Raw genomic sequence first — 44,865 nt, 5'->3', positions numbered from 1 at the left:
TTATTAAAATCCTATTATGAAGATCTACCTCATTTAAAATTGTTTGTTGACGCTCCTCTTTAAGCATGAATTTGCTACCTTTTAGTGATAATATCAGCAAATATAGCAATTTTATTCTCTTGCTGTTTTATGTCGTCATTGTAATATAAACACTAAACAAACATTAATTAACAGCAAATAAATGCAAAATTAGTGGCAAAAAACTGCATAAAATCAAAATAACACATATATTTGCATGATTTAAAAACCTAAAATTTCATTACAATCTTATGAAAAACGCCGTTAAAGAAACTAAAATCGACATTGGCCATCAACCCATTGGCCAATTTGAAGAAACACGATTCGAAAAAATTCACAATGTAATCTTTCAAGATTCCAACAAGGCATCTATTGAAGTGGCTCATGAAATTGCAAGTCTAATAAAGAAAAGACAAGGTCAAAAAAGAAATTGTGTTTTAGGTTTAGCAACAGGATCATCACCTATAAGGGTGTATGAAGAGTTGGTACGCATGCACAAAGAAGAAGGTTTAAGTTTTAAGAATGTGGTTACTTTCAATTTAGATGAGTATCTACCTATGGAGCCAAATAACATTCAAAGTTACTTTTACTTCATGCATGAGCATCTATTCAATCATATAGATATTCCAGAAAAAAATATCCATATTCCAGACGGCACAGTGAGTAATGAAGACACAACGGCATATTGTCTAAGTTATGAACGAAAAATAAAAGAAAATGGCGGTCTTGATTTTCAATTATTAGGTATAGGTAGAACGGGACACATAGGTTTCAATGAGCCTGGTTCTCATTTTAACTCGGGTACTAGGGTTATAACTTTAGATCATATAACGCGTGTTGATGCTGCACCTTCATTTTTAGGTATAGATAATGTACCTCGTAAAGCAATCACTATGGGAATTGCGACTGTAAGAAAGGCAAAACGTATCGTTCTTTTAGGATGGGGTCAGAATAAAGCTGAAATAATTAAAAAGACAATTGAGGGTGAAGTGTCTTCGCATGTACCGGCGACCTACTTACAGCACCATGACAATTGTACTTTCGTCTTAGATACGGGAGCAGGTAGCGAACTTACACGTAACAAAACACCTTGGCTAGTAGATGCGTGTAAATGGAATGAAGATTTAAGAGCCAAGGCAATGGTTTGGCTATGCGAAACTACGGGTAAGACTATTTTAAGCTTAACGGATAAAGACTATAATGATAATGGTATGGCAGACCTTCTTGCTTTAGAAGATTCTTACGACCTTAACATTAAAATGTTCAATAAACTTCAGCATACCATTACTGGTTGGCCTGGTGGTAAACCAAATGCAGATGATACACATAGACCTGAACGTGCAACACCAGCTAAAAAACGGGTTATCATTTTCAGCCCACACCCAGATGACGATGTTATTTCTATGGGCGGTACATTTGATAGACTTGTAGAACAAGGGCATGAAGTACATATTGTTTATCAGACTTCTGGAAATATAGCGGTTTCCGATACGGATGCCAGAAAATACGCAGAAATAGCTTTACAGATTCATCCATCAGATGAGGCTAAAAAAATCATAAAATCGATTACCGATAAAAACGAAACTCAAATAGATTCTAAAGAAGTTCGTAATTTAAAAGGCAAAATAAGACGAGGTGAATCTTATGCGGCAACTAGGTATATGGGTTTAAAAGATAGTAATGTTCACTTTTTGGATTTACCATTTTATGAAACGGGTACCATTAAAAAGAAAAATTTATCTCAAGAAGATATAGCTTTAGTAGTAGGTATAATTTCAAAAATAAAACCTCATCAAATATATGCTGCAGGTGATTTAGCAGACCCACATGGCACACATAAAGTATGTTTAGATGCTGTCTTTTCTGCTTGTGAACAATTAAAATCTGAATCCTTCATGAAAGATTGTTGGTTGTGGCTATACAGAGGAGCATGGCATGAGTGGGATATCAATGAAATTGAAATGGCAGTACCTATGAGTCCTGATCAAGTATTAAAGAAAAGACATGCTATATTTTGTCATCAATCTCAAAAAGACGGCGTAATGTTTCAAGGCGATGATTCAAGAGAATTTTGGATGCGTGCCGAAGAAAGAAATCGTAATACTGCCAATAAATACAAAGCTCTGGGCTTATCTTCTTATGCTGCCATGGAAGCTTTTGTTAGGCATAAATTCAATTAACATTAAATCTTTTATAAAAAGGCCTATTTTAGTAGTAAAATGGGCCTTTTTTAATACTATGTCAAAATACACACTCTTCCTTTTTATTTTAGTCCTATTTAATTCATGTGGCATTTTTAAGACCTACGAAAAACATCCAAAAACCGAATTTAGAGGTGTTTGGATAGCAACTGTCGTTAATATCGATTGGCCTAAGAATGGCAATGACAGTAATGAAAAACAAAAAGCCGACTATATCAAGATTCTAGATTTTTATCAGAAAGAGAATTACAATGCTGTAATCGTTCAAATTCGTGCAGCTGGTGATGCTTTTTATGCTTCCGATTATGCACCTTGGTCAAGATTCTTAACAGGTGAAGAAGGTACGTCACCCAATTGGAATATAGATGTATTGGAATGGATGATTTTAGAAGCTCACCATAGAGGAATGGAATTCCATGCTTGGTTAAATCCCTACAGGGCTACATTCGATGAAAATTTTGAAGTTCTTGCTGAATCTCATGACTATTGTACACACCCAGAGTGGATGGTACATTATGGTAAAAAGAATTATTACAATCCTGGGTTGCCTGAAGTTCGAAACCATTTTTCGAATATCATTGCTGAAATTGTATCAAACTATGATGTAGATGCCATTCATTTTGACGATTATTTTTATCCATATAAAATTAAAGATGAAGTTTTCAATGATTCTACAGCCTTTGAAACTTACGCCAAAAAAGACCAGTCAATTGATGATTGGCGACGTAGTAATATTGATTCTTTAGTAAAGCAATCGCATAAAACAATTAAGTCGATAAAACCATGGGTGCAGTTTGGTATTAGTCCGTTCGGAGTTTGGAAAAATAACTCAACAGACCCTAAAGGTTCAAATACCAAAGCTGGGCAAACTACCTATGAAGATTTATATGCAGACCCATTACTTTGGATGGAAAAAGGTTGGATAGATTACCTGGCTCCACAGGTGTATTGGAGCATGGACCTACCTGTGGCATCACACAAAACTATTGTTGATTGGTGGTCAAAAAACAATTTCAAAACAAACCTTTATATTGGAAACGGAGCTTATAAAGTTCGGAACAACAGTGATAAAGCGTGGGACGATATAAAAGAATTACCAATGCAATTAGAGCTAGCTAGAGAAACACCTCAAGTTTCTGGCAATATTATGTTCAGTGCTAAATCTCTTATGAGTGATAAAGTCGATGTTGTAGAATATATTCACAAAAAGTATTATAAACTACCTGCTTTGAATCCCTCTTTCCCATTATCAAAAACCACTGAAATAAAAACTCCACGTTTGAAAATTACCGAACAAACTGAAAATGATTTTATTCTTCATCTTGATGACACCAAGAATATGCGATATGCCTTACTTTATAAAACTGGTCGTAAAGTAAAAGACGAATACCCTATTAAAAAATTAGTGTTTAAGATATTTTTAGATGATAACCCAAATAGACTGCTAATTCAAAGGAACCAAGTATCAGACAACTTTTTAGCACTAAGCTTTATCGATATTTATGGTGTTGAAACTGAACCAATGATAATTAATTTAAAAAAACTAGCAAAAGATGGTTCAAAAAGATAAACGAGCTTGGGCATGGGTGCCCGTTCTATATTTCACGCAAGGCCTACCCTACGTATTAGTGGTCACGGTATCAGTAATTATGTATAAAAAACTAGGCGTAAGCAATGAAGATATCGGCCTGTACACCAGTATTTTATATTTACCATGGGTTTTAAAACCGTTATGGAGCCCGTTTGTGGATTTAAAAAGCACGAAACGAAATTGGTTTTTAGCTATGCAGCTATTAATAGCTGTAGCACTTTTGGGGGTAGGACTGACCTTACCGACTAACATGTTTTTTATATCCTCACTAGCCTGTTTTTGGATGGCCGCATTTGCATCTGCAACCAATGATATTGCTTCAGATGGGTATTATATGCTTGGGTTAACCGAAAAGAAGCAGTCTTTTTTCGTTGGTATGAGAAGTACGTTTTACAGATTGGCCATGGTTACAGGAGAAGGATTGATTGTTGTTCTTGCTGGCTTTCTAGAAAACAAATACGGTGATAACACCAAGGCATGGAGCATTACGATGTCGGCAGCAGCTTTTTTAATGTTGATCATGACCGTCGCAAACTTTTTCGTTACTCCGAAATATGAATCTGAAAATGACGAGCTAAAGGAAAAACCTAAAGGGTTTTTAGAAGTATTCTCTTCATTCTTCAAAAAACCAGGTATTGGAGTTGCATTAACTTTCATTTTAACCTACCGTTTAGGAGAATCGCAATTGGTAAAAATGGCGTCACCTTTTCTATTAGACACTCCAGATGAAGGGGGTTTAGGCTATTCAACAGAACAACTTGGAACCATCTTCGGTACCGCCGGAGTGATTTTTCTTTCTATTGGAGGAATTCTAGGAGGCATACTAATTTCAAGAGATGGTCTAAAAAAATGGATGCTGCCTATGGTGCTTTCCTTGAATTTACCTAACATTTTATATGCAGTACTGGCAGTAACTAACACGACCAACATTTACGCCGTAACAGCAACAGTTATCTTCGAAAAATTTGGCTACGGCTTCGGGTTCGCAGCCTTTTTAATGTATCTCATATACATTGCCGACGGAAAATCGAAAACCTCTCATTATGCAATAGCTACAGGCTTTATGGCACTAGGCATGATGCTGCCTGGCATGGTAAGCGGTTACATACAACAATGGCTAGGGTATGATGGCTTTTTTGTTTGGGTTGTTATTGCAGCCTTACCCGCCCTATTCTTATTAAAATTCATTTCTTATCCAGCAGATTTCGGCAAAAAAACTACAGTTCCCAATGAATAATATTCTATCAACTTCAGAAGCGCTAAAAACACTCACTACTACTGAAAAAGTAGGTCAGTTATTTATGCCCGCAGCATTTATAAATGATACGGAAGAAGAAATACAACAGCTTGAAAAACTAATTTCTACTTACCATATTGGAGGACTTTGTTTTTTTCACTCAAGGGCAAGTGCAGCCACCAATTTTGAAGGTAAAAAGAAAGTAATAAAAAATGAGAATAGTTTTGAGGTGATTAAAAACCTCATCATTAGATATCAAAAGGCAGCGACCTACCCCCTATTAATTTCCATTGATGCAGAATGGGGACTTTCCATGCGCATTGAGAATACTCCGCAATATCCATACGCCATAACTTTGGGTGCCAATGTTAAAAATATAGACCTAACATATGAAGTAGGAAAACAAATTGCCAAAGACTGTAAATCTGCTGGAATACATTGGAATCTTTCTCCTGTTGTTGATATTAACACCAACCCTAATAATCCGGTTATTGGTTATCGTTCTTTTGGTGATGACAAAGAAAACGTAGTTTCATTGGCTACTGCATATGTAAAGGGAACGCAAAGCGAAGGAGTTCTAACTAGCATAAAACATTTTCCTGGTCATGGAGATACAGCTACCGATTCACATTTAGGACTTCCGGTTATCAATAAAACAAAAACCGAATTGTTAGAAAATGAATTATATCCTTTTCAACAGTTAATAAATCAAGGCGTAGATTCTATAATGGTTGGTCATTTATCTGTTCCTGCATTGACCACTAATAAAAATCTGCCTTCAAGTATCAATAAAGATATTATCACTGGAATACTTAGAAATGAAATGGGTTTTGATGGTGTAGTGATTTCAGATGCATTGAACATGCATGCAGTTTCTAAAAATTATCCAACCCTAGGTCAATTGGAGTGGCTAGCTTTTGATGCGGGAAATGACGTATTATGTTTTGCCGAACATATTGAAGAAGGAATACAAATGATATTAAAAAATGCAACTGTAGCTCAAATCAATAAAAGCATAGAACGCATCTGGACACTTAAAGAAAAGGTCTTTCGAAACACTTCATTAGACAAAGAATTGACAGACCCAAGTTTCCTAAACAGAAAAATTGCTGAGCAGTCGCTTACTCTGCTACATGGTACAACAAGTGGTATAGCAAGCTTCAGGAACACAAATTACTGTACACTAACCTTAAAACGTTTTGGTGCTAAGCAAACAAACCAAGATATTTTAGATAATCTCATGGAAATGAGAAAAGAAATCGAAAATGAACCTGAAATTCTTTTACTCCTCACTCCACCACAAATAAAGCCAACGAACAACTTCGGATTCCTTCAAGAAGAGATTGATTTTATGAATGAAATGATTGATTTGAAGAAAGTGGTCTTATATCATTTCGGCAATCCTTATGCCCTTAAGTTTTTGAATACTAATAAAACAACCGCAACGGTAATAGCCTATCAAAGTTTTAAGGAATTTCAAGATGTAGCTACCGAGCATTTCTTAGGCACCATGGAAGCCAAAGGTAAACTTCCTGTTTCTTTAACATTACAAAATTGAAATTTCAATTAGCACATAAAAGTGTAACATCAAAATTCTACCTATATGAAAGTATATAAAATCATTGGTCTAATGTCAGGGACATCCTTAGACGGTTTAGACCTTGCCTATTGTCATATTTGGGAGAAAAATCGAACTTGGGAATTTGACATTAAAACTACTAAAAGCGTATCCTACGACACAGAAATGTTGAACACCTTAAAAGATGCCATTGGTTTATCAGCAGAAAAACTAATTGAATTGCATAATACGTATGGCACATGGTTAGGGGAACAAACACTTCAATTTATTGAAGAAAATAATTTAAATGTTGATTATATAGCTAGTCATGGCCATACAACCCATCACCGACCAGAAATGGGACTTACTTTTCAAATTGGGTCAGGGCAGCATTTAGCAAATACCAGCGGCCATAAGGTAATCTGTGACTTTAGAACGAACGACCTTGCTCTAGGCGGTCAAGGGGCTCCTTTGGTACCAATTGGTGACCGAATATTTTTTAGTGAATATGATTTTTGCCTAAATCTTGGTGGCATTAGTAATATTTCTTTCGATGTAAAAGGAAAACGAATAGCCTACGATATCGGTTTGGCGAACATGATTTTAAATTACATTACCCGAAAAGTTAATTTGCAATATGATGAAGATGGAAAATTAGCCAGAAAAGGCACCATAAATAAAAGAATGTTAGAACGTCTAAACAACCTTCAATACTATCTACTACCCCACCCTAAATCTATCGGCTATGAGTGGTTTTTAGATGAAGTGGTACCCATAGTTGAAGAAACAGATGACTCCATCGAAAATTTACTTCACTCTAGCATTCATCACATATGCGATAAAATAGCCCAGGAAATCGATCTTAATACAATTGGTGATAAACAAAGCTTATTGGTTACAGGTGGTGGCGCTTTAAACACATTCTTTATAGAAACGTTACAGCAGAAATTAGTTAAAACCACCAATATAACGATACCCGAAAAAATTATAATAGAATTTAAGGAAGCATTGGTGTTTGCTTTAATGGGTGTACTAAGGGTTGAACAACAAACAAATGTTCTTTCATCTGTTACAGGAGCAAAAAAAGATTCTTCCAGTGGCGTTGTTTACCTGCCAAATTGAACTTTTTTACCTAATTTACTACATTATAACACAAACTAAAATGTCAGAAAAACAAAAGAAAGCTACAGCATATTGGAAACAGAACGTAAGGTATCTATTTATACTTTTAGCTATATGGTTTGTAGTTTCATTCGGAGCCGGAATATTATTTAAAGATGCGTTAGATGCTGTCAAAATTGGCGGCTTTAAATTAGGCTTTTGGTTTGCACAACAAGGATCGATCTATGTTTTTGTAATCCTCATATTTGTCTATGTTCGATTAATGAACAAACTAGATAAGAAATACGGCTATAACGAATAGACCAATATAAAACCAACCACCAAAAAAACAACAAATGAGTGTTCAAACTTGGACGTATATTTTAGTAGGGCTCACTTTTGCCCTTTATATTGGAATCGCAATTTATTCTCGAGCAGGTTCTACAAAAGATTTCTATGTTGCCGGGGGTGGTGTTTCTCCACTTGCCAATGGTATGGCAACTGCTGCTGATTGGATGTCGGCCGCCTCCTTTATTTCAATGGCAGGTATTATATCCTTTGCAGGATATGATGGCTCTGTTTACCTAATGGGCTGGACTGGCGGCTATGTGCTACTGGCATTATTGTTAGCTCCATATTTACGTAAATTCGGAAAATTCACGGTTCCTGATTTTATAGGTGACCGCTATTATTCAAAAACGGCTCGTATTGTTGCTGTTATCTGTGCCCTCATAGTTTCATTTACTTATGTAGCAGGTCAAATGCGTGGTGTAGGTGTGGTTTTCTCAAGATTCCTTCAAGTGGATATAAACACTGGTGTAATTATTGGGATGGTCATAGTTCTATTTTATGCCGTTTTAGGTGGAATGAAAGGCATAACATACACTCAAGTAGCACAGTATTGTGTTTTGATTTTTGCCTTTATGGTACCAGCTATTTTTATTTCGATACAGATGACAGGAAACCCGATTCCGCAATTGGGTATGGGTTCAACCTTAAATGATGGTTCAGGAACTTTTTTATTGGATAAATTAGACGGCCTTTCTACTGAACTTGGGTTCAACGAATATACCAACGGTTCAAAATCATTAACCGATATTTTCGCAATCACTTTAGCTTTAATGGTGGGTACCGCTGGTCTACCGCATGTAATTGTCCGCTTTTTTACAGTGAAAAAAGTTAAAGACGCACGTAAATCCGCAGGTCTAGCGCTCCTTTTAATTGCTATTTTATACACAACAGCACCTGCTGTTGCTGTGTTTGCAAAAACCAACCTGATTAACACGGTCAGTAACGAAAACTACTCCAATATGCCGGTTTGGTTTAAAAATTGGGAAGAAACCGGATTATTAACTTTCGATGATAAAAATGCGGATGGTAAAATTCAATATGTAGCGGATAAAGATAAAAACGAACTTACCATTGACAATGATATTATGGTTTTGGCGAATCCTGAAATTGCTGATTTACCAGCATGGGTCATAGCTTTAGTAGCGGCTGGTGGACTAGCAGCAGCGCTATCAACTGCAGCAGGTCTTTTACTTGTTATTTCAGCATCGGTTTCTCATGATTTGGTAAAGAAAGTATTTAACCCAAATATATCAGACAAAGCAGAGTTATGGGTGGCTAGAGGTGCAGCAACAGTTGCAGTAGGCATTGCTGGTTACTTTGGTATAAATCCGCCAGGGTTTGTAGCGGCTGTAGTAGCATTAGCCTTTGGTTTGGCTGCAGCCTCCTTTTTTCCGGCAATCGTGCTTGGAATTTTTTATAAAAAAATGAATAAGGAAGGCGCCATTAGTGGAATGGTTGTCGGTATAATTCTGATGCTTTTCTATATGACCAAATTCAAATTTGGTTGGTTTGGTGGGGGTACCGAGGCAGATTGGTGGTTTGGTATTTCACCAGAAGGTTTTGGTAGTATCGCCATGATTGCTAACTTTATTGTAGCAATTATTGTATTACAATTTACACCAGAACCGCCAGTAGATGTACAAGAAATTGTAGAGAACATTAGAATACCAAGTGGTGCTGGTGAAGCAACAGGGCATTAATTAAAAACAAATCAACTTTTATCAATAGTATAAAGGTGTTCACACGTATAGAATATAAAATTAACGGGTACAATGAGTAATTACCACATCAAACATTTAGAGGAATATTTTCAAGTATATCGTAAATCGGTTCGTAATCCTGAAGCCTTTTGGGAAGAAATCGCCGAAGAACATTTTGTTTGGCGTAAGCGATGGGACAATGTTTTGAGCTGGGATTTTAAAAAACCAGAAATAAAATGGTTCGAAGGCGCTAAATTGAACATTACAGAAAACTGTTTAGATCGTCATTTACCCACAAGGGGGACTAAAACTGCCATTATATTTGAGCCTAACAATCCAAAAGAGGAAACAGTTCATATTACCTATAGGCAATTACACGAAAGAGTTTGTCGAATGGCGAATGTATTATTAGACCACGGAGTAAAAAAAGGTGACCGCGTGTGCATCTATTTACCCATGATACCTGAGCTTGCTGTAGCACTTTTAGCTTGTGCTAGAATAGGCGCTATACATTCTGTAGTATTTGCAGGATTTTCATCAAATGCATTATCTACCCGAATCAATGATTCTGATTGTAAAATGGTTATCACTTCAGATGGTTCCTTTAGAGGAACAAAATCAATCGATTTAAAGGGAATTGTTGATAAAGCTCTTGAAGAATGTCCTAAGGTAGAAAATGTTCTTGTTGTGAAACGCACTGGTTCAGAAATTTATATGGAAGATGGTAGGGATAAATGGTTACAGCCTCTATTGGATGATGCCTATGCCGATTGTGTTGCGGAAATTATGGAAGCTGAAGACCCATTATTCATTCTGTACACATCTGGCTCAACAGGTACTCCAAAAGGTATGGTCCATACTACAGCTGGATATATGGTGTATACCGCCTATACGTTTAAAAATGTATTTCAATATACCGAAAATGATGTTTATTGGTGTACCGCCGATATAGGTTGGATTACAGGTCATTCTTATATTGTTTACGGGCCATTAGCAAATGGCGCCACTACATTAATGTTTGAAGGCGTACCATCTTATCCAGATTATGGTCGTTTTTGGAATGTTATTCAAAAACATAAAGTAAATCAATTTTATACCGCACCCACTGCTATTAGGGCATTGGCAAAGGAAAATTTAGAGTATGTCGAAAAGTATGACCTTTCAAGTCTAAAGGTATTAGGCTCGGTAGGTGAACCTATCAATGAGGAGGCATGGCACTGGTATAATAATAATGTAGGTAAAAAGAATAGTCCGATAGTTGATACTTGGTGGCAAACGGAAACAGGTGGAATAATGATAACTCCTATACCTTATGTAACACCAACGGCACCTACCTACGCGACACTACCTTTTATTGGTATTCAACCAGCACTTATGGATGAGAACGCCAAAGAAATAAAAGGAAATCAAGTTGAAGGTCGACTATGCATAAAATTCCCATGGCCTTCAATCGCCAGAACAATTTGGGGAAATCATGACCGATATAGAGACACCTATTTTACCGCCTATGAAAATATGTATTTTACAGGTGATGGTGCTCTTAGGGATGCCGTTGGGTATTACCGTATTACCGGCCGTGTTGATGATGTCATTATAGTCTCAGGCCATAATTTAGGAACAGCACCAATTGAAGATTCCATCAATGAACATCCTGCAGTAGCAGAATCAGCCATTGTAGGTTTCCCACATGACGTAAAAGGCAATGCTCTTTACGGGTTTGTTATTTTGAAAGAAACAGGTGAAAGTAGAGACCGAGAGAATTTAAGAAAAGAAATTAATCAACAAATTACAGAGCACATAGGACCTATTGCCAAGTTGGATAAAATTCAGTTTGTCTCTGGACTTCCAAAAACGCGTAGTGGTAAAATCATGCGTAGGATTCTTCGTAAAATTGCCAGTAATGACACAAGTAATTTAGGGGATACCAGTACACTTTTGAATCCGGAGGTTGTTCAAGAAATTATGGATAATTCTCTGTAAGACTTAATTAATAGAGCATATCCTTCATTAAATCAAATTAAAAATTGCTTTTTGATGAAGGATTTTTTTAATTCATTATAATTTTGAAATATTCCCTTCGGTTATTACCACCGGCTAAAATTCGGACCATAAAGAACAAGTAAAAACTGCTCTATCTCATATAAAATTTGGAACATCAAATTTTAGCTTTTGAAGAAAAATCAAAGCCTAGAAATACCAATAAACTCAAAAACATTTACTTTCTATAGGAATGATTGTTCGCAAACAATGGACGGGTCTTGAATGATAAAAATAGCAGTACAGACAATAAACCACATACACCTAAACCAGCAAAAAGCGCCCAAACAGAATCATTAATAAAACTGCCTACAAAAATTGAAATAGGAATAGATAAAATAGTGGATATAAAACCAGTAATAGCTGCTCCTATACCCGCAATATGACCAATGGGCTCCATTGCAATAGACCTCATATTTCCCCAAATAAAACCTAAGCAAAGAAATAATAAAGAAAGACAAGTTAATAAAATCCCTAAACCAGGATCTTCTGAATTCCAGAATAACAAACTATACCCTAAAGCTAGTGTTGTAAACATCACCAATGCTAAAAATGATAAATTTCGCATACCGAAGCGCAATACCAATGTGCCATTCATAAGAGTGGAAAAACCAACAGAAAATGCTAAACCTGCGAAAACATATGGGAAGGTTTCAGTTAGTCCGTATAAATCTTCAAATACATGTTGAGCAGAACTTAAATACACTAAAAACGATCCTGTAATTAAGCCTGAAATAAGGGTGCATGAAACAGTTTCTTTGTACCTCATTATTTCTTTTGTTCCTGAAATAAAAACAGATAAAGAAAATGGTACCTTAAAATTTGGATTCAAAGTTTCCTCTTGACGTTTCCAAAACCAAATACCTACCACTAAAGCGAAAAACAACTGAATATAAAAGATACCTTGCCAACCCATAATATCTAAAAGTGCTTTACCTATTGCAGGTGCAACAATGGGTACCAGTATAAAGAATGCAGTTACGAACGACATAATTTTCGCCATGTAATCGCCTTTATATGTATCGCGAATTATAGATATACTAATTGTTCTAGGAGCTGAAAGTCCGACACCTTGCAATACGCGACCTACCAACATAATCTCAAGATTAGGGGCTACTAAACAAATAACACTTGCGATTAAAAAAATTATGAATCCAAAGTATACAATTGGTTTTCTACCCAGACTATCGGAAAGTGGGCCAAAGAATAATTGCCCTACCCCTAGGCCTAAAAATATCATAGTAACCAATAACTGATTTCTAGTAGGGTCAAGGCTATTTATAGATACACCAATATCAGCTATAGCCGGTAAAATTGCATCAATAGTCAATGCCACAATAGACATTAAAGATGCCATTAGGGCAACAAACTCAAAATTAGGTTTTACCTGTTCACTTTGCATCGTGCAAAAATAAGGTTTAGTATTTCAAGCAATGTTATTTAAACTTGATTTTTAAGTTTTGCGGATATTTGAAATTCAAATATGTATTTTTGCAGCAAAATTAAATGTATGCTAATTATAGGGATAGCTGGTGGAACTGGTTGTGGAAAAACTACCGTAGTAAATCAAATTATCAATGAACTACCGAATGAGGAAGTTGGTGTGATTTCACAAGATTCTTACTATAATGACTTATCACATTTAAGTTTAGAGGACAGAAGAAAAACCAATTTCGATCATCCTAGCTCTATTGATTTTTCTCTTTTAGAGCAGCATTTAATCGCGCTTAAAAACGGGGAGTCTATAGAGCAACCTGTATATTCCTTTCTTGAGTGTAATAGAACGGCTAAAACAGTACTAACCCACCCTACCAAAGTTATTATTGTTGAAGGCATATTAATTATGACCAATTCAGCCATTCGTAAGATGTTCGATATTAAAATATTTGTTCATGCCGATACCGATGAAAGACTGATTAGAAGATTAAAACGAGATGTCAACGAAAGAGGTTGGGATTTAGATGATACTTTAGAAAAATATCAGTCTATCATTAAACCTATGCATGAGCAATTTATAGAACCAACAAAAGAGTATGCCGATATTATAATTCCGAATAACAAATACAATACCGTTGCAGTTGAAATCGTAAGGAGTATAATCAATGAAAAATTAATGCAAGAGTAATGGCATTTAAAAATTTAAAGCAAAAAAAATGGTTTAAAATCATGACCAATATGTATGTATTGGTGCTTTCTGTTTTTGTAGTTTGGATGCTTTTTTTTGATACGAATTCATTATTGATTCATTTAGAATTAAGAAAGGAAATAAAAAAACTAGAGAAAACACAAGACTTTTTAAAAGAAGAGATCGCCAAGGACAAAATAATAATTGAAAAATTATCTGATGAAGGTGAACTAGAACGATTTGCTCGTGAAGAATACTATTTAAAGAAAAAGAACGAGGAAATTTATCTAATTGAATATGAAGATAGCTTAAAACAAAAAAATAAAAATTAATTTAATATCATTTTAATAAGTTATCACCAATAGAAATACTACACACAAATTTTTTCCTTAACCCTTTCATAATTAAAATTTTAACGCATTTTTAATCAAATGCCTTTGGTTATTCACCTAGTGTTAACAAAATCCTTTCATAAGCCTCATAAATAATCGTATTTTTACGAACTAACTTACTTTGAATATGGGCAAGATTATTGCTATTGCTAATCAAAAAGGAGGGGTAGGTAAAACTACCACTACAGTAAACTTAGCTGCCTCGCTAGGTGTACTAGAAAAAAAAGTATTATTAATTGATGCAGACCCACAGGCTAATGCCACTTCAGGGCTAGGTGTTGATGTAGATAGTGTTGAACTTGGCTCCTATCAGTTATTTGAACACACAAAAAGCGCCAAAGAAACTATTATACAGACAACATCACCAAATGTTGATTTGATTCCCGCACATATCGATCTTGTTGCCATTGAAATAGAATTGGTAGATAAAGATGAGCGTGAATATATGTTGAAGAAGGCCATTATTGATTTAAAGAAAGATTACGATTATATATTGATTGACTGCGCACCGTCATTAGGGTTAATAACATTGAACGCATTAACAGCTGCAGATTCTGTCATTATACCAATACAATGTGAGTATTTCGCTCTTGAAGGTTTGGGTAAACTTTTAAACACTATAAAAAGTGTTCAGCGACTGCACAATCCCGATTTAGATATTGAAGGCATGTTATTAACGATGTACGACTCTAGATTAAGATTATCGAACCAAGTAGTCGATGAAGTGCGTAAGCATTTTGGAGATATGGTTTTCGATACCGTAATTCAGCGTAATGTTCGTTTAAGTGAGGCACCTAGTTATGGAGAAAGTATTATCAAATATGACGCTGCAAGTAAAGGGGCAACCAATTATTTGAATATGGCCGATGAAATAGTCAAAAAAAATAAGCAGAAGGTTTAAGTATGGCAAAAGCGACAAAGAAACAAGCTCTAGGAAGAGGTCTTTCAGCACTTTTGAAAGATCCGGAAAATGATATAAAATCTGCAACAGATAAAAACGCTGATAAGGTCGTTGGTAATATTATTGAACTCGATTTAGAACATATTGAGGTTAATCCGTTTCAACCTCGTTCTAATTTCAATGATGAATCTATAAAAGAATTAGCCACTTCTATTCGCGAGCTTGGTGTAATTCAACCTATTACCGTTCGAAAACTAGGTTTTAACGAATACCAATTAGTTTCTGGGGAAAGAAGATATCGCGCCTCTAAGTTATTAGGTTTAGATACAATACCTGCATACATACGTATTGCTAATGATCAGGAATCTTTAGAAATGGCCTTGGTTGAAAATATTCAACGCCAAGATTTAGACCCTATTGAAATTGCATTATCTTACCAACGATTAATTGATGAAATTAATCTTACCCAAGAAAAATTGAGTGAGCGTGTGGGCAAAAAAAGGTCTACAATTGCTAATTACCTCCGTTTACTGAAATTGGACCCAATCATACAAACAGGTATGAGAGATGGCTTTTTAAGTATGGGCCATGGTAGAGCCTTGGTTAATATCGACAAAAAGCAGGACCAAATTGCTCTTTATGAAAAAATAATCTTTGACAATCTCTCTGTCAGAGATACTGAAAGTGCAGTTAAAGCATATCATTCTGATGATGTAGTTACAGAAGAAATAAAAAAACCGGTTCAAATAGAAGCTTCTGTTTTTATTCGCAAGGGTATTAAAGAATTAACCGATGCCTTATCGGTAAAAGTCGATATAAAATCTACTGATAATGCCAGAGGAAAAATAACTATTCCATTTAAATCTCAAGAGGAGTTCGACCGTATCAAAAAATTGATAACAGGTGCGTAGTAATTTAATTCTAATCTTTGTTCTACTTTTTTTTATCAACTTCTGCTTTTCACAAGAAGAACAGGAGACTTTACCTAAAAAAGAAACAGATAGCTTACAAGCTACGCTGAATCAACACGCTATTATAATTCAAGACTCCGTTTCGTTTAAGAAATCTAAGAAAGAATTTAATCCGCTTGCACCTAGTAAAGCAGCATTTTATTCTGCCATTTTACCTGGAATGGGACAGATATACAACAAAAGATATTGGAAAGCTCCCATTGCATGGGGACTCATTGGAGGTAGTATTTATATGTATACCTATAACAATGATAACTATCAACGTTTTAGAACTGCTTTTAAGAGCAGACAAGCTGGTTTTACCGACGATGAATTTTATGATTTAAATAATGGTATTATTCCATCCTTAGATAATGATGATCTTGAATACCAACAAGAACGTTTTCAAAGTGATCGTGATCTGTGGTTGGTTGTCGCAATTGGCATGTATGCACTGAATATTGTGGATGCAAATGTAGATGCACACTTAAAGCAATTCAATATTGATGATGATCTTAGTATAGATTTCGAACCATATTTTGATTTAAATCAGGTAACTAACAGTCCGAATTACGGTATGGCATTAATTATAAAATTTTAAGAATGAAAATTGCACTTTTCGGATACGGAAAAATGGGTCAGATGATAGAGCAGGTTGCCCTAAATCGAGGTCATGAAATCGTTGCCAAAATTGATGAGCATACACTGAATATTGATTTTAATTCTATGGATGTCGCTATAGATTTCAGTATGCCAGAAGCGGCTTACAGTAATATTACAAAGTGCATCGAAAACAACGTTCCAGTAATATCAGGCACAACCGGTTGGTTAGATAAATATGAAGATGCCGCTGCATTATGCGAAAGTAAAAATGGAGCTTTTATCTACGCCTCTAATTTTAGTCTTGGAGTAAACATTTTTTTCGAGTTAAATAATTATTTAGCCAAAATGATGCAGAACTTGCCAGAGTACAAAGTCTCATTAGAAGAAATTCATCATACGCAAAAGCTAGATGCACCTAGTGGCACGGCAATTTCTTTGGCTGAAGGAGTCATATCCAACTCTGAATATACTCAATGGAAATTAGATGATGATTCTAATGGCTCATTGTCCATCACCTCAAAAAGAATAGGTAAAACTCCAGGTACACATACTGTCACATATGACAATGTTGTAGATAGTATTGAAATAAAACATACCGCACACAATAGAGAAGGATTTGCTTTAGGAGCAGTTACTGCAGCTGAATGGATTCTTGGTAAAACCGGTATTTTCTCAATGCGAGATGTGTTAAACCTTGGTTAAAAAAAGTAACAATAATCAAACATAAAGACTGATGGATTATTGATGTATAAAATAGCATCGAAAAAAATCATACTATTTCTATAAAAAACAAAGCTCATGAACGCCACCCAATGGATTATTTTCATTTTACTTGTACAGGTGATACACTTTTTAGGTACTTGGAAATTATATGTAAAAGCTGGTAGAAAAGCTTGGGAAGCAGCTATACCTGTTTACAATGCTATTGTATTAATGCAAATTATAAATAGACCTAAATGGTGGGTAATTCTTTTATTCATCCCGATTATCAACTTATTGATGTTTCCTGTAATTTGGGTTGAAACGATAAGAAGTTTTGGTCGTAATAGCACCTTAGAAACGTGGCTTGTTGTCTTTACCCTTGGCTTTTATATATATTATGTCAATTATTCGTTAGATGTCACTTACATACAAGATAGAAGTCTGCAACCAAAAACTGCCATGGGCGAATGGGTAAGTTCTATATTATTTGCAATTGTAGCAGCTACTTTGGTACATACATATTTCATTCAACCGTATGTAATTCCTACGGGATCTTTAGAACGTACATTAAGAGTAGGTGATTTTCTTTTCGTAAGTAAATTTCACTATGGCGCAAGAACACCAATGACTACGATTGCAGCACCAATGGTTCATGATACACTTCCTGTTTTAGGAGTCCCTTCTTATTTAAAAAAGCCACAACTACCCTATTTCAGGCTTCCTGGTTTTACCAAAGTCCACAGAAATGACATTGTAGTTTTTAGCTGGCCTGCCGATACGGTTCGTGTATTCTTTAAAAAAGAAAAAGGAGTGGATAAGCCTATTGACAAAAAATCGAATTATGTTAAGCGTTGTGTGGGTGTACCAGGCGATTCGTTAGAAGTTCGAAATGGTTATGTATTTATTAATGGGAAGCAATTAGAATTACCAGGCAGTGCCAAACCACAGTTTGACTACAAAGTATATAGTTCTAAAGGTGTATCCTCAAGAACTCTTGATGCCTTAGGCATTACAGACTTTACCAGAAAATATTTATCTAGTCCCTTAAATCAAGAGCAGGTTAACGGAATACGAAGTTATCTTCTAGGTTATAATCAAGCTGAAAATGGTCAAATAGAACTGTACACAAAAGGTTCTGGCATACCTGCCAATGTCATATCGAAATATAGATTATCTCTAAAAGAAATTACCGACCGTGAACGCACAGTACCTTTAACCGCTGATATGGTTAAAACACTTAAAGCTGACCCTAGAATAGATTCAGTAATCCAAAATGTAGCTGAAAAAGGACGAAGAGGAGTGAATTTATTTCCTCAAAGTCCTGATTACCCATGGAATTACAGTCAAATGGGTCCTATTTATATTCCACAAAAAGGAGCTACCGTAGATTTGAACCTTAAAGTTTTACCACTTTACAAAAAGATTATTAGCGAATACGAAAAAAATGAAATTTCTGTTTCAGGAAATCAAATCCTCATTAACGGAAAACCTGCTACTTCATATACTTTTCAGCAAGATTATTATTGGATGATGGGTGATAACAGAGATCATTCTGAAGATAGTAGAGCTTGGGGGTATGTACCTGAAAATCATATTGTAGGTACCCCCATTTTCATTTGGATGAGTTTCGATAATTTCACTGAAGGTATTAGCAATTGGAGACCTAGATGGGACCGTATCTTTACCACAGTAAATGGGGAAGGTGAGCCACAATCTTACTTCAAGTATTTCTTGATTTTATTGGTTGCTTATTTCGTTGGAAACTGGTTTTGGAAACGAAACAAGGCGAAGAAATAAATTTAGCCACTTAAACTATAAATCTTAACAGATGAAATTAATTCATCCATCTTATTTTCCGAACATTCTTACGTTCAGTTATATTATGCACCATGATATCTGTTGGGAAGTAGAGGACAATTACCAAAAACAGACATTTAGAAACCGGACATACATTTGTAATGACCGAGGTAAACATATTCTAAGTATCCCTATTATACATGTAGGTAAAGCCAACGGAAGACAAAAATATAAAGATGTAACTATAGACAATTCGTACCCATGGCAAAGACAACATTGGCGTACTTTAGAAACGGCCTATAGAACATCACCCTTCTTTGAGTTTTATGAAGATGATATTAAACCATTGTACACAGAACCCTTTGAAAGCCTACTAGGCTTTAACTTAAAGACAATTGATACTGTTTTCGAGTGTCTTCAGTTAGAAATGCCACAGACCAAAACAGAAAAGTTTGAAGAAAAACCTGTTGATAACAAAGACTATAGATCTTTGATTAGCGCCAAACTAAAACCTAAATTAGACTTTGAACCTTATGTTCAAGTATTTGGTGACCGCAATGGTTTTATACCTAATTTAAGCATCTTAGACTTACTTTTTAATGTTGGCCCAAATACGGTAGATTACTTAAAGCACGAATTCATTATACCAACTAATGGTTAGGTTTATAGCCCATTATGGCATTCATTTTATCGTTCCGATTTTTATAGCCTTTTACTTTTATAAAGAAAATCGATTTTGGGTATCCATAATATTATTGTTAGGTATCGTTATAGACTTGGATCATGTATTGGCCAACCCTATGTTCGAACCAAATCGCTGTAGCATTAATTTTCACCCGCTTCATAGCTATTGGGCAATAGCAGTATTTATACTTCTCTTTATATTAAAAAAAACAAGAGTAATCGGCTTAGCTTTATTACTACATATACTAGCAGATACCGTAGATTGTCTATTTATTAGGTCGGAATTTTAATAGTCGCCATGATTGGTTCATGGTCAGAAAGATTAATATCATAATTTTTATGAGATAGTACTTCAAAAGATGGGTCTACTAAAATATAATCGATTCGAAATGGAAATTTCCAGAAGTTGATTGTCTTACCATAACCCCTACCCTTTTCTAAAAAACTATCCTTTAAATCACCCTTTATTGTAAAATATGAGTTTGAAAATTGAGTATTATTAAAGTCCCCACAAACAATAGATTTATAAGGACTATTATTCATATGGTTTCTTACAATACAAGACTGTTCTTGCTGCTTGGCAAAAGAATCTCTTAATCTCCCATACAATTTATCTGAACGCTCTTTTTTAATACTGTTAGGTCTAATATTTAAAGATTCTAAATGAAGGTTATAAATACGAACTGTATCCTTCTTGTATCTTATATCTACAAAAATTGCGCTGTTGGATGATTCAGGAAATTCTAAAAGTCCCTTTTCTAAAAGTTTAAACTTAGAATAAACCGCTTGAATGACCCTTCCATTATCAGGTCCGAATTCGAAATCAACATACTTAAACGGGTATTCTTCAAAATAATGAGATCTAATTTTCTTGTAATCGAACTCTTGAAAACAAACAATATCAGGACGTTCATTTTGAATAAACTTAACTATGGTATCACCCGCTGTACTTTTCCATTCATCCTCTTTACCTCTAAAACCCAAACTATTAAAACTCATAATTGTAATTGAGTCGTCATTACTTATAGATTTATTCATTGAGTTAAAACCAATAAACGTACCTAACGTCAAATAACCATAAACCAAAATTGATAGGGAGACAAGGAAATAAAATTTCTTACGTAATAACCAATATACAAGGAATAAAATATTTACAAAAACCAATAAAGGAACTGCTAAACTAACAAATGCCAAACTAGCCGATGAAGTATATGGAATAATACATGCCAACAATAAACAAAAAGAGAAAATCATGTTCAATAGCAACATGATTTTTGAGAAAAACGATTGTTTTTTCATCTTGTTCAGCTCTCTTTACCGGCTTTAAATAAAAAGTCTTTTTCTACTTTAGACAGGCTTTCATACCCAGACTTACTTATCTTATCAAGTATGGAGTCAATCTTTCTTTGATGGGTCTTTTTATCATAATCTGCCGCAGAAGAGGTACTGCTACTCGTCTTTTTGTTTTTATAAACAGTTTTCATCGGAGCTTTCTTTTCCGAACCTTTAAATATATTTGCAATGCTATCCATAAATTTAGAGAAGCCCGAGCCTATATCATTTCCTTTAAGCAATTGACTTGCATATAAATAACCCAAGAAAGCACCTCCTAGGTGTGCCAAATGCCCTCCAGAATTACTTATCGGCAATTGAACTAAATCTAATAAAACAACGACCGCTCCGACCATCCAAAGTTTTACATTGAAAAAAATAATTCTTACCTCTTGATTCGGCAGATAGGTACATACAAAAATCAGAACTGCACTTGCTCCGGCAGAAGCTCCAATAAGGAATGCATTAGTATTAAAAAAAGCCGGAAAGATGTTGTAGCCTAAAACAAAAAACAATCCACCTAATATGACACCGAGTATATAAACGTTCAAAAATCGTTTCGTATCAAATAGATTAAGAAAGATTTTTCCAACAAAATATATCATCAGCATATTCCAAAATAGATGCCCAATTCCACCATGAAAAAAAGAATAAGTCACAATCGACCATGGCTGAAATGCAATATCAACGATATCATTTGGCAGCTCGAACCACTGTACAATACTGTTTTTAGGTATACCCAATAAAAAAGGCACCAAAGCATTAACGATAAAAACTAAAACGTTTATAGCAATTAACTTCTCCGCAATATTTAACCTGCTAAACTGATATTTTAAATTGGGTTGAGCCATATCTTAGTTCCACCTATTTTTGTTAAATTGATTTTTTTTCCAATACCACATCATTAAGAATCCGAAAAGCGCTCCTCCAACATGGGCAAAGTGGGCAATTCCTTGTCCGAATAAACTATACCCTGTTACACCAGAGAATAAATCTAATGCAATAAGAACAGGAATAAAGAACTTTGCTTTTATAGGTATTGGCAGAAATATAAGAAAAAGTTCGCTGTTAGGATATGACATACCAAATGCTACCAGTATACCATAAATTGCACCAGAAGCACCCACCACTGGTGTATTGAATGCTCCTAGAAAATTATCGATAGTTGATCTGCCAGCAATGGAATACCATTCCGTATTGTATTGTCCGTTATTAATAATCTCTAAAACGCTACTTTCTGTCAACCCCGAGTCTATTAAAGCGCTCATTCCTTCATTATAATAATAATAATTGACACCAATATGTATTAAAGCCGCACCTAAACCTGCAGATATATAAAAAAACAAAAATTTATTTCTACCCCACATTTGTTCTAATGGTGTACCAAAAGCCCACAGCGCATACATATTAAACAAAATATGCATAAACCCACCATGCATAAACATATGGGTAATAATTTGCCACAGCTGAAAATGCTCATTCTTAGGAAAATATAACGAAAACAACTCATAAATTTGTGCGCCAAACATTTGCGCAGCAACAAAAAACAGAATGTTAATTATAAGTAAGTGCTTGATTGTTTCTGTAATTCTTCCCATTTAAATAAATTTTCGTTCAATATCATTCTCAGTGATTGTCATATATACTTTTTTATTAAACGGGCTCAAGGTTGTTTCCTTACAGGCAAATAAATCATTTACCAATTTCACTTGAGAAAACTCATCTAACGTTTCACCTGTTTTTACCGATAAAGTTTTTGCCAGTGTTTTTGCCAACATATCGCTTTGCGAAAAACTATCGCCTGGCACCTCTTGTTGAAAATCAGAAATTAATTGCTCCATAATCATTTGTACTTCACTCTCTGCTACTAAAACAGGTACTCCCTTAATTTCTACACCATCAACAGCAACTTCACCGAACACAAAGCCAACGGTACATAAATTCTCTTTTATTTCATTAAGAATACCAATCTCACTTGGTGAAAATGACAAAGTAAGTGGAAATAATAATTGCTGGCTAACCGCTTCCTTAATAGTAATATTTTTCAAGAATTTCTCGTAAAGAACTCGTTGATGTGCCCTGCTCTGATTAATAACGACCATGCCAGATTTTATAGTCGTTATAATATATTTTTTACGCAATTGAAAAGTAGTAGTCGTATGGTCTACAACTTCTTTACCTTCATCAAAAATACTACTATTTACAACTTCAGACTCAAATTCTAAATTACTATTTCCATCTAAAGACACTTCCATGTCAGAGTATAAGTTTTCCCATCCTTCAACCTTAGGCTTAGAATAGTTACCAGTAGAATTACCTTTCGATGTTTTAACCGCTTCAAATGGATTAAACGAAGAATCTACTACAACTTGGGGTATACCAACTTCCTTATTCTTATATGAATAAGGAGTATCTAAATTCTGGTCTTGTTCAAAATCTATAGCAGGCGTAACATTAAATTGACCTAAACTATGCTTCACCGTAGACTTGAGCATTGCATATAAAGTATGCTCATCATCAAATTTAACTTCTGTTTTGGTTGGATGTATATTGATATCTATTGTACCTGGATCAACCTCTAAGTTTAGAAAGTAACCAGGGTGGGTACCAGGGCGAATTAATCCTTCAAAAGCCCCTAAAATAGCATGATGTAAATACGGACTTTTTATAAACCTATTGTTAGCAAAGAAAAATTGTTCACCCCTACTCTTCTTGGCAAACTCAGGCTTTTGTATGTAACCTGAAATTTTGACAACTTGAGTTTCTTCATCAACAGGAACCAATTTTTCATCAGTTTTTCTTCCAAAAATTTGAACAATACGCTTTCTAAAATTATTGGCCGGCAATTGAAAAACATCACTGCCATTATTATAAAAATTAAATGCTACTTGCGGATGCGCTAATGAAATTCTATGAAACTCGTCGGTAATGTGCCTAAATTCAACTTGGTCAGATTTTAAGAAATTTCTTCGGGCCGGAATATTAAAAAATAAATTTTTGACCAGCATTGAAGTCCCTTTAGGCGCAACAACTACTTCTTGGGCAACAACTTTACTACCCTCCATTTTTATTCTAGTACCAATCTCATCTTCTACAGTTCTAGTAAGCATTTCAACATGCGCAATTGCAGCGATCGATGCCAAAGCCTCGCCTCTAAAACCTTTAGTATGTAAATTGAATAAGTCTTCTGCCTTTTGAATTTTAGATGTTGCATGCCGTTCAAAACTCAACCTAGCATCGGTACCACTCATACCTTTACCATTGTCCACGATTTGAATCAATGTTTTACCACCATCCTTTACAATTAGCTGTATTTCGGTTGCACCGGCATCTATAGCATTTTCCAATAATTCTTTTACCACAGAAGATGGGCGCTGAACAACTTCACCTGCAGCAATTTGATTTGCGACATGATCAGGTAATAATCTAATAATATCGGCCATTATGAAGAATAGAATATTGAGAGGTCAAAATCAATTATATAAAGGAAAATAAGCAGTAAAATAGCTAAAATAACTATCATCCTAATCTTCAGGTTACGATCTCCTTTTCTTTTAGCATCTTCTAAAGCACGATTGATTTTTCTTTTTAAACCTCGAGACGTATCTAAAGTGCTACGAAATTGGTCAAATTTGGGTTCCATTTTAAAAGGATTGCCTTTACCCTTGCCATCATAATATCTAGGACTATAATCGAATTTCCTATTTTTTCGTAACCGTGTTATTTTACTCAACATCCCCATATCACCAAAGTTACTTAAAATAGAAAAACAGGGCATATAAGGAATGCCAAAATTTGTTAACAGCTGTAGTATACCTATACTGAAGTTAGGTTCTACAAAGAATTAAAAAGAAAATTGGTATTTACTATTTACCAAGAACGGCCATTTTAATTGCAGCAATTGCAGCCTCAGTGCCTTTGTTACCATGTTTACCTCCACTACGGTCAATCGATTGTTGAATATTATTATCTGTAAGTACACAGAATATAACAGGAACATTCATGGTAACATTTAAATCTTTTATGCCTTGTGCCGTGGCCTCACATACAAAATCAAAGTGCTTAGTCTCGCCTTTAATTACGCTACCGATAGCAATAACTGCATCGACTTTCTGTGTCTCGATCATTTTCTTTGAACCATAAGTTAGTTCAAAACTACCCGGCACATTCCATCTTAAAATATCAGTTTTCACTGCACCACAATCTATTAAAGTTTCTAATGCTCCAGAAAATAACCCTTCAGTAATTTCAGCATTCCACTCAGAAACAACAATCCCAAACCGAAGTCCGTTCGCGTTTGGGATTGTTGCTTTATCATAAACTGATAAATTTTTATTTATTGTTGCCATTATTCACCACTTTTAGCCATTCCTATAAAAGCGTTTATAGAATTTGCATTTTCTGATTTTGGAAACTCATTTTTAATTCTTTCAAAAAAGCCTAAAGCTTTACTTTTATCTCCCATTTCCAAAGCAGTTACACCTGCTTTGTATAAAAATTTTGGAGTAGTAAATTCATTTTTGCTATGAGCAATTGCAGCTTCATAATAACCTAAGGCATCAGAAGGCTGGCCTAATTGCATAAATGCATCACCTAAACCACCTTTGGCCAAAGCGCCTAAAATAGCATCTTCTGAACTAAAATCTTCTAAATACGTTATTGCTTCTTGATATTTGTTCATATTCAAATAAGACATACCGGCACCGTAATTAGCTAAATTTGCCGCCTGGGTACCACTATATTCTTCAATGATATCTAAAAAGCCATATTTACCATCAGCACCTTCTAATGCCAATGTAAACAAAGAATCTTTAGCAGTTGTACTCGCCAAAGCTTGGTCAAAATATTGTTGTGGATAGTACATTTCATTAGCCGCACTTGTCTCTTTAGGTTTTACAACAAATTGGTTGTAAGCCAAATAACCTAAACCACATATCGCTATTACCACAATAGTACTTAATATATAGTTCTGATTTTTAGAAACCCACTCTTCTGATCTCGAAGCTCCTTCATCTAAAGAACTAAAAACCTCAGCGGTTGTACTTTCTTGTTCTTCAAATTCTTGCTTTTCAGCTTTGGTTTCAGGTTTATATCCTCTTTTCTTATATGTAGCCATCTCTAAATTTATTGGTCGCGCAAAAATAAAGGTTTTATTGAAATCCTATAGTGTATTTATTCGTTATTTTTGGATATTTTTAGGTAGTTTCCATCCTTCCAAATCCAAAATTTAAAAAATTTAATGCTGCTGAGACAATTAACATTGATCAATTACAAAAATTTTGAGTCTAAAGAACTTGTATTCGATTCTAAGATAAATTGTTTTGTCGGTGATAATGGCATTGGCAAAACCAATATTCTCGATGCTATTTACCATCTTTCTTTTGGAAAAAGCTACTTTAATCCTATTTCTTCTCAAAATATTCGTCATGGATCCGACTTCTTTGTAATCGACGGAACCTTCGAAAAAGATGACCGAGAAGAAAAAATTGTGTGCAGTTTAAAAAGAAACAATAAAAAAATAATTAAAAGAAACGGCAAAGCCTATGAGCGTTTTGCAGACCATATAGGTTTACTACCGTTAGTAATTATTTCCCCTGCAGATCGTGATCTAATAATTGAGGGTAGTGATACTCGCCGCAAATTTATTGATGGTGTCATTTCTCAATCTGACAAAAAGTATTTACAGCAACTTATCAATTACAATAAGGTAATATCACAAAGAAATGCACTTTTAAAATATTTTGCCGCTAATCGCACCTTTAACAAAGATACTTTAGCAGTTTACAATGAACAATTACATACTTACGGCACTGAAATATTCAATAAAAGAACTTCTTTTTTAGAAGCATTTATTCCGATTTTTCAGGAGCAATATAAAGCTATTACCGGTGATACTGAAAAAGTATCACTTAGCTACGATAGTAAATTACTACATGACGACCTACTGACTTTACTAAACAAAAACCTAGATAAGGATCGCGCATTACAATACACCAGTGTTGGCATTCATAAAGACGATCTTAATTTCGAGATAAGTGAATTTCCTATTAAAAAATTCGGTAGTCAAGGTCAACAAAAATCATTTCTGATAGCCCTTAAATTCGCGCAGTTCCATTTTATGAAATCGCAAAGTGGCACAACTCCAATTTTAATTTTAGATGATATTTTCGATAAATTAGATGAACATCGTGTATCACATATTATCACTTTGGTCAATGACGAGAACTTTGGTCAGATTTTCTTAAGTGATACCCATGCAGAACGGACAGAAAGTGTGGTAAAAAAAATTCATCAGTCATATAAAATATTCAAACTTAAATAATGAAACAACTTCTTCTATTTTGTACTTTATCATTTATCTCATGTGGCTCAAAAGTTGACCAAGAGCAATTACATCTTTTAAATGGTTACTGGGAAATAAAAGAGGTTATCTTTAAGGATGGTACCAAAAAAGAGTATTCGGTAAATACCACAGTCGATTACATCAGTTTAGATTCTTTAAGGGGTTTTAGAAAAAAAATGAGTCCTAAATTCAATGGCACATTCGAAACTTCGAACGATGCCGAGCCGATACTTATTATAGTCGCCAATGATTCTGTCTTTATGCATTACACCACCGAACTTAATACTTGGGAAGAAGTTTTAATCTCTCTTACAGAAAAAAGTTTCTCGGTAAAAAACGACCAAGACATCACCTATACATATGAACGATTTGAACCTATAAATATAAACCCATAATGGCAAGGCGAGACAATGAAAATACATCTATGAAAGACGCTCTTTCTGCATTTATTCAAAAGAATAAATTAGAAAAGGGAATGGATAAAGTAGATGCACGAGAGGCATGGGTAAGACTTATGGGTAATGGGGTAAATAATTACACGACCGAAATTGAATTACGTTTCGACACCCTTTATGTTTCTCTATCCTCATCGGTATTAAGAGAAGAATTAAGCTTAGGGAAATCGAAAATAATACGCATGATCAATGAAGAAATAGGTAAAGAACTGGTAAAAAAAATAGTACTACGCTAAATGATGGTTGAAGGAAAATAAATAAGCCAGTCCTTTCGAACTGGCTTATTAAAAATTATTTTTTCTAATCTAGTAAATTTCTCTTCCAGCAAAATGGAAAGAACCTTCATGGGCAGCATTCTCATCACTATCTGAACCATGTACTGCATTTTCACCAATACTAGTAGCGAACATTTTACGAATAGTACCTTCTGCTGCATCTGCAGGATTAGTAGCACCTATCAATGCTCTAAAATCTTCAACAGCATTTTCTTTTTCTAAAATAGCGGAAACTATTGGTCCTCTTGTCATAAACTCAACCAACTCACCAAAGAAAGGACGCTCTCTATGTACACCATAGAATTCTTGCGCATCTCTTAAGCTAAGTTGTGTATATTTCATAGCCACTATTTTAAACCCGGCAGCTGTAATTTTTTCTAATATTGCCCCAATATGCCCATTCTCAACGGCATCTGGCTTAATCATAGTAAAGGTTCTATTCGTACTCATATCTTAATTTTTGCGCAAAAATACGTTTTTCCACAAAACTCACAACTATTCATAGCGTTGTTCTAATTTCTGCAAGACAACACCGTTGTCGCCAATTATCTTAAAATCAACCTTCTTAGAACTAAAATCGAACTCTAAAGTTCCGAAACTTTCTATAAAAACAACATTCCCAACTCTATACGGATTAGGCTCTCCTGTATATCCTTTATACGCATGCGTGAGTCCACTACTCGTAAAATCGATTAATGGATAATTGTTGTCATCTATTTGTGTTTGAGAAAATTCAGAGATATGACGATCTCCAGATAATATAATAACTCCCTTAGCCTTAGAACTAGAAATTAATTTTTCTAAACGATCTACCTCATGAGGGAAATTACCCCATGCCTCAAAACCATGCTCATTAGATAGAACTTGAACACTGCTTACAATAACATTAAAATCTGCATTAGATTGGTTCAATTGCTTTTCTAACCAAGCCCACTGAATTTCTCCAAGTACAGTGCCCACGCCATATTCATTGGGCTTTACTCTTTTATCTGTTTCAGTATCCAATGTTATAGCAGTTCTAAAATATCTGGTATCTAAAACTATTATATTAATACTGCCCTTCTCTAAATCATATTTCTTTGAACTATAGACTCCCTCTTGTTTTCTTAATGGACTATCCATTGGAACATTCATGAAATTCAAAAACTCTTGTTGACTTTCCGCTTTAGCCTGAAATTCTACACCACCGTCATTAAGTCCATAATCATGATCATCCCAAGTACCGATGATTTCTATGTTTTCAATAAGCTTTTTATACCCTTTATTCTTCTTTTGCTCAGTATACATTGTTCTCAACGCTTCCATATCGTCGGTATCTGCATAAATGTTATCCCCGCCCCAAACCCAAACATCAGGATTTGTATTTAAAATATCATCCCATAACAAATTTGGTAAATCCGTTCTATTGCAAGAACCAAAAGCGAGAACAAAATCAGTCTTGTCTACCTTGTCAACTGTCACCTTTTTATTTGTAGAACAAGAAAGTAATAGAATCGTAAAAATAGAAATTAAAGAAATTTTCATGATAGTAAGTTATGAATAAGTAAAATTAAGTTATTCGCTTTAAAGCCTATATTATTAAATTGTATCTTTGGCGCCATGAATTTAGAGCACCTAAATGAGCTTAAAAAGCTGCTTTCTTCTTCAAAGAAAATAGCGATTATACCACATAAAAATCCTGACGGAGATGCTATCGGCTCTACGTTGGCGCTTTGGCATTATCTCATTAATAGTGGACATACTGCAAGTATTGTTTCTCCTAATGATTATCCGAAATTTTTAAAGTGGATGCCAGGAGCAGATAAGATATTAAATTTCGAAAAGGAAAACATACAAGCAAAGTCATGTATTAAAAATGCAGATATTGTTTTTACGCTAGATTTTAATCATTTAGGTCGTGTAGGTCACATGAGCGAAACATTAGAATCTTCGAGTGCCACTTTTGTAATGGTCGATCATCATCAAGAGCCATCTGATTATGCGAAAATTATGTATTCAGATGTAAGTATGAGTTCAACCTGTGAAATGATTTATGTTCTAATTAAAAAATTAGGTGATGAGAATAGTATAACCTCTGAAATGGCCAACTGTATTTATACAGGAATAATGACAGATACGGGTTCTTTCAAATTCGCTGCTACTACAAGCAATACACATAGAGTTATTGCCGACCTTATGGACAAAGGTGCAGAGGGCACAGAAATTCATCACCGTATATATGACACCAATTCGCCAAGCAGGCTACATTTGTTGGGATGTGCTTTAAAGAATATGGTCATATTAGAAGAATATTCTACTGCATATATCACTTTAAGTCAAGACGAGCTAGACACCTATAGTTATCAAAAGGGAGATACCGAAGGCTTTGTTAACTACGGGTTAACATTAGACGGTATTCGCTTTGCAGTAATATTCATTGAAAATAAAGAAGAGGGTATTTTTAAAATATCATTCAGATCAGTGGGTGATTTTTCAGTAAATGACTTCGCAAGGAAACACTTTCATGGCGGCGGCCATACCAATGCGGCTGGTGGAAAAAGTGATTATTCGATAGAAGAAACCATAAAATACTTTACTTCATTATTACCATTATATAAGAATCAATTACAATCATGAGATTAGTTTCATTATTATTTCTTTTTATAATTTTTAGTAGCTGCGATGGTCCAGAACCTAGAAAACCGGTTCAAACAAAAAGTGGTAGTTTTTTCAAAGAATCTATTGAAAGGAGTCGAAAATTATTGGAAGCAGAAGAAAGTAAAATTCAAGATATTATAAAACTTGATTCTTTAAAACACTATTCCCATAGTGCATCTGGATCATGGTACCATTATTTAAATGTCAATGAAGAAAGTGAATATACTCCTAAAACAGGTGATTTAGTAGTGTTTAACTATGATATTTTAACTTTGGACAATGACACTATTTACTCAAAGGAAGATATTGGTGTTATAACCTACAAGGTTAATAAACAGGAGCTTTTTCTAGGACTTCGTGATGCTGTTAAAATGCTAAAGGTAAATGAACGGGCTACTTTTTTGTTTCCTTCTTCAATAGCATTTGGGTATCATGGTGATGAGAACAAAATTGGGAGCAACATTCCTTTAAAATCAACAATTACCATTTTACAAATTGAAAAACAAGAAGATAATACAGTAAATTAAAATAACTATTATGATTAAAAAAATGTACTTGCTTGCAGTTATCGCTTTAATTATGACCAGCTGTAAAACCAGTAAAAGAGCTGACTTAGGTGACGGCATCTTTGCCGATATAAAAACTTCTAAAGGTGATATTATCGTTCGCCTAGAGCAAGGTAAAACCCCTGTAACTGTTGCAAACTTTGTATCGCTTGCAGAGGGTACAAATACTTTTGTAAGTGAAGAATATAAAGGTAAAAAGTATTACGATGGGCTAATATTCCATAGGGTCATGAAAGATTTTATGATACAAGGTGGTGATCCATTAGGGCAAGGAACGGGAAACCCAGGATATAAATTTATGGATGAGTTCAATGACTCTTTGGTACATGACAAAAAGGGTATTCTTTCTATGGCCAACTCAGGACCTAGCACAAATGGAAGTCAATTTTTCATTACTCATAAAGCTACACCTTGGTTAGATAATAAACATACTGTTTTCGGTGAAGTTATAGAGGGCATGGATGTTGTTGATTCCATCGCTAATGTAGCAGTTGGTGCTGGTAATAAACCTGTAGAACCTGTTACCATGAATACTGTAGAAATTATACGTAATGGCAAAGAGGCTCGTAAATTTGATGCAGTCAAAATTATTACAGCATACTTTGATGGAGAAGAAGATAGGTTAGCTGCAATAGAGAAAGAAAAGGCTGAAAAAATAGAAGCTGTTAAAAAAGTGAAGGAAGAGTTTGCAATGCAAATAGAAGATGAAAAAGCGAAAGCTACTTCTTTACCATCTGGACTTAAAATTTTAACTTTAAAAAACGGAGATGGTGAAAGGCCTAAAGTAGGGCAAAAAGTAAATGTTTTTTATGCTGGTTATTTGATGGATGGTACTTTGTTCGACAGTAATTATGAAGAGGTTGCTCGTAAATACGGAACTTTCGATTGGAACAGAGAACAAGGTGGCGGCTATATGGCTGTACCTATGGATTATTCTCCGGAATCTAGATTAGTTGCTGGATTCAGAGAAGCATTGTTAACGATGAAGGTAGGCGATAAACTTCGCATATTTATACCATCACACCTTGGCTGGGGCGAACAAGGCACTGGCCCAATTCCGCCAAATTCAGATGTCGTATTTGATTTAGAAATAACAGGCATTACAAATTAAAATCATTATATATTAAAAAACCCATTAGTTTAAGCTAATGGGTTTTTTTATGCATTTATTTAATTTGTATTTTTTAAAATTTCTAATAGTAATTTCCAAAATTTCTGAACAGAAGAAATACTCACGCGCTCATCTGGTGAGTGAGCTCCCAAAATTGTAGGACCAAAGCTTACCATATCAATATCGGGATAGTTTTGTCCTAATATACCACACTCCAAACCGGCATGACAAGCAATTACCTTTGGTTCTTCTTTGAATAAATCTATATAAGTATACTTAGTTATTGAAAGTATTTTGGAATCCGGATTAGGATTCCAACCTGGGTAAGAACCACTAAATTCCACTTTAAAACCTCCCAATTCAAAAACAGATCGTAGCGAATTTGCCAAGTCCAGTTTTGCAGAATCAACTGAAGAACGTGTTAGGCATGAAATAGTAATATTGCCATCTTTAACCAAAACACTTGCGATGTTATTCGAAGTTTCTACCAAATCATCAATTGAAGCACTCATCGCATATACCCCATTTTGAGCGGCATAAACGGCTTTTATGAACTTGCCTTGAGTACCAAGGCCCATTACTTCATTCGCCGGCTTAATCTCCTCTAAGCTAATAGTAATACTAGGTTCTTGTACTGTTAATTCTGCTTTAATAGTATCAGCTAAGGCATTAAATTTTGTAATAACCTCAGCAACATGCTTTCTCCCAACATTCAATCGACAAATGCTTTCTCTAGGTATGGCATTTCGTAAACTTCCACCTTCTAAAGAACTAATTCGCAAATTATAATCTAGACCCAAATAAAGAAAGCGGTTCATGATTTTATTTGCGTTACCAAGCCCTTTATGAATATCCATTCCACTATGTCCACCCTTCAATCCCTTAATAGTGATTTCAAGTCCCGTATCACCATGTTTACCTGGCTTTTTATTATATGATCTAGTTGCAGTAACATCAATACCGCCAGCACAACCTATATCAATTTCATCATCTTCCTCTGTATCAAGATTTAAAAGTATCTCCCCTTTTAAAATACCTCCTTCCAACCCAAAGGCACCAGTCATACCTGTTTCTTCATCAATAGTAAACAATGCTTCAAGAGCAGGATGAGTAATTGAATCACTCTCAAGCAATGCCATTATTGCTGCTACTCCCATACCGTTATCAGCACCTAAGGTCGTTCCCTTAGCCTTTACCCAATCACCATCTATGAACATATCTATGCCTTGTACATCAAAATCGAATTGAGTATCTGTATTTTTTTGATGAACCATATCTAAATGGCTTTGTAGCGTTATCATTTTTCTACTCTCCATTCCTGAAGTTGCCGGCTTTCTAATAATAACATTACCAATGGCATCAGAAAAAGTTTCCAAGCCAAGTTCCTTACCGAATCCTAACATAAAAGCAATTACTCTTCCCTCCTTTTTTGAAGGCCTAGGTACTGCATTTAATTTTGAAAAATTCTTCCAAACCGATTTAGGTTCCAACTGATTAATATTCATAACTTATTTTCATAGTTAATGACCACAAAAATACTCATAGAAAAAGGATTTCGCTATTTTTGAGATAATGAAGATATCATTTAAAAATGCCATAGCACTTTCATTGATTCCCCAAATCGTAATCGTAAAATGCCTCGGCAACTACTCAGAATTCGTTGAGAATTATTATAGCACGGGTTTTTATCCCTTTATCTCTAGACTTTTTAGGATATTGTTCGGTTGGATTCCTTTTTCAATTGGAGACCTGATCTATTTCGCGCTAATAATACTAGCAATTACATATCTATATCGAAATAGAAAATCTATCTGGAAAAACAAATTGGCTTTTGTTCGCAACGTATTAATGATACTTTCTGTCGCATATTTCACCTTTCATTTTATGTGGGGAATGAATTACTACCGTGAACCCTTGTCCCAAAAATTACAGTTGTCACCAAATAAAGAGTACCAAGATTTACTAGAATTTACAGAAAAATTGATTCAAAAGACGAACGAATCTCAGGTTGCAATTACTAAAGACTCTAGCTTAGCCGTTAATATCCCTTATTCTCAAAAGGAAATTTTCAATAAAACTATTCAAGGTTATGACCATCTTAAAACTATTCACCCGTTTCTTGCATATGACAGACCTAGTGTAAAAAAATCACTTTTCAGCACTGGATTAACATATATGGGTTACGCTGGCTATCTGAATCCTTTCACGAATGAAGCCCAAGTAAACGGTCTACTTCCAAATTTTAGATTTCCTGTGGTAGTTGGTCACGAAATTGGCCATCAATTGGGATATTCTGCTGAGAACGAAACTAATTTTATAGGCTATTTGGTTACTGCTAATAATAATGACATCTATTTTCAATATGCAGGCTATGCATATGCATTAGGATATTGTTTAAGTGATATAAGAAGCTCAGACAAAGAAGAATTCAACCGTTTACTATCCACTTTAAATCCTGGTGTGAAGAACAACTTTCAGGAAATGTCGAATTTTTGGAATTCTTACGAAAATCCTATGGAACCAGTTTTCAAATCAATATTCAATTCTTTTCTAAAAGCTAATAATCAAACCGAAGGTATTAGAAGTTACAATGCTGTTGTATCTCTTTTGGTCGCTTACCATAAGCAAAAGCCACTATAATTGGTTTATACATTCCGCAATCAAATTATAGAATAACAGTCTTTCGTATAATATTTTAAGATTAAAATGCATATTATGAATTAAAGAACTTTCAACTGTTAAACAAAAGTAAAATAGACTGTATGTACTGGTAAATCCCAGTATTTTTAAAGAACTAATTCAAACCATACATAATGAAAAAACTATTTTTTGCGCTATGCCTTCTTTGGTGTAGCAGTATTTTAACCGCTCAAGAGTATTTCCCTGAAAATGCAGGGGTAAAAGCCAACAACAATAACTACACGGCTTTTACCAACGCCAAAATTTATGTAACTCCAACACAAATAATTGAAAAGGGAACATTACTAATTCAACAAGGTAAAATTGTAAGTGCTTCTAGTACGGTCAGTATACCAGAAAACTCAATAATTATTGACCTAAAAGGAAAGTCAATTTATCCATCTTTTATTGATGTATATTCAAAATTTGGAGTTGAACAACCTAAAAAGAAACCAGGTAGTGGGCGATCTGCAGAATATGCGCCTTCTAGAGATGGCTATTATTGGAACGATCACATTATGCCAGAGAATAAAGCCATTGCCAAATTTAAATATGATGATAAGGAGGCCAAAGTTTTACGTGAAGCTGGTTTTGGTGTCGTAAATTCTCATATACAAGATGGTATCGCAAGAGGAACCGGAGTCTTAATTGCTTTAAATGGTGAAGGTACAGATGCTAACCGTATTCTTGATGATAAGTCTGCACAGTATTTTTCTTTAGACAAAAGTATTGCTAAAGGTCAATCATATCCTAGCTCATTAATGGGCGCCTTAGCATTGCTAAGACAAATGTATAGTGACGCCGATTGGTATTCAAAAGGTAATTCTACAACAACTGACCTTTCATTAGAAGCTTTGAATACCAATAAAAATTTAGTTCAAATTTTTGAAGCGAAAGACAAAGGAAATGATTTGCGTGCCGATAAAATTGGAGATGCTAATGGAATTCAATATACTATTTTAGGTGGTGGTAATGAATTTGAAAGAATCGAAGAAATTAAAGCAACTAATGCAAAATTTATAATTCCAATTAATTTCCCTGATGCCTATGACGTTTCTGACCCATATGCAGTTGGTTATGTTTCCTTACAAGATATGCGTTTTTGGAACCAAGCACCTACTAACCCAAAAGTATTGGCAGACAATGGCATTCAGTTTTCTCTAACTACCTATGATTTAAAATCTCCTTCAAATTTCAAGGAAAAATTAATGAAAGCCATTAAATATGGACTACCAAAAACTAAGGCCTTAGAGGCATTAACCACTATACCGGCTCAAATTTTAGGAAAATCAAATCAAATTGGTTCCTTAAAAACTGGTGCTTACGCGAACTTTTTAATAACCTCAGGTGATGTGTTTGACAGTTCAACTACCTTATTCGAAAATTGGGTACAAGGTTCAAAAAGTGTCATCAATTCCATGGATACAAAAGATATTCGTGGAGATTACAACTTAAACGTACAAGGTAAAATGTACGTTATATCAATAACTGGTGAAGTTTCAAAACCTTCAATAGAGGTAAAACAAGATACTATGAAACTGGCTTCTAAAATAGCATATGACAACAATTGGTTGATTATGTCATTTGCTACGGATAATGGTGATAATACGTATAGAATGACCGGAGCGACAACAGAAGGTTCTGATAATCTTTCAGGCCTTTTAGTTTCACCTAACGGAACAGAAACTCAATTCACAGCAGCTAAATCTAAAGCTTTTGAAGAAAAAGAAGGTAAAGATGACAAAGCTAAAGATGCGTCGAAAGTAATGCCTGTAATGTATCCGAATGTAGGATATGGTTTTGCAAACAAACCAAAATCAGAAACTGTTTTATTTAAAAATGCTACGGTATGGACAAGTGAAGAAGCCGGTATTTTAAAAAATACCGATGTACTTATCAAAAATGGAAAAATAGCGAAGATTGGAACAAATTTAAGCGCTGGAGGCGCTAAAGTGGTAGATGCTACAGGTAAGCATTTAACTGCTGGTATTATTGACGAGCACAGCCATATAGCCGCATTGGCAGTAAACGAATCAGGTCATAATAGCACTGCCGAAGTAAAAATGGAAGATGTTGTGGACCCTGAACATATGGGTATATATCATTCCCTAGCTGGTGGAGTAACATCCCTTCAATTATTACATGGCTCGGCTAACCCAATAGGTGGCAGATCAGCAATCTTAAAATTAAAATGGGGCGAAGAGGCCGATGGTTTGATCTATGACAATTCGCCTAAGTTTATCAAATTTGCTTTAGGCGAAAATGTAAAGCAAAGTAATTGGGGTAGTTACTCTCGTTTTCCACAAACACGAATGGGTGTAGAACAACTTTATATGAACTACTTTCAAAGAGCCAAGGAATATGACACCAAAAAGAAAAACGGAGAGCCGTATCGTTATGATGAGGAAATGGAAGTTTTGGCTGAAATACTAAATGGCGAACGTTTTATTTCATGTCACTCATACGTTCAGAGCGAAATAAATATGATGATGAAGGTTGCCGAACATTTCGGGTTTAGAATAAACACCTTCACCCATATTCTTGAAGGTTATAAAGTTGCCGATAAAATGGCAGAACATGGTGCTGGTGCCGGCACATTTAGCGATTGGTGGGCATATAAATATGAAGTGAATGATGCCATACCATACAATGCTGCTATAATGCAAAAACAAGATGTTGTTACCGCTATAAATAGCGATGACCGAGAAATGATAAGAAGGTTAAATCAAGAAGCTGCAAAAACCATAAAGTATGGCGGCTTGACCGAATTGGAAGCGTGGAAAATGGTTACTATCAACCCTGCTAAACTATTACATATAGATAATCGCGTAGGTAGCATTAAAGAAGGAAAAGATGCAGATGTAGTATTATGGTCCGGTAGTCCTTTATCGGTTTATTCTAAAGCAGAAAGAACAATGATAGAAGGAACTACGTATTTTGATTTAGAAACGGATAAGCAAAACCGTGAAAAGATTAAAAAAGAGCGAAATGAGTTGGTTACTATGATGCTTAAAGAAAAAAGCGGAGGTAAAAAAACACAAGGCCCTAAGCAAAGTGTTAAAAGAGATTTCACTTGTGAAAGTCTTTAATTCCACCATCTAATGCGAAGTATCACAAAAACAAAAATTACAGAAATGAAAAAATATATAACCTTATTAATAGCCTTTGGTTTGGTCTTACAAACCATGGCCCAACAAACACCTGCTCCTAAACAAATAGAAGCCATCACCATTGAAGGTGCAACAGCTCATTTAGGTAATGGAGAAGTAATTGAAAGTTCCCTAATCATGTTCGAAGATGGTAAACTGACTTTTGTTGGTGACTCTAAAATGAAAATCGCCCGTAAAGGAAAGGTAATCGATGCTACTGGCAAACATGTATATCCGGGATTTATTGCACCTGCAAAAACTTTAGGATTGGTTGAAATTGATGCGGTAAGAGCAACTAAAGATGAAGATGAACTTGGAGAATTTATTCCTCATGTACGAAGTTTGATCGCCTACAATGCAGAGTCAAAAGTTGTTGAAAGTATGCGTCCTAACGGGGTTTTAATTGCCCAGATAGCGCCAACTGGCGGAAGAATTTCTGGCACCTCATCAATTGTACAATTTGATGCGTGGAACTGGGAAGACGCAGCTATTAAGGTAGACGATGGTGTACATTTAAATTGGCCAAATACATTTAGACAGGGTCGTTGGTGGGCTGGTGAAGAAAGAGGATACCAACCAAATAAGGATTACGGCGAACAAACACAAGCTATAGTTACTTTTTTCAAAAATGCGGCTGCATATGGCAAATCTACTTCTAAAGAGGTGAATCCTGCTTTTGCAGCAATGAAAGGTATTTTTGATGGCAGTCAGAAACTATATGTTCACGCCGATGGTGAAAAGGAAATCATTGATGCCATTAATACATTAAAAGCCAATGGCACTAAAGAGATTGTTCTTATAGGAGGATATCACGCATATAAAATTCCTGAATTTTTAAAGAGCAATAACATTCCGGTTTTAGTTCAGTACACACACAATTTACCTGTTTATGATGATGATGACTATGACTTACCATATAAGCTTCCTAAATTATTGGTAGATGCAGGGTTAATGGTAGCCATTCAAAATAGTGATGCCGAAAATTTTCAGACTAGAAACTTACCTTTCTACGCAGGTCAAGTTGTACAACAGGGCTTAGATAAAGAATTAGCTGTACAACTTTTAACTGGCAATACAGCTAAAATATTAGGAATCGATGACCTATACGGAACTTTAGAGAATGGTAAAAGTGCAACACTGTTCATATCTGAAGGCGATGCCTTGGATATGGCAGGCAATCAGCTAACACATGCTTTTATAGATGGTAGATCAGTTTCACTAGAAACACACCAAACCGAACTATGGAAACGTTATTTGGGCAAATATGAAGGTGAATAAAAAAGTAGTAGGAAGAATAAAATAAAACTGTAAATTTAAGCTGATACCCATTAGCCTTAAAATCAAAGTTTAATACAATTCTGAATATAAACACTAAGAGGGTATTTAAAAAGTCCGATCAATTCGAATAGTCAAAAGATTCAATTGATCAATGTTCGGACTTTTTATATGCCCTCTTTTTATAATCAACAAACTCGTTTTCATATGAAAAATATTTTTATTCTTTTTATCTTGACCATAACCTTTTCCTGTAAAGAATCACAAACAACCAAATCAGATGAATTGATGCTAGATGGGCTTAAAGAACCTGTTGAGATGGTTAGGGATGAATGGGGCATTAACCACATCTATGCAAAAAATCAACATGATCTTTTTTATGCCCAAGGATATGCCGCTGCGGCAGACCGCCTTTTTCAATTCGAAATTTGGCGAAGACAAGCTACAGGTACAGTTTCTGAAATATTGGGAGAACGTGAACTGAAAAGAGATATCGGTACACGTCTCTTCAAATTTAGAGGCGATATGAAGACCGAAATGAATCATTACCATGATGATGGGGTTGAAATAATAACGGCCTATACTGATGGGGTAAATGCGTATATAAAAGACATTTTAAAAACACCAGAACTATTACCTATTGAATTTCAAATTTTAAATATTAAACCCCAGAAATGGACACCAGAAGTTGTTATTTCAAGACATCAGGGGCTTTTAGGAAATATAGGCGAAGAACTTCAGATAGGTCGTACCGTCGCAAAGTTGGGTACCATTAAGACTAAAGAACTATTCTGGTTGCATCCAAAAGAACCGAATATAGAAATTGATCCAGTTATAAATGCAAATTTATTAAGTAATGATATCCTAGAGCTTTATAATGCCTATCGTAAAACCGTTAAGTTTAAAAAAGAAGACATTATACCATCATTTCGAAATACAAGTGAAGAGAAAGCGATAATGTCCCTTATAAACGTTAAATCTGATTCCTTAGGTATTGGAAGTAATAATTGGGTGGTTGATGGTTCACAAATGGAAGATGGTAATACGTACATGGCAAATGATCCTCATAGAACCATTGCAATTCCATCATTACGATACATGGCTCATTTAGTTGCTCCTGGCTGGAATGTTATTGGAGGTGGAGAACCTGAAATTCCTGGTATTTCTATAGGGCATAATGAATATGGTGCTTGGGGCCTAACAGTATTTGAAACTGATGGGGAAGATCTATATGTATATGAATTAAATCCTGAGAATCAAAATCAATATAAGTATAAGGACCAATGGATAGACATGACGCATATTTCAGAAACTATAAAAATTAAAGGTCAAAAAGATAGTATCATAGATTTAGCCTATACCCTTCATGGCCCTGTAACGTATAAGGACAAAGAGAATAATGTCGCTTATGCCGTGCGCTGTGCTTGGCTCGAGCCCGGTGGATCTCCTTATTTAGCATCGCTAAGAATGAACCAAGCTAAAAATTGGGAAGAATTTAGAGAAGCGTGTAATTATAGTCACATACCAGGGGAGAATATGATTTGGGCGGATAAAGAAGGAACAATAGGATGGCAAGCTGTAGGCATCGCTCCTATTCGTAGAAATTTTAGTGGTCTTGTTCCAGTACCTGGGGATGGACGTTATGAATGGGATGGTTATTTGCCAATTATAGAAAAACCCCACAGTGTAAACCCGAAAGAAGGCTTCTTGGCCACCGCCAACCAAAACGTAACGCCAAATGATTACACCCACTGGGATGCTATAGGATATTCCTGGGCCGACCCATATCGTGGTGAACGAATTAAGGAAGTGCTGGAATCAGGAAGTAAAATGACAATGAATGATTTGAAGGCTCTTCAAACTGATTATCTTTCTATTCCTGCCCGTGAATTAGTACCATTATTAGAGCAAATTAGTTTTAATGATAAGTTTTTGGATGCAAAGGATAAACTGAATCAATGGAATTATAAATTGGAAGCCAATTCTATTCCTGCAGCAATTTATGTTGCATGGGAAGAGCAAATAATGCAGAAAGCCTATGACATGTTTGTCCCCAAAGCTGGCAAAGGCATTGTTCCTAATCTACAGTTAAAGCGAGTACTAGATTGGCTCATTACACCTGACAACAAATTCGGAACAAACCCATTAGTTGGCAGAAATAAATTTTTAGGTGAAGCTTTCAAAGCTGCCGTGACCAATTTAGAAAACAGATTGGGATCAGATATGATCCATTGGCAATATGGTCAAGTGAACAACAAACATACCTATATGGAGCATGCTTTAAGTAGTGTTGTAAATGAGACAACCAAAAACAATTTAGATTTAGGCCCATTACCGCGGGGAGGGAACGGCCAAACCGTAGGTTCAACAGGCGGAAATTCAAGACAGAGCAGCGGTGCCTCATTTAGAGTAATAATAAATACTGGTAATTGGGATTCATCGGTAGCCACCAATGGGCCTGGGCAATCTGGAAATCCAGACAGTCCATTCTATAGCAATCTATTTGAACCTTGGGCAAATGACCAATATTTCCCATTATATTACTCTAAATCTAAAATTGATTCTGTAGGGGTACGTACCCAGATTTTAAATCCTATAGAGAAATAATAGCTACAATAGCAATGGTCAAAAAAACTTATTCCCGCTTTATAAGCGATGAATCATTACTTATTAAGTGGGAATAGCTATGTTTAAGAAAATTATTTTTTACCCAACAACCAGCCAAAAAAAGCCATTGGAATATAAGCCATCAGTAAGTCTAAGACATTGAACCACATAGGGCCGCCTAACATTGATATATTTACAGAACCACCGATTAAGAAAAACACACCAATCAATAAGGCCATAAGTTGCTTTCTGGTTACGGCAATTTTCACCGTTACAAATGCTCCTGCTAAAGTACCCAAGGCATGAGCTAGAAACGGAAATATAAAATGTTTAGGTTCAAATAAATGCATGGTGGCTTTCAAACCTTCCATAGTTGTGATATCACCTCCTTCAGGTGGTGGAATTATTGAACCACTTATTATAATGATTCCCATATTTACAATGCTACCAATGACGATGCCTACAAGTACAGCCAGAACATTTTTGAGTATTGGATTCATAATCGTGTCACAATTTCTTATTATTCCTAATGATATTAAATGTAAAATATTAACTATATAAAAGCTAAATTTTCAAGTATTTCTCAGGTTCTTTCTCAAAACTGACCTTACAACCATCACAACAGAAATACACTTTCTGCCCTGCGTATTCTACTATATGTTTTGAATTTTTCTTAGAAACAGGTACATTGCACACAGGATTTATATAATACTCCTCATTAAATTGATCATTTACATCATCCTCGGTTTTGGAGCGTTCAGCACTACCACAACAAGAACCACTACTAGATTTTTCTTTACGAAAATCGTCAATAACTTCGGCAAGAATACTAATTGCCACTTCACTAGCAAGTTTGGCATTAATATCCAAACCTACTGGGCTACGTAAATCAGCAATACGCTCTTCGGAAATACCTTGGTTAATCAAATACGTTTTTATGTCAACTGACTTTTTAGAACTAGCTACAAAGCCAACATAATTTACAGAAGTTTCTAAGGCTTTCTTTACAGAGAGCTCATCGTCTTCGCCTTGGGTCGTAATAATTATATACGTATTTGTCAAATTTTTAAAAGTGCTAAAGTCCACTTTATCAGAAACACTATTGGCAGATGGAAACATTAGTAAATCGGCATCAGTGGCCATCACAGATACTCTAAAATCAGCGGCCGAAGCCATTTGCACCAATTTACGTGAAATATTACTCTTACCCACTACAATCAATTCGGGTTGTGGTATTACAGGTTCTATCATAATTTCTAGGGTTCCTTTGCTTTGGCATGACATAACATATTCTTTAAACGTAGCTGTAGAACGTGTGCCACCTTCAGGAGAAATACGCACGCGTCGGTAGCGTTTGCTTTTAATAACATCTAAGGCTTCTTTGATAACGATACCGCGCACACAGCCACCACCTATCCAACCAATAAGCTCGCCGGTTTCCAAAATAAGGGCCTTATCCCCTACTTTACCTGAACTTGGGGCTATGCGGTCTACCACTTGTGCAATTGCAAAGTTGGAGCCTTTGGCCAGGTGCTTTTCTATTTGTAACGCGAGTTCGTTAAACATCCATCAATAATTTTTCCAATTTTAATAAACTATCCAAGTTGTGTGCCGATTCAAATGCATCTAAATGAGGCATTACATTCACCATTCCTTTTTGAATAGGCTGATAACCTTCCATGCCTTTTAACGGATTCAGCCAAACCAAAGTTTTGCATTTTCTTCGTATCGTTCTTACAGCATCCCTAAGCACTGTCACATTTCCAGTTTCAAGTCCGTCACTCAAAATCACTACAATATGTTTTTGACTCAAAAATCTACTTCCGTATTCCGAAAGAAATTCCGTCAGCGACTCCCCTATTTTAGTGCCACTTGACCATGAATTTACATTCTTACTAATCTGCTTTAAAACTTCCTGTTCGTTGTTCTGTCGGAGCATTGGGGTAACATGTGTCAAGGTTGTACTAAAGGTAAAAAATTCAAGGCTCTTAAAATACTTCTTTAACACCATCACGTATCGTAAAAGATAATAGCTATAGGTGTCCATAGAACCACTAACATCGAGTATAAAAATCACTTTTCGCTTTTCTTTGCGTTTTCTTTTATAGGATAAATCCAACAACATCCCTCCTTTAGAAATTCCGTGGCGAATCGTATTTCGAATATCAATTGTTCCTTTGTTGGCATTCTCTAGCCTACGTTTAAAACGCATACTCATTTGATGAAAAAGCTCTTCGGCCAATTCTTCCAACCTTTCCTTATCAGCAATATTTACCTTAGAAAAATCGGTAAGTCTTAGTCGTATACTCTCATTTGCTCCAACAGTTTCTTTAGCTTCTTGTTCTTTGACTTCTTTTTTGGGCACCTTAAATTCCGTACCCAAAAATATTACTGTGGCGGTCTCTTTTTCCTTTTTAAATTGTTTGATTTGTTTTTTGCGTTGTTCTAATTTCTCTTCGTAATAACGACTCCAAAAACGGTCGAACAT

41 protein-coding genes (1 of these 41 cut by a window edge) are annotated in these 44,865 nt (G+C 35.2%); 27 read left to right on the top strand and 14 right to left on the bottom strand.

The window, feature by feature from the left end:
- Window positions 1–269 precede the first annotated feature (269 nt).
- The 8 genes from nagB (at window position 270) to acs (ending at window position 11,737) form a co-directional block, all read left to right on the top strand.
- Window positions 270–2,198: a glucosamine-6-phosphate deaminase gene (gene nagB, locus AACZ41_RS13290; RefSeq protein WP_339629002.1), complete on the top strand. Its 1,929-nt coding sequence runs from the start codon at window positions 270–272 to the stop codon at window positions 2,196–2,198.
- Window positions 2,199–2,256: 58 nt separating this feature from the next.
- On the top strand, window positions 2,257–3,789 hold the full coding sequence (locus tag AACZ41_RS13285; protein WP_339629001.1) for a family 10 glycosylhydrolase: 1,533 nt from the start codon (window positions 2,257–2,259) through the stop codon (window positions 3,787–3,789).
- A complete protein-coding gene (locus tag AACZ41_RS13280) occupies window positions 3,773–5,047 on the top strand; it encodes an MFS transporter (protein ID WP_339629000.1) in 1,275 nt (424 codons plus the stop codon). The genes AACZ41_RS13285 and AACZ41_RS13280 overlap by 17 nt, the downstream gene beginning before the upstream one ends.
- Window positions 5,040–6,605, top strand: a complete 1,566-nt coding sequence (locus tag AACZ41_RS13275) for a glycoside hydrolase family 3 protein (RefSeq protein WP_339628999.1) — start codon at window positions 5,040–5,042, stop codon at window positions 6,603–6,605. Before AACZ41_RS13280 ends, AACZ41_RS13275 begins: the two co-directional genes overlap by 8 nt.
- Window positions 6,606–6,650: 45 nt before the next feature.
- On the top strand, window positions 6,651–7,727 hold the full coding sequence (locus tag AACZ41_RS13270; RefSeq protein ID WP_339628998.1) for an anhydro-N-acetylmuramic acid kinase: 1,077 nt from the start codon (window positions 6,651–6,653) through the stop codon (window positions 7,725–7,727).
- 40 nt (window positions 7,728–7,767) lie between these two features.
- Window positions 7,768–8,028, top strand: coding sequence for a DUF4212 domain-containing protein (locus AACZ41_RS13265; RefSeq protein ID WP_339628997.1), 261 nt, complete (start codon window positions 7,768–7,770; stop codon window positions 8,026–8,028).
- A 34-nt stretch (window positions 8,029–8,062) separates the two neighbouring features.
- The gene (locus AACZ41_RS13260; RefSeq protein ID WP_339628996.1) at window positions 8,063–9,757 is read left to right on the top strand and encodes a sodium:solute symporter family protein; all 1,695 of its coding nucleotides are present in this window, start codon (window positions 8,063–8,065) and stop codon (window positions 9,755–9,757) included.
- A gap of 72 nt (window positions 9,758–9,829) precedes the next feature.
- Complete coding sequence (acs, locus tag AACZ41_RS13255) at window positions 9,830–11,737, top strand: acetate--CoA ligase (RefSeq protein WP_339628995.1); 1,908 nt, start codon at window positions 9,830–9,832, stop codon at window positions 11,735–11,737.
- A gap of 235 nt (window positions 11,738–11,972) precedes the next feature.
- On the opposite strand, the gene AACZ41_RS13250 is transcribed toward acs, so the two are convergent.
- The gene (locus tag AACZ41_RS13250) at window positions 11,973–13,196 is read right to left on the bottom strand and encodes a multidrug effflux MFS transporter (protein ID WP_339628994.1); all 1,224 of its coding nucleotides are present in this window, start codon (window positions 13,194–13,196) and stop codon (window positions 11,973–11,975) included.
- A 108-nt stretch (window positions 13,197–13,304) separates the two neighbouring features.
- On the opposite strand from AACZ41_RS13250, the gene udk reads away from it, so the two are divergent.
- From udk to AACZ41_RS13205, 9 genes are all read left to right on the top strand, one after another.
- Window positions 13,305–13,919 carry a uridine kinase gene (gene udk / locus AACZ41_RS13245; protein ID WP_339628993.1) on the top strand — a complete coding sequence of 205 codons (615 nt, stop codon included), beginning with the start codon at window positions 13,305–13,307 and terminating at the stop codon, window positions 13,917–13,919.
- Window positions 13,919–14,251 (top strand): septum formation initiator family protein, encoded by a 333-nt coding sequence (locus AACZ41_RS13240; protein ID WP_339628992.1) that lies wholly within the window; start codon window positions 13,919–13,921, stop codon window positions 14,249–14,251. Before udk ends, AACZ41_RS13240 begins: the two co-directional genes overlap by 1 nt.
- Before the next feature lie 187 nt (window positions 14,252–14,438).
- On the top strand, window positions 14,439–15,212 hold the full coding sequence (locus AACZ41_RS13235; protein ID WP_339628990.1) for an AAA family ATPase: 774 nt from the start codon (window positions 14,439–14,441) through the stop codon (window positions 15,210–15,212).
- A gap of 2 nt (window positions 15,213–15,214) precedes the next feature.
- Entirely contained in the window at window positions 15,215–16,123 is a 909-nt protein-coding gene (locus AACZ41_RS13230; protein WP_339628989.1) for a ParB/RepB/Spo0J family partition protein, read from the top strand.
- Entirely contained in the window at window positions 16,116–16,763 is a 648-nt protein-coding gene (locus tag AACZ41_RS13225) for a DUF5683 domain-containing protein (RefSeq protein ID WP_339628988.1), read from the top strand. The genes AACZ41_RS13230 and AACZ41_RS13225 overlap by 8 nt, the downstream gene beginning before the upstream one ends.
- A 2-nt stretch (window positions 16,764–16,765) precedes the next feature.
- On the top strand, window positions 16,766–17,467 hold the full coding sequence (gene dapB / locus AACZ41_RS13220) for a 4-hydroxy-tetrahydrodipicolinate reductase (protein ID WP_339628987.1): 702 nt from the start codon (window positions 16,766–16,768) through the stop codon (window positions 17,465–17,467).
- A gap of 96 nt (window positions 17,468–17,563) precedes the next feature.
- Window positions 17,564–19,264 carry a signal peptidase I gene (gene lepB, locus AACZ41_RS13215; protein WP_339628985.1) on the top strand — a complete coding sequence of 567 codons (1,701 nt, stop codon included), beginning with the start codon at window positions 17,564–17,566 and terminating at the stop codon, window positions 19,262–19,264.
- A 31-nt stretch (window positions 19,265–19,295) separates the two neighbouring features.
- Window positions 19,296–19,925 (top strand): WbqC family protein, encoded by a 630-nt coding sequence (locus tag AACZ41_RS13210; protein WP_339628984.1) that lies wholly within the window; start codon window positions 19,296–19,298, stop codon window positions 19,923–19,925.
- Window positions 19,918–20,238 (top strand): DUF6122 family protein, encoded by a 321-nt coding sequence (locus tag AACZ41_RS13205; RefSeq protein WP_339628983.1) that lies wholly within the window; start codon window positions 19,918–19,920, stop codon window positions 20,236–20,238. The genes AACZ41_RS13210 and AACZ41_RS13205 overlap by 8 nt, the downstream gene beginning before the upstream one ends.
- Here the strand turns inward: AACZ41_RS13205 and AACZ41_RS13200 are convergent.
- The 7 genes from AACZ41_RS13200 to AACZ41_RS13170 all read right to left on the bottom strand — a co-directional run bounded on the left by AACZ41_RS13200 (window position 20,222) and on the right by AACZ41_RS13170 (window position 26,396).
- Window positions 20,222–20,986 carry an endonuclease/exonuclease/phosphatase family protein gene (locus tag AACZ41_RS13200; RefSeq protein WP_339628982.1) on the bottom strand — a complete coding sequence of 255 codons (765 nt, stop codon included), beginning with the start codon at window positions 20,984–20,986 and terminating at the stop codon, window positions 20,222–20,224. The genes AACZ41_RS13205 and AACZ41_RS13200 overlap by 17 nt on opposite strands.
- A gap of 266 nt (window positions 20,987–21,252) precedes the next feature.
- Window positions 21,253–22,131 carry a rhomboid family intramembrane serine protease gene (locus AACZ41_RS13195; protein ID WP_339628981.1) on the bottom strand — a complete coding sequence of 293 codons (879 nt, stop codon included), beginning with the start codon at window positions 22,129–22,131 and terminating at the stop codon, window positions 21,253–21,255.
- Between the two features lie 3 nt (window positions 22,132–22,134).
- A complete protein-coding gene (locus AACZ41_RS13190; RefSeq protein ID WP_339628980.1) occupies window positions 22,135–22,878 on the bottom strand; it encodes a rhomboid family intramembrane serine protease in 744 nt (247 codons plus the stop codon).
- Entirely contained in the window at window positions 22,879–24,723 is a 1,845-nt protein-coding gene (gene mutL, locus AACZ41_RS13185; RefSeq protein ID WP_339628979.1) for a DNA mismatch repair endonuclease MutL, read from the bottom strand.
- Window positions 24,723–25,058 (bottom strand): riboflavin synthase subunit beta, encoded by a 336-nt coding sequence (locus AACZ41_RS13180; protein ID WP_339628978.1) that lies wholly within the window; start codon window positions 25,056–25,058, stop codon window positions 24,723–24,725. The genes mutL and AACZ41_RS13180 overlap by 1 nt, the downstream gene beginning before the upstream one ends.
- 88 nt (window positions 25,059–25,146) lie before the next feature.
- Complete coding sequence (gene ribH / locus AACZ41_RS13175; protein WP_339628977.1) at window positions 25,147–25,629, bottom strand: 6,7-dimethyl-8-ribityllumazine synthase; 483 nt, start codon at window positions 25,627–25,629, stop codon at window positions 25,147–25,149.
- Window positions 25,629–26,396: a tetratricopeptide repeat protein gene (locus AACZ41_RS13170; protein ID WP_339628976.1), complete on the bottom strand. Its 768-nt coding sequence runs from the start codon at window positions 26,394–26,396 to the stop codon at window positions 25,629–25,631. The genes ribH and AACZ41_RS13170 overlap by 1 nt, the downstream gene beginning before the upstream one ends.
- A gap of 123 nt (window positions 26,397–26,519) precedes the next feature.
- On the opposite strand from AACZ41_RS13170, the gene AACZ41_RS13165 reads away from it, so the two are divergent.
- The 3 genes from AACZ41_RS13165 to AACZ41_RS13155 are packed head-to-tail and all read left to right on the top strand — an operon-like array spanning window position 26,520 to window position 28,314.
- Window positions 26,520–27,602: a DNA replication/repair protein RecF gene (locus AACZ41_RS13165; protein WP_339628975.1), complete on the top strand. Its 1,083-nt coding sequence runs from the start codon at window positions 26,520–26,522 to the stop codon at window positions 27,600–27,602.
- Entirely contained in the window at window positions 27,602–28,018 is a 417-nt protein-coding gene (locus AACZ41_RS13160) for a hypothetical protein (protein WP_339628974.1), read from the top strand. The genes AACZ41_RS13165 and AACZ41_RS13160 overlap by 1 nt, the downstream gene beginning before the upstream one ends.
- A complete protein-coding gene (locus AACZ41_RS13155; RefSeq protein ID WP_339628973.1) occupies window positions 28,018–28,314 on the top strand; it encodes a DUF721 domain-containing protein in 297 nt (98 codons plus the stop codon). The genes AACZ41_RS13160 and AACZ41_RS13155 overlap by 1 nt, the downstream gene beginning before the upstream one ends.
- 69 nt (window positions 28,315–28,383) lie before the next feature.
- Here AACZ41_RS13155 and AACZ41_RS13150 read toward each other — a convergent pair whose 3' ends face one another.
- Together AACZ41_RS13150 and AACZ41_RS13145 are read right to left on the bottom strand one after the other, a co-directional pair.
- Complete coding sequence (locus AACZ41_RS13150; RefSeq protein WP_339628971.1) at window positions 28,384–28,803, bottom strand: nucleoside-diphosphate kinase; 420 nt, start codon at window positions 28,801–28,803, stop codon at window positions 28,384–28,386.
- A 45-nt stretch (window positions 28,804–28,848) separates the two neighbouring features.
- Window positions 28,849–29,877 carry an alkaline phosphatase D family protein gene (locus tag AACZ41_RS13145; RefSeq protein ID WP_339628969.1) on the bottom strand — a complete coding sequence of 343 codons (1,029 nt, stop codon included), beginning with the start codon at window positions 29,875–29,877 and terminating at the stop codon, window positions 28,849–28,851.
- A 75-nt stretch (window positions 29,878–29,952) separates the two neighbouring features.
- Between AACZ41_RS13145 and AACZ41_RS13140 the strand changes: the two genes are divergently transcribed.
- The 3 genes from AACZ41_RS13140 to AACZ41_RS13130 are packed head-to-tail and all read left to right on the top strand — an operon-like array spanning window position 29,953 to window position 32,667.
- The gene (locus AACZ41_RS13140; protein WP_339628968.1) at window positions 29,953–30,969 is read left to right on the top strand and encodes a DHH family phosphoesterase; all 1,017 of its coding nucleotides are present in this window, start codon (window positions 29,953–29,955) and stop codon (window positions 30,967–30,969) included.
- Window positions 30,966–31,517 carry a gliding motility-associated peptidyl-prolyl isomerase GldI gene (gene gldI / locus AACZ41_RS13135; protein ID WP_339628967.1) on the top strand — a complete coding sequence of 184 codons (552 nt, stop codon included), beginning with the start codon at window positions 30,966–30,968 and terminating at the stop codon, window positions 31,515–31,517. The genes AACZ41_RS13140 and gldI overlap by 4 nt, the downstream gene beginning before the upstream one ends.
- Before the next feature lie 10 nt (window positions 31,518–31,527).
- Entirely contained in the window at window positions 31,528–32,667 is a 1,140-nt protein-coding gene (locus AACZ41_RS13130) for a peptidylprolyl isomerase (RefSeq protein WP_339628966.1), read from the top strand.
- Between the two features lie 59 nt (window positions 32,668–32,726).
- On the opposite strand, the gene AACZ41_RS13125 is transcribed toward AACZ41_RS13130, so the two are convergent.
- Entirely contained in the window at window positions 32,727–34,172 is a 1,446-nt protein-coding gene (locus AACZ41_RS13125) for an aminoacyl-histidine dipeptidase (RefSeq protein WP_339628965.1), read from the bottom strand.
- A gap of 67 nt (window positions 34,173–34,239) precedes the next feature.
- Here AACZ41_RS13125 and AACZ41_RS13120 point away from each other — a divergent pair, with 67 nt between their 5' ends.
- The 4 genes from AACZ41_RS13120 (at window position 34,240) to AACZ41_RS13105 (ending at window position 42,377) form a co-directional block, all read left to right on the top strand.
- Window positions 34,240–35,307 (top strand): DUF3810 domain-containing protein, encoded by a 1,068-nt coding sequence (locus AACZ41_RS13120; RefSeq protein WP_339628964.1) that lies wholly within the window; start codon window positions 34,240–34,242, stop codon window positions 35,305–35,307.
- Window positions 35,308–35,480: 173 nt separating this feature from the next.
- Entirely contained in the window at window positions 35,481–38,435 is a 2,955-nt protein-coding gene (locus tag AACZ41_RS13115) for an amidohydrolase family protein (RefSeq protein WP_339628963.1), read from the top strand.
- Window positions 38,436–38,480: 45 nt separating this feature from the next.
- Entirely contained in the window at window positions 38,481–39,773 is a 1,293-nt protein-coding gene (locus AACZ41_RS13110; protein ID WP_339628961.1) for an amidohydrolase, read from the top strand.
- A 204-nt stretch (window positions 39,774–39,977) separates the two neighbouring features.
- The gene (locus AACZ41_RS13105; protein ID WP_339628960.1) at window positions 39,978–42,377 is read left to right on the top strand and encodes a penicillin acylase family protein; all 2,400 of its coding nucleotides are present in this window, start codon (window positions 39,978–39,980) and stop codon (window positions 42,375–42,377) included.
- A gap of 92 nt (window positions 42,378–42,469) precedes the next feature.
- On the opposite strand, the gene AACZ41_RS13100 is transcribed toward AACZ41_RS13105, so the two are convergent.
- The 3 genes from AACZ41_RS13100 to AACZ41_RS13090 form a co-directional block, all read right to left on the bottom strand.
- Window positions 42,470–42,877 (bottom strand): hypothetical protein, encoded by a 408-nt coding sequence (locus AACZ41_RS13100; protein ID WP_339628959.1) that lies wholly within the window; start codon window positions 42,875–42,877, stop codon window positions 42,470–42,472.
- Between the two features lie 64 nt (window positions 42,878–42,941).
- A complete protein-coding gene (locus tag AACZ41_RS13095; protein ID WP_339628958.1) occupies window positions 42,942–43,943 on the bottom strand; it encodes an XdhC family protein in 1,002 nt (333 codons plus the stop codon).
- Window positions 43,936–44,865: the 3' portion of a VWA domain-containing protein gene (locus AACZ41_RS13090; RefSeq protein ID WP_339628957.1), read on the bottom strand. It continues 207 nt past the right edge of the window; only the last 930 of its 1,137 coding nucleotides appear in the window; its start codon lies beyond the right edge, outside the window; its stop codon occupies window positions 43,936–43,938. Before AACZ41_RS13090 ends, AACZ41_RS13095 begins: the two co-directional genes overlap by 8 nt.

Source organism: uncultured Maribacter sp., from assembly GCF_963974015.1.
Taxonomy (GTDB): domain Bacteria; phylum Bacteroidota; class Bacteroidia; order Flavobacteriales; family Flavobacteriaceae; genus Maribacter.
The sequence above is the reverse complement of the archived record's forward strand: the minus strand, read 5'-3'. Positions and strand labels throughout refer to the sequence as shown.

Coding starts and splice junctions, on each gene's coding strand:
- AACZ41_RS13210 (WP_339628984.1), top strand. CDS start 19,296: ATGAAATTAATTCATCCATCTTATTTTCCGAACATTCTTACGTTCAGT.
- AACZ41_RS13270 (WP_339628998.1), top strand. CDS start 6,651: ATGAAAGTATATAAAATCATTGGTCTAATGTCAGGGACATCCTTAGAC.
- AACZ41_RS13095 (WP_339628958.1), bottom strand. CDS start 43,943: ATGTTTAACGAACTCGCGTTACAAATAGAAAAGCACCTGGCCAAAGGC.
- AACZ41_RS13275 (WP_339628999.1), top strand. CDS start 5,040: ATGAATAATATTCTATCAACTTCAGAAGCGCTAAAAACACTCACTACT.
- udk (WP_339628993.1), top strand. CDS start 13,305: ATGCTAATTATAGGGATAGCTGGTGGAACTGGTTGTGGAAAAACTACC.
- AACZ41_RS13115 (WP_339628963.1), top strand. CDS start 35,481: ATGAAAAAACTATTTTTTGCGCTATGCCTTCTTTGGTGTAGCAGTATT.
- AACZ41_RS13250 (WP_339628994.1), bottom strand. CDS start 13,196: ATGCAAAGTGAACAGGTAAAACCTAATTTTGAGTTTGTTGCCCTAATG.
- AACZ41_RS13230 (WP_339628989.1), top strand. CDS start 15,215: ATGGCAAAAGCGACAAAGAAACAAGCTCTAGGAAGAGGTCTTTCAGCA.
- gldI (WP_339628967.1), top strand. CDS start 30,966: ATGAGATTAGTTTCATTATTATTTCTTTTTATAATTTTTAGTAGCTGC.
- AACZ41_RS13160 (WP_339628974.1), top strand. CDS start 27,602: ATGAAACAACTTCTTCTATTTTGTACTTTATCATTTATCTCATGTGGC.
- AACZ41_RS13260 (WP_339628996.1), top strand. CDS start 8,063: ATGAGTGTTCAAACTTGGACGTATATTTTAGTAGGGCTCACTTTTGCC.
- AACZ41_RS13105 (WP_339628960.1), top strand. CDS start 39,978: ATGAAAAATATTTTTATTCTTTTTATCTTGACCATAACCTTTTCCTGT.
- AACZ41_RS13265 (WP_339628997.1), top strand. CDS start 7,768: ATGTCAGAAAAACAAAAGAAAGCTACAGCATATTGGAAACAGAACGTA.
- AACZ41_RS13180 (WP_339628978.1), bottom strand. CDS start 25,058: ATGCCCTGTTTTTCTATTTTAAGTAACTTTGGTGATATGGGGATGTTG.
- AACZ41_RS13120 (WP_339628964.1), top strand. CDS start 34,240: ATGAAGATATCATTTAAAAATGCCATAGCACTTTCATTGATTCCCCAA.
- AACZ41_RS13235 (WP_339628990.1), top strand. CDS start 14,439: ATGGGCAAGATTATTGCTATTGCTAATCAAAAAGGAGGGGTAGGTAAA.
- AACZ41_RS13140 (WP_339628968.1), top strand. CDS start 29,953: ATGAATTTAGAGCACCTAAATGAGCTTAAAAAGCTGCTTTCTTCTTCA.
- AACZ41_RS13285 (WP_339629001.1), top strand. CDS start 2,257: ATGTCAAAATACACACTCTTCCTTTTTATTTTAGTCCTATTTAATTCA.
- dapB (WP_339628987.1), top strand. CDS start 16,766: ATGAAAATTGCACTTTTCGGATACGGAAAAATGGGTCAGATGATAGAG.
- AACZ41_RS13145 (WP_339628969.1), bottom strand. CDS start 29,877: ATGAAAATTTCTTTAATTTCTATTTTTACGATTCTATTACTTTCTTGT.
- acs (WP_339628995.1), top strand. CDS start 9,830: ATGAGTAATTACCACATCAAACATTTAGAGGAATATTTTCAAGTATAT.
- ribH (WP_339628977.1), bottom strand. CDS start 25,629: ATGGCAACAATAAATAAAAATTTATCAGTTTATGATAAAGCAACAATC.
- mutL (WP_339628979.1), bottom strand. CDS start 24,723: ATGGCCGATATTATTAGATTATTACCTGATCATGTCGCAAATCAAATT.
- AACZ41_RS13100 (WP_339628959.1), bottom strand. CDS start 42,877: ATGAATCCAATACTCAAAAATGTTCTGGCTGTACTTGTAGGCATCGTC.
- nagB (WP_339629002.1), top strand. CDS start 270: ATGAAAAACGCCGTTAAAGAAACTAAAATCGACATTGGCCATCAACCC.
- AACZ41_RS13280 (WP_339629000.1), top strand. CDS start 3,773: ATGGTTCAAAAAGATAAACGAGCTTGGGCATGGGTGCCCGTTCTATAT.
- AACZ41_RS13165 (WP_339628975.1), top strand. CDS start 26,520: ATGCTGCTGAGACAATTAACATTGATCAATTACAAAAATTTTGAGTCT.
- AACZ41_RS13190 (WP_339628980.1), bottom strand. CDS start 22,878: ATGGGAAGAATTACAGAAACAATCAAGCACTTACTTATAATTAACATT.
- AACZ41_RS13125 (WP_339628965.1), bottom strand. CDS start 34,172: ATGAATATTAATCAGTTGGAACCTAAATCGGTTTGGAAGAATTTTTCA.
- AACZ41_RS13155 (WP_339628973.1), top strand. CDS start 28,018: ATGGCAAGGCGAGACAATGAAAATACATCTATGAAAGACGCTCTTTCT.
- AACZ41_RS13110 (WP_339628961.1), top strand. CDS start 38,481: ATGAAAAAATATATAACCTTATTAATAGCCTTTGGTTTGGTCTTACAA.
- AACZ41_RS13200 (WP_339628982.1), bottom strand. CDS start 20,986: ATGAATAAATCTATAAGTAATGACGACTCAATTACAATTATGAGTTTT.
- lepB (WP_339628985.1), top strand. CDS start 17,564: ATGAACGCCACCCAATGGATTATTTTCATTTTACTTGTACAGGTGATA.
- AACZ41_RS13170 (WP_339628976.1), bottom strand. CDS start 26,396: ATGGCTACATATAAGAAAAGAGGATATAAACCTGAAACCAAAGCTGAA.
- AACZ41_RS13130 (WP_339628966.1), top strand. CDS start 31,528: ATGATTAAAAAAATGTACTTGCTTGCAGTTATCGCTTTAATTATGACC.
- AACZ41_RS13195 (WP_339628981.1), bottom strand. CDS start 22,131: ATGGCTCAACCCAATTTAAAATATCAGTTTAGCAGGTTAAATATTGCG.
- AACZ41_RS13150 (WP_339628971.1), bottom strand. CDS start 28,803: ATGAGTACGAATAGAACCTTTACTATGATTAAGCCAGATGCCGTTGAG.
- AACZ41_RS13240 (WP_339628992.1), top strand. CDS start 13,919: ATGGCATTTAAAAATTTAAAGCAAAAAAAATGGTTTAAAATCATGACC.
- AACZ41_RS13205 (WP_339628983.1), top strand. CDS start 19,918: ATGGTTAGGTTTATAGCCCATTATGGCATTCATTTTATCGTTCCGATT.